The organism is Streptomyces sp. NPDC051561 (genome assembly GCF_044454195.1).
Classification (GTDB): Bacteria; Actinomycetota; Actinomycetes; order Streptomycetales; family Streptomycetaceae; genus Streptomyces.
In genome coordinates, this window is record NZ_JBITDM010000030.1 from 15407 (window position 1) to 72072 (window position 56666).

At 69.5% G+C, this 56666-nt stretch carries 52 protein-coding genes and 1 pseudogene (1 of these 53 cut by a window edge); 34 read left to right on the forward strand and 19 right to left on the reverse strand.

All coding sequences use genetic code 11. The features are described 5' to 3' along the window. The first annotated feature begins 159 nt into the window (after positions 1 to 159). The 3 genes from ACIA73_RS37515 to ACIA73_RS37525 all read left to right on the forward strand — a co-directional run bounded on the left by ACIA73_RS37515 (position 160) and on the right by ACIA73_RS37525 (position 2107). Complete coding sequence (locus ACIA73_RS37515) at positions 160 to 1194, forward strand: sporulation protein (RefSeq protein WP_399443457.1); 1035 nt, start codon at positions 160 to 162, stop codon at positions 1192 to 1194. Positions 1195 to 1300: 106 nt separating this feature from the next. Continuing rightward, positions 1301 to 1756, forward strand: coding sequence for a tellurite resistance TerB family protein (locus ACIA73_RS37520; protein ID WP_399443458.1), 456 nt, complete (start codon positions 1301 to 1303; stop codon positions 1754 to 1756). An 87-nt stretch (positions 1757 to 1843) separates the two neighbouring features. Next, positions 1844 to 2107 carry a GlsB/YeaQ/YmgE family stress response membrane protein gene (locus ACIA73_RS37525; RefSeq protein WP_399443459.1) on the forward strand — a complete coding sequence of 88 codons (264 nt, stop codon included), beginning with the start codon at positions 1844 to 1846 and terminating at the stop codon, positions 2105 to 2107. A gap of 135 nt (positions 2108 to 2242) precedes the next feature. Here ACIA73_RS37525 and ACIA73_RS37530 read toward each other — a convergent pair whose 3' ends face one another. The 3 genes from ACIA73_RS37530 to ACIA73_RS37540 all read right to left on the reverse strand — a co-directional run bounded on the left by ACIA73_RS37530 (position 2243) and on the right by ACIA73_RS37540 (position 5122). Next, positions 2243 to 3589, reverse strand: a complete 1347-nt coding sequence (locus ACIA73_RS37530; protein ID WP_399443507.1) for an LCP family protein — start codon at positions 3587 to 3589, stop codon at positions 2243 to 2245. Between the two features lie 180 nt (positions 3590 to 3769). Then, positions 3770 to 4714 (reverse strand): M56 family metallopeptidase, encoded by a 945-nt coding sequence (locus ACIA73_RS37535; protein WP_399443460.1) that lies wholly within the window; start codon positions 4712 to 4714, stop codon positions 3770 to 3772. A gap of 3 nt (positions 4715 to 4717) precedes the next feature. Continuing rightward, positions 4718 to 5122, reverse strand: coding sequence for a BlaI/MecI/CopY family transcriptional regulator (locus tag ACIA73_RS37540; RefSeq protein WP_399443461.1), 405 nt, complete (start codon positions 5120 to 5122; stop codon positions 4718 to 4720). A 230-nt stretch (positions 5123 to 5352) separates the two neighbouring features. On the opposite strand from ACIA73_RS37540, the gene ACIA73_RS37545 reads away from it, so the two are divergent. The 5 genes from ACIA73_RS37545 to ACIA73_RS37565 all read left to right on the forward strand — a co-directional run bounded on the left by ACIA73_RS37545 (position 5353) and on the right by ACIA73_RS37565 (position 7950). Then, positions 5353 to 5928 (forward strand): TerD family protein, encoded by a 576-nt coding sequence (locus ACIA73_RS37545; protein WP_399443462.1) that lies wholly within the window; start codon positions 5353 to 5355, stop codon positions 5926 to 5928. 82 nt (positions 5929 to 6010) lie between these two features. Beyond that, positions 6011 to 6247: a twin-arginine translocase TatA/TatE family subunit gene (locus ACIA73_RS37550; RefSeq protein ID WP_399443463.1), complete on the forward strand. Its 237-nt coding sequence runs from the start codon at positions 6011 to 6013 to the stop codon at positions 6245 to 6247. 68 nt (positions 6248 to 6315) lie between these two features. Then, entirely contained in the window at positions 6316 to 6897 is a 582-nt protein-coding gene (locus ACIA73_RS37555; RefSeq protein ID WP_399443464.1) for a TerD family protein, read from the forward strand. 24 nt (positions 6898 to 6921) lie between these two features. Then, the gene (locus ACIA73_RS37560; RefSeq protein WP_399443465.1) at positions 6922 to 7650 is read left to right on the forward strand and encodes a hypothetical protein; all 729 of its coding nucleotides are present in this window, start codon (positions 6922 to 6924) and stop codon (positions 7648 to 7650) included. 84 nt (positions 7651 to 7734) lie between these two features. After that, complete coding sequence (locus ACIA73_RS37565; protein ID WP_399443466.1) at positions 7735 to 7950, forward strand: hypothetical protein; 216 nt, start codon at positions 7735 to 7737, stop codon at positions 7948 to 7950. A 311-nt stretch (positions 7951 to 8261) separates the two neighbouring features. Here ACIA73_RS37565 and ACIA73_RS37570 read toward each other — a convergent pair whose 3' ends face one another. Beyond that, positions 8262 to 9269, reverse strand: coding sequence for a hypothetical protein (locus ACIA73_RS37570; RefSeq protein WP_399443467.1), 1008 nt, complete (start codon positions 9267 to 9269; stop codon positions 8262 to 8264). A gap of 1008 nt (positions 9270 to 10277) precedes the next feature. Between ACIA73_RS37570 and ACIA73_RS37575 the strand changes: the two genes are divergently transcribed. The 6 genes from ACIA73_RS37575 (at position 10278) to ACIA73_RS37600 (ending at position 14138) form a co-directional block, all read left to right on the forward strand. Beyond that, positions 10278 to 10481, forward strand: a complete 204-nt coding sequence (locus ACIA73_RS37575; protein WP_399443468.1) for a hypothetical protein — start codon at positions 10278 to 10280, stop codon at positions 10479 to 10481. Between the two features lie 126 nt (positions 10482 to 10607). Beyond that, positions 10608 to 10829 carry a hypothetical protein gene (locus ACIA73_RS37580; protein ID WP_399443469.1) on the forward strand — a complete coding sequence of 74 codons (222 nt, stop codon included), beginning with the start codon at positions 10608 to 10610 and terminating at the stop codon, positions 10827 to 10829. Positions 10830 to 10932: 103 nt separating this feature from the next. After that, on the forward strand, positions 10933 to 11658 hold the full coding sequence (locus ACIA73_RS37585; RefSeq protein ID WP_399443470.1) for a DUF1775 domain-containing protein: 726 nt from the start codon (positions 10933 to 10935) through the stop codon (positions 11656 to 11658). Positions 11659 to 12105: 447 nt separating this feature from the next. Then, a complete protein-coding gene (locus ACIA73_RS37590) occupies positions 12106 to 12924 on the forward strand; it encodes an AAA family ATPase (protein ID WP_399443471.1) in 819 nt (272 codons plus the stop codon). Further along, positions 12921 to 13811, forward strand: coding sequence for a RimK family alpha-L-glutamate ligase (locus ACIA73_RS37595; protein WP_399443472.1), 891 nt, complete (start codon positions 12921 to 12923; stop codon positions 13809 to 13811). The genes ACIA73_RS37590 and ACIA73_RS37595 overlap by 4 nt, the downstream gene beginning before the upstream one ends. A 96-nt stretch (positions 13812 to 13907) precedes the next feature. After that, complete coding sequence (locus ACIA73_RS37600; protein WP_399443473.1) at positions 13908 to 14138, forward strand: hypothetical protein; 231 nt, start codon at positions 13908 to 13910, stop codon at positions 14136 to 14138. A 287-nt stretch (positions 14139 to 14425) separates the two neighbouring features. Here ACIA73_RS37600 and ACIA73_RS37605 read toward each other — a convergent pair whose 3' ends face one another. Beyond that, positions 14426 to 15619 carry an NAD(P)-binding domain-containing protein gene (locus ACIA73_RS37605; RefSeq protein WP_399443474.1) on the reverse strand — a complete coding sequence of 398 codons (1194 nt, stop codon included), beginning with the start codon at positions 15617 to 15619 and terminating at the stop codon, positions 14426 to 14428. A 101-nt stretch (positions 15620 to 15720) separates the two neighbouring features. Beyond that, entirely contained in the window at positions 15721 to 16338 is a 618-nt protein-coding gene (locus tag ACIA73_RS37610) for a hypothetical protein (RefSeq protein WP_399443475.1), read from the reverse strand. Between the two features lie 634 nt (positions 16339 to 16972). Here ACIA73_RS37610 and ACIA73_RS37615 point away from each other — a divergent pair. Continuing rightward, entirely contained in the window at positions 16973 to 17389 is a 417-nt protein-coding gene (locus ACIA73_RS37615; RefSeq protein ID WP_399443476.1) for a hypothetical protein, read from the forward strand. 675 nt (positions 17390 to 18064) lie between these two features. Here ACIA73_RS37615 and ACIA73_RS37620 read toward each other — a convergent pair. After that, on the reverse strand, positions 18065 to 20137 hold the full coding sequence (locus ACIA73_RS37620) for a reprolysin-like metallopeptidase (protein WP_399443477.1): 2073 nt from the start codon (positions 20135 to 20137) through the stop codon (positions 18065 to 18067). 861 nt (positions 20138 to 20998) lie between these two features. Further along, positions 20999 to 22297, reverse strand: coding sequence for a Na+/H+ antiporter NhaA (nhaA, locus tag ACIA73_RS37625; protein ID WP_399443478.1), 1299 nt, complete (start codon positions 22295 to 22297; stop codon positions 20999 to 21001). A 451-nt stretch (positions 22298 to 22748) separates the two neighbouring features. Between nhaA (ACIA73_RS37625) and ACIA73_RS37630 the strand changes: the two genes are divergently transcribed. Further along, positions 22749 to 22988 carry a hypothetical protein gene (locus ACIA73_RS37630; protein ID WP_399443479.1) on the forward strand — a complete coding sequence of 80 codons (240 nt, stop codon included), beginning with the start codon at positions 22749 to 22751 and terminating at the stop codon, positions 22986 to 22988. A gap of 420 nt (positions 22989 to 23408) precedes the next feature. On the opposite strand, the gene ACIA73_RS37635 is transcribed toward ACIA73_RS37630, so the two are convergent. Further along, positions 23409 to 23813: a hypothetical protein gene (locus ACIA73_RS37635; RefSeq protein WP_399443480.1), complete on the reverse strand. Its 405-nt coding sequence runs from the start codon at positions 23811 to 23813 to the stop codon at positions 23409 to 23411. Between the two features lie 474 nt (positions 23814 to 24287). Here ACIA73_RS37635 and ACIA73_RS37640 point away from each other — a divergent pair, with 474 nt between their 5' ends. Next, positions 24288 to 24527 (forward strand): hypothetical protein, encoded by a 240-nt coding sequence (locus ACIA73_RS37640; RefSeq protein ID WP_399443481.1) that lies wholly within the window; start codon positions 24288 to 24290, stop codon positions 24525 to 24527. A gap of 157 nt (positions 24528 to 24684) precedes the next feature. Further along, positions 24685 to 25559 (forward strand): IS5 family transposase gene (locus ACIA73_RS37645; protein ID WP_399443482.1). Its coding sequence is split into 2 segments (ribosomal slippage): positions 24685 to 25075 and positions 25075 to 25559, totalling 876 coding nucleotides; the frame shifts between segments, so codons are not numbered across the junction. Between the two features lie 330 nt (positions 25560 to 25889). Here ACIA73_RS37645 and ACIA73_RS37650 read toward each other — a convergent pair. Further along, the gene (locus ACIA73_RS37650; RefSeq protein ID WP_399443483.1) at positions 25890 to 27095 is read right to left on the reverse strand and encodes a cation:proton antiporter; all 1206 of its coding nucleotides are present in this window, start codon (positions 27093 to 27095) and stop codon (positions 25890 to 25892) included. A 283-nt stretch (positions 27096 to 27378) separates the two neighbouring features. On the opposite strand from ACIA73_RS37650, the gene ACIA73_RS37655 reads away from it, so the two are divergent. The 4 genes from ACIA73_RS37655 (at position 27379) to ACIA73_RS37670 (ending at position 31019) form a co-directional block, all read left to right on the forward strand. Continuing rightward, complete coding sequence (locus ACIA73_RS37655; protein WP_399443484.1) at positions 27379 to 28689, forward strand: TrkH family potassium uptake protein; 1311 nt, start codon at positions 27379 to 27381, stop codon at positions 28687 to 28689. Then, positions 28682 to 29404, forward strand: coding sequence for a potassium channel family protein (locus ACIA73_RS37660; protein ID WP_399443485.1), 723 nt, complete (start codon positions 28682 to 28684; stop codon positions 29402 to 29404). The genes ACIA73_RS37655 and ACIA73_RS37660 overlap by 8 nt, the downstream gene beginning before the upstream one ends. 198 nt (positions 29405 to 29602) lie before the next feature. Continuing rightward, positions 29603 to 29965, forward strand: coding sequence for a hypothetical protein (locus tag ACIA73_RS37665; protein ID WP_399443486.1), 363 nt, complete (start codon positions 29603 to 29605; stop codon positions 29963 to 29965). Next, positions 29958 to 31019, forward strand: a complete 1062-nt coding sequence (locus ACIA73_RS37670) for a hypothetical protein (RefSeq protein ID WP_399443487.1) — start codon at positions 29958 to 29960, stop codon at positions 31017 to 31019. Before ACIA73_RS37665 ends, ACIA73_RS37670 begins: the two co-directional genes overlap by 8 nt. A 43-nt stretch (positions 31020 to 31062) precedes the next feature. Here ACIA73_RS37670 and ACIA73_RS37675 read toward each other — a convergent pair whose 3' ends face one another. Continuing rightward, on the reverse strand, positions 31063 to 31830 hold the full coding sequence (locus tag ACIA73_RS37675) for an ABC transporter permease subunit (protein WP_399443488.1): 768 nt from the start codon (positions 31828 to 31830) through the stop codon (positions 31063 to 31065). Positions 31831 to 31865: 35 nt separating this feature from the next. Then, positions 31866 to 32789: an ABC transporter ATP-binding protein gene (locus ACIA73_RS37680; protein ID WP_399443489.1), complete on the reverse strand. Its 924-nt coding sequence runs from the start codon at positions 32787 to 32789 to the stop codon at positions 31866 to 31868. 204 nt (positions 32790 to 32993) lie between these two features. Between ACIA73_RS37680 and ACIA73_RS37685 the strand changes: the two genes are divergently transcribed. Next, positions 32994 to 33416: a GbsR/MarR family transcriptional regulator gene (locus tag ACIA73_RS37685; protein WP_399443490.1), complete on the forward strand. Its 423-nt coding sequence runs from the start codon at positions 32994 to 32996 to the stop codon at positions 33414 to 33416. Between the two features lie 583 nt (positions 33417 to 33999). On the opposite strand, the gene ACIA73_RS37690 is transcribed toward ACIA73_RS37685, so the two are convergent. Next, a complete protein-coding gene (locus ACIA73_RS37690; RefSeq protein WP_399443491.1) occupies positions 34000 to 35061 on the reverse strand; it encodes a PucR family transcriptional regulator in 1062 nt (353 codons plus the stop codon). Between the two features lie 216 nt (positions 35062 to 35277). Between ACIA73_RS37690 and ACIA73_RS37695 the strand changes: the two genes are divergently transcribed. The 6 genes from ACIA73_RS37695 (at position 35278) to ACIA73_RS37720 (ending at position 46090) form a co-directional block, all read left to right on the forward strand. Continuing rightward, complete coding sequence (locus tag ACIA73_RS37695; protein ID WP_399443492.1) at positions 35278 to 35913, forward strand: hypothetical protein; 636 nt, start codon at positions 35278 to 35280, stop codon at positions 35911 to 35913. Positions 35914 to 35962: 49 nt separating this feature from the next. Then, positions 35963 to 38041 (forward strand): flotillin family protein, encoded by a 2079-nt coding sequence (locus ACIA73_RS37700; RefSeq protein WP_399443493.1) that lies wholly within the window; start codon positions 35963 to 35965, stop codon positions 38039 to 38041. Positions 38042 to 38228: 187 nt separating this feature from the next. Continuing rightward, on the forward strand, positions 38229 to 43502 hold the full coding sequence (locus ACIA73_RS37705) for a DNA repair ATPase (RefSeq protein WP_399443494.1): 5274 nt from the start codon (positions 38229 to 38231) through the stop codon (positions 43500 to 43502). A gap of 54 nt (positions 43503 to 43556) precedes the next feature. Then, entirely contained in the window at positions 43557 to 44429 is an 873-nt protein-coding gene (locus tag ACIA73_RS37710; RefSeq protein WP_399443495.1) for an alpha/beta fold hydrolase, read from the forward strand. 111 nt (positions 44430 to 44540) lie between these two features. Next, the gene (locus ACIA73_RS37715; protein WP_399443496.1) at positions 44541 to 44804 is read left to right on the forward strand and encodes a hypothetical protein; all 264 of its coding nucleotides are present in this window, start codon (positions 44541 to 44543) and stop codon (positions 44802 to 44804) included. A 914-nt stretch (positions 44805 to 45718) separates the two neighbouring features. Then, positions 45719 to 46090 carry an STAS domain-containing protein gene (locus ACIA73_RS37720; RefSeq protein WP_399443497.1) on the forward strand — a complete coding sequence of 124 codons (372 nt, stop codon included), beginning with the start codon at positions 45719 to 45721 and terminating at the stop codon, positions 46088 to 46090. 237 nt (positions 46091 to 46327) lie between these two features. On the opposite strand, the gene ACIA73_RS37725 is transcribed toward ACIA73_RS37720, so the two are convergent. From ACIA73_RS37725 to ACIA73_RS37740, 4 genes are all read right to left on the reverse strand, one after another. Beyond that, complete coding sequence (locus tag ACIA73_RS37725; RefSeq protein ID WP_399443498.1) at positions 46328 to 47395, reverse strand: M20/M25/M40 family metallo-hydrolase; 1068 nt, start codon at positions 47393 to 47395, stop codon at positions 46328 to 46330. Between the two features lie 142 nt (positions 47396 to 47537). Beyond that, complete coding sequence (locus ACIA73_RS37730) at positions 47538 to 47861, reverse strand: hypothetical protein (protein ID WP_399443499.1); 324 nt, start codon at positions 47859 to 47861, stop codon at positions 47538 to 47540. Positions 47862 to 47906: 45 nt separating this feature from the next. Beyond that, entirely contained in the window at positions 47907 to 49835 is a 1929-nt protein-coding gene (locus tag ACIA73_RS37735; protein WP_399443500.1) for a potassium channel family protein, read from the reverse strand. 233 nt (positions 49836 to 50068) lie between these two features. Further along, positions 50069 to 50575, reverse strand: a complete 507-nt coding sequence (locus tag ACIA73_RS37740) for a nitroreductase family deazaflavin-dependent oxidoreductase (RefSeq protein WP_399443508.1) — start codon at positions 50573 to 50575, stop codon at positions 50069 to 50071. 253 nt (positions 50576 to 50828) lie between these two features. Here ACIA73_RS37740 and ACIA73_RS37745 point away from each other — a divergent pair, with 253 nt between their 5' ends. The 4 genes from ACIA73_RS37745 (at position 50829) to ACIA73_RS37760 (ending at position 53783) form a co-directional block, all read left to right on the forward strand. Further along, positions 50829 to 51821, forward strand: a complete 993-nt coding sequence (locus ACIA73_RS37745; RefSeq protein WP_399443509.1) for a PP2C family protein-serine/threonine phosphatase — start codon at positions 50829 to 50831, stop codon at positions 51819 to 51821. Between the two features lie 49 nt (positions 51822 to 51870). Beyond that, on the forward strand, positions 51871 to 52434 hold the full coding sequence (locus ACIA73_RS37750; RefSeq protein ID WP_399443501.1) for a MarR family winged helix-turn-helix transcriptional regulator: 564 nt from the start codon (positions 51871 to 51873) through the stop codon (positions 52432 to 52434). Between the two features lie 176 nt (positions 52435 to 52610). After that, positions 52611 to 53117 (forward strand): CBS domain-containing protein, encoded by a 507-nt coding sequence (locus ACIA73_RS37755; RefSeq protein ID WP_399443502.1) that lies wholly within the window; start codon positions 52611 to 52613, stop codon positions 53115 to 53117. 3 nt (positions 53118 to 53120) lie between these two features. Continuing rightward, complete coding sequence (locus ACIA73_RS37760; protein ID WP_399443503.1) at positions 53121 to 53783, forward strand: hypothetical protein; 663 nt, start codon at positions 53121 to 53123, stop codon at positions 53781 to 53783. Positions 53784 to 53882: 99 nt separating this feature from the next. Here the strand turns inward: ACIA73_RS37760 and ACIA73_RS37765 are convergent, their stop codons facing one another. Next, the gene (locus ACIA73_RS37765; protein ID WP_399443504.1) at positions 53883 to 54122 is read right to left on the reverse strand and encodes a sumo domain-containing protein; all 240 of its coding nucleotides are present in this window, start codon (positions 54120 to 54122) and stop codon (positions 53883 to 53885) included. A gap of 789 nt (positions 54123 to 54911) precedes the next feature. Here ACIA73_RS37765 and nhaA (ACIA73_RS37770) point away from each other — a divergent pair. Then, positions 54912 to 56210, forward strand: coding sequence for a Na+/H+ antiporter NhaA (nhaA, locus tag ACIA73_RS37770; RefSeq protein WP_399443505.1), 1299 nt, complete (start codon positions 54912 to 54914; stop codon positions 56208 to 56210). 289 nt (positions 56211 to 56499) lie between these two features. On the opposite strand, the pseudogene ACIA73_RS37775 reads toward nhaA (ACIA73_RS37770), so the two are convergent. Continuing rightward, a pseudogene (locus ACIA73_RS37775) lies at positions 56500 to 56666 on the reverse strand (sigma-70 family RNA polymerase sigma factor); its annotated part runs 700 nt beyond the window's last position; the annotation flags it as partial.

Sequence of the window (56666 nt, forward strand, 5' to 3'; positions counted from 1 at the left end):
GGCCGCCGCCGCGCCCCGCCCCCCCCCGCCCCCCCCCGCGCCGGCCCCCCCCCCCCCCCCCCCCCCCCCCCCCCCCCCCCCCCCCCCCCCCCCCCCCCCCCCCCCCCCCCCCCGGCCCAGAACCGCGCACAACATGAACACGAAGGAGTGGACGCCGCGATGGTGTTCAAACGGCTGCTTGGCTCACTCGGTGTCGGCGGCCCCACGGTGGACACGGTCCTGGAAGGAGGGCCCGCCCTCCCCGGCGGTTCTCTGCGGGGCGAGGTCCGTCTCGTCGGTGGTAAGGCCGACTTCGACATCGAGCAGATCGCCCTGGATCTGGTCGCCCGCGTCGAGGCGGAGCACGACGAGAGTGAGGAGGAAGGAGCGGTCCGCTTCGACCGCGTCGTGGTCGGCGGCGGATTCCGACTCGCCGAAGGAGAGCGCCGGAGCATCCCGTTCTCGATGACACTGCCCTGGGAAACCCCGGTCACCGAACTGCACGGGCAGTCCCTGGGTATCGTCCTCGGCGTCCGTACGGAGCTGTCGGTGGCCGGCGCCAAGGACAAGGGGGACTTGGACCAACTCGTCGTCCGGCCGCTGCCGGTGCAGGAGGCGGTCCTTGAGGCTCTCGGGCAGCTCGGCTTCGGCTTCAAATCGGCCGACCTGGAGTACGGCCGCATCGGAGGGACGGGACAGCAGCTGCCCTTCTACCAGGAGATCGAGCTGAGCCCCGCTCCGCAGTACGCGCACGCTATGCGCGAGGTCGAGGTCACCTTCCTGGTCAACCCCGGTGGCATGGAAGTGGTCCTGGAGGCGGACAAACCCAGCGGCCTCTTCCCCTCCGGGCACGACGCACTCACACGCTTCGCCGTGAGCCACCAGAGCGTCAGCCACTACGACTGGCACACCGAAGTCGACAGCTGGGTGCGGCAGCTGGCCGCCACCCACCGCACCCACGGCGTACCCGCCCCGCACGGGCCCAGTGACCTGCACCACGCCGGGCACCCCCACAAGAGCGACCACGGGCACAGCGATCACCACAACGGCCGGTCCGGTCCCGGTATGGGAACTGTTGTTGCCGCCGGAGCCGCAGGTCTGGCCGTTGGCGTGGTCGGCGGCATGGTGGCAGCCGAAGTCGTCGACGAGGTGGGCGACTTCTTCGAAGGGGACGACGAGGAGGGCGAGGAGGAGCAGGAGCCGGAGGAGGACTGAGCGGCACCGACCCGCCTGCTAGCTTCTACATCACTGTAGAAAAATGTGGTCGTCCGGGCCGCGTTTCCTGCGGCCCGGACGACCCCCGACGTACTAAGGAGTTCTCGTGGCCCTGTGGGATCGCTTCAAAGAGTCCGCGTCGACGATGCAGACCCAGCTCACGGCAAAGAAGAACGACCTCAAGAGCGGCGCATTCCGCGACTCCAGCATGGCCATGTGCGCACTGGTCGCCGCCGCCGACGGCACCATCGACCCGTCCGAGCGCAGCCGGGTCGCCCAGCTGATCGCCACCAACGAAGTCCTCCAGAACTTCGCCCCCGACGACCTGCAGCGCCGGTTCGACGAGAACCTCGCCAAGCTCACGGCCGACTTCGCCCTCGGCAAGGTCAGCGTGCTCCAGGAGATCGCCAAGGCCAAGAAGAAGCCCGCCGAGGCACGCGCCGTCGTCCAGATCGGCATCGTCATCGGTGGAGCCGACGGAGACTTCGACAAGACCGAGCAGGCCGTCGTCCGCGAAGCCTGTTACGCACTGGACCTTCCGCCGCACGAGTTCGACCTCTGACCCGGCGCAGCCGCAGCCGCTGCCGCATGGCGTGATTGCAGGTCGGCTGGGCACATTCCTTCCAGGACTACCGAAAAGTGGGGCAGCATGGAGATCTCCGGGATCATCAGCGCGATCGTGATCGGCATTGTCATCGGCGTACTCGCGCGGCTCGTCCTACCGGGCCGCCAGCGCATCGGCATCCTGTGGACCATCGTGGTCGGAATCGTCGCAGCACTCATCGGCACAGCCATCGCCGCCGCATTCGGCGTAGCCGACACCAAGGGAATCGACTGGATCGAATGGCTCATCCAGATCGCCCTCGCCGTAGTGGGCGTCGCCGCGCTCGACCGCTTCAAGTCACGTCAGTGACCCGCCTGGTGCCCCAAGGCGTTACGCACGAACCCCAGTGAGAGAAGGGCCCGCGGCCGTGCTGCGGGCCTTTCTCTGTGTCCCCTGCGACCGCAACACGTCACGCTCCTGACGTCGCAACCGCGGGCCTGCGGTTCAGCGTGCCCCGCCCCGGCTCGCCCCGAAGACCTTGAAATCCGGACCCACAACGAGCGTGACCGTCCCCGGCGCGGCATCCGCAGTAGGCGCGGCCCGGACACCGGGCAGCCGGGATGCGAGCACCTCGGCCTGCTTCTGGAGGCCATCAGGGTAGGCGACGGAGGTCTTGTCCGCAGGACTCGGCGTGTTGCCCGTTCCCGTGACGGTGTATCCGGCGGCGCGTACGTCCTGAGCGACCTTCGCGGCCTGGCCGGGCGTGCCGCTCCCGTTGAGCACGCGCACCCGGACCGTCGCGGCGTACACGGGGTTCTTCGCCGCTGCTTCCAGGTTCTTCTTGTCGACTTCGCGGTCTGCTGCCAGCGAGGTGAAGAGGTCGGCTGCCTGCGGGTACTGCCAGACCACGTTGGCCTTGTCCGTGGGTACGTCCGCTTCACGGGCGTAGTTCGGCACCGTCAGGAACGTCAGCCGGTCCGCGGGGATGCCCTTGATCTCGGACGCGAGGCCGTAGAGCGGCTTGATGCCCGCCAGCGCACTGTCCGTGGTCAGGGACTTGGTGACCGAGTCCAGCACTCCGTAGAGGGCGCTCGGGTTGGTGAGTTTCTGCTGGGCCTTGTCGGCCAGGGCCTGGAGGAATTCCTGCTGGCGGCCGATGCGGCCGAGGTCGGATCCGTCGCCGACGCTGTAACGGGTCCGGACGTAGCCAAGGGCCTTCTCGTCCTTGACCGTCTGGCAGCCGGCCTCCAGGTCGAGGTGGGCCTTCTTGTCGTGGATGGCCGACTTGGGGCAGATCTCGATGCCGTCGAGGGCGTTGACCACGCCCTTGAAACCCTGGAAGTCGACGGACATGAAGTGGTCGATGCGCAGCCCCGTGTTGCGCTCCACCGTCCGGATGGTGCACGCGGCGGCCTCGGAGACCTTGCCGCTCGTGCCGCCGATGGCGAAGGCCGCATTGATCTTGAAGGGGTGCGGGGCCGAGGTCGTACCGTCGCCCTTGTCACAGGCGGGGATGCTGACCCACGAGTCACGGGGGAGGGAGACCACCGTCGCCCAGGAGCGGTCGGCGGAGAGGTGCATGACCATGAGCGTGTCCGACTGCATGGTGGTGAGGTCCTTGCCGTACTTCGCGTTGTCACCCTCTCGCGAGTCGGAACCCACCACCAGAATGTTCTTCGAGCCCGGGCTCAGGTTGACCGGCCTGTCGCCGCCCAGCTTGGAGTCGACGTCCGCACCGTGGATGTTGCCGTCCAGGCCCTGGTAGACCCAGACCCCCACTCCGGCCGCCACCAGGGCCAGCACGGCGAAAGTGCCCCCGATCCACAGCGCCAGCCGACCGCGCCCCGTCAGCCGGGCGCGCCCCTTGCCCGCCCTGCCTCGCCGCCCCTGTGATGCCTGTCGGCCCCTGCCCCGTGTTCCCACCCTGCCGCCTTCCCGAGCCCGCCGGCTCACCGACCCTGGGCTGCCACGCCGTATGATGCGCGCACTCTACAGCGCTGTAGAAAATGAGGAAGTCCGGGCCTGTGCGGCTCACCCGAAGGTCGCGGCCTCCAGGATGAGATAGAGGGCGACTGCCGCATTGAGCGCCGAGAGCGTGGAGGCGGCTGTACCGGCTGCCGCGACGATGGCGGCGAGACCGGCCGAAGTGAGCGCGGGCGGCCACCCGTTGGCGGGTGGGACGGGGCCGAGCAGGGCTGCCACCCGGCGGGGCACCGGGCCCGCTTCGGCGAAGGCAGCCAGGCTGGGCAGGCGGGCACGCCGTGAGGCGGAGCGGGAGATGAGCGCGGCCTTGCCGACCGCGCGGGCAGTCGTACGGCGGTCGCCGGTGGCACGGGCTGCTTCCTCGTCCGCCCAGCGCTCGGTGCAGTAACCGACGGCCTTGCGCAGCGGACGCAGCAACGGATTGGCACAGCCCGCCAACTGCACCGCGAGCAACAGCCGGTGATGGCGCCCGGCGAGATGGGCGCGCTCGTGGGCGAGGAGGGCCTGGCGCTCCACATCGCCCAGACGGGCCAGCATGCCGGTGGACACCAGCACGCGCCCGGGTGCCCCGGGGAGGGCGTACGCGTAGGGCTCGTCGTCGGTGAGTACGGCCACCTCGGACTCCGATTCCAGGCCGGTCAGCACGCGGTGGGCCTGCGCACGGAACCGGTAGTGACGGCCCAGCGCGACCGCGCACGCCACCAGGACCAGGGCGAGCAGGACGATCGACGCCTTGCCCGCGATCTCGTCGTACGGGACTGCTTCGCGCACCTCGGGGTCGGACCAGCTGTCAGGCAGTGGATTTCCGGGAAGCTGGGCGGTGCCGACGACCACGAGCAGAACCAGGCACACGGTGCTGCACACGGCGAGGATCGCGCCCACGGCGGTGAGCAGAATGGCGGCACTTCGCGGATGGAGATGCTGCTCCGCGAGACGGGCGATCGGCAGAACCGTCAGAGGCAGGATCAACGGCAGGAAGACGAAGACACCCACAGGTCAACGCTCCGGATCTTCGGGTTCGTTGAGCAGGGCGCGCAGCAGCCGCTCGTCGTCCCGGGAGAGCGCGGACACGAAACTGGACAGGACGGCGTCGCGGTCGTCCTCCCGGTCGAGCAGCTTGCGCATCCGCAGCGCGACCAGCCCCGCCCCGTCCGCCACCGGCGTCCACTCGAAGGAGCGCCCCACCCTGCTGCGGGTCACCGCCTGCTTCGCGTGGAGCCTGGTCAGGATCGTGATGACCGTCGTGTACGCGAGATCTCCACCGAGATGTTCCTGTACCCAGGCGGCGGTCACCGGACCGGGCGCCGCGCCCAGGAGGGACAGCACCTGTGCCTCCAGCTCACCCTGTCCGCGCCTGCGCTCCCGTGCGGGTGGGTCCGTCTTCTCCGTGCCGTCGGTCATGACCGGCCTCCCTCCTGTCCGTTGCCCGCGCTGCCGTGCGGGCATCGGAGCATCGTAGTCAGGCAGCCGAGGCAGCACCGAACACCGCCGACCCGTCTGGCCGGAACATCCCCTCAAGAAGCCGCAGTTCACACGCATCTGTATTTCTACAGTGCTGTAGATTTGTTGTCCTGTCACGTACGGGCTGAGGTCTTCCGGCCATCGGCCTGCCACCGGAGAAGGGAATCGACATGGGTGTCAGCCTCGCCAAGGGCGGCAATGTCTCGCTCAGCAAGGAGGCCCCGGGCCTCACCGCCGTACTGGTGGGTCTGGGCTGGGACGTCCGTACGACCACGGGCGCCGACTACGACCTCGACGCCAGCGCGCTCCTGGTCGACGAGGCCGGGAAGGTGCTGTCCGACCAGCACTTCGTCTTCTTCAACAACCTCAAGAGCCCGGACGGTTCGGTCGAGCACACCGGCGACAACCTCACCGGCGAGGGCGAGGGCGACGACGAGTCCATCAAGGTCGACCTCGCCGCCGTCCCCGCCGGGGTGGCGCGCATCGTCTTCCCCGTCTCGATCCACGACGCCGAGACCCGCGGTCACAGCTTCGGCCAGGTCCGAGGCGCGTTCATCCGGGTGGTCAACCAGGCCGGCGGCGCCGAGATCGCGCGCTACGACCTGAGCGAGGACGCCGCCACCGAGACCGCGATGGTCTTCGGCGAGCTCTACCGCAACGGTGCGGAGTGGAAGTTCCGCGCGGTCGGCCAGGGCTACGCGAGCGGCCTGGCCGGCATCGCATCGGACTTCGGCGTCAACGTCTGACCTTTCGGCCGCACGCAGCAGGCACGGGGCGAAGGCGGCGCCTCGCCCCGTGCCCACCCACACTTCGAGAAAGCGGATACCGGTGTTCGGACTCAGCGAGCTCGCCATACTCCTGATCGTTGTCCTCGTCTTCTTCGGCGCCAAGAAGCTCCCCGACCTGGCCCGTAACGCGGGCAAGGCCGCCCGCATCCTCAAGAGCGAGGCGAAAGCAATGAAGGCCGAGGGAGCCGGCGAGCCGCCCCATGCTTCCCCCATCGTCCAGGTGCGCCCCGGCGGCGGCACTGGAGACAAGCCGGAAGACGGTCGGGCTCGGCCCTGACGTCCTTCTCGCCGGAACTCCGTCCGCACCATCCGTCCTTCCCGACACCCACTGAAGAGGCAGCGCACATGTCCGTGAACCTGACCAAGGGCCAGCAGATCAGCCTGTGCAAGTCCGACGGCGGCGCCCTGAGCGTCGTCCGCATGGGACTGGGCTGGCAGGCGGCACACCGCAAGGGATTCCTCGCCAAGCTGACCGCCCGCGAGATCGACCTGGACGCCTCCGCCGTCCTGTTCGCCGAGAAGCAGCCGGTGGACGTCGTCTTCTTCCAGCACCTCGTCAGCGACGACGGCTCCGTCACGCACACGGGCGACAACCGGGTCGGCGGAGCGGGCCAGGGTGGCGACGACGAGTCCATCGTCGTCGACCTCTCCCGCGTGCCCGTACACATCGACCAGATCGTGTTCACGGTGAACTCCTTCACCGGGCAGACCTTCGAGGAGGTCGACAACGCATTCTGCCGCCTCATCGACGAGACGAACGGCCAGGAACTCGCCCGCTACATCCTCACCGGCGGAGGGCGCCACACCGCTCAGATCATGGCCAAGGTGATCCGGCAGGGCGCCGGCTGGCAGATGGCAGCCATCGGCACGCCCGCCGACGGCCGGACCTTCCAGGACCTCATGCCCGCCATCACTCCGCACCTCTGACCGCACATCCATCGGGGGCATTGAATGATCAGACCGTTCCGATTCCAGGAAGAGGACCGGGCCGACTACCGGCGAGTGCTCGACGAGGCGATTTCCTCCGAGGAGATCCAGGCCCGGCTGCCTGGCGCAGCCGTCAATGCCGGGCAGTTGCGGGTCAGGGCGCTTGCCGCGAGCACCTCCATCGCCTCGTCCGCCGCACACGAGTACCAGGAGTACACAGCGGCTGGACGACAGGCCCGGACAACGTCCGCAGGCAACGTGGTGCCCCTCTCCGGCCCGCCGGGCCAGGAGCAACCGAACGCCGGTGTACTGGCCGTTCTGGCGGTACTGGTGCCCATCCTCTCCCTCATTGCGGCCGTCACCTTGCTGCTGATCGGCTACGGTCTGACCCTCTTCGGAGACCACGCCGCGGTGACCGGGCCCCTGGTCACGGCCGGCTGGGCATGCGGCACCGTCACCCTCCTGGCAACCGGTGCCGCGCTAGTGGCTCTCCTGCACACCGCCCGCCAGCACCGATCGTCGGGCATCCCTCGCGGGGCGAAGCACTCACCCAAGACGGCCGTCGCCAGAGAGATCTGGCTCGCAGCTCTCCGCGACCAGGGAGTCATGCCCTTCTTGCGGCGGCAACTCTCTTCGGAGACCGGGGGATCGGAGTCGGGCGGGGAGCTTGAGGTCCTCCACCGGCCCGGGTCCAGCAGTCCTTCCTTCACGAGCCCCGCCATGGTGACCGCGGGTTCCCGCCGCGATCAGTGACAGCAGGGACGTGACGACCCTCGCGGCGTCACACGGTCTCCGACGCCCGGCGCTGGCCCGGCCACTGCCTGTGCAAAGCGTCGGATGCCGCCAGCTGACAACACCGCCGCACTTGCCGAGGCCACCCGACGTCGTAGCGAGCGGGCCCGCGGCGACGCCGAGAAGGCCATCACAGCAGCACAACGCTCGGGCAGTCGCACCAGCTTCGCGGGGATCGCGAAGGCGGCCGGAGTGTCGAGGTCGTGGCTGTACACCCAGCCCGACCTCGTGGCCGCCATCCGGCCGTTTCGAGCTCGATGAGCCTGAGGTGACCGAGCCGCTTCTGGATGCGGCGGGGTTGTAGAAGGCGTCGATGTACTCGAAGGGCGCAAGGTTCGCCTCGGCCCTGGTGGCGTAGACGCGGCTGCTGAGGCACTCCGTCTTGACCAGCACCCACAGTTCCTCCGCCGGGACGTGGTCGACCGAGTCCCGACCGAGTCCACGGACACCTACCTGAGTTCCGGCCCTTACCAGGCGCGTTGTGAGCTTGATGGCGACCTGATCACGAGCTCCCGGCCCGACCCGTCAAGTGAGGCCGAGGAAGACGTACAGAGCTGTGCCCGGCGGGACCCTTACCGCCGTCGACGCCACCAGCGACCCTGGCGGGGAGAGGGCGCCTGCGGAACGACCGCGGGCCGTGTCACCTGGGCCAACAAGTGCCTGTACGCGGCGGGGTCCATTGCGAAGTCCGACGCGGCCGCAAGGGCGGCCCAGTCGGCGTCCTGCCCCCGAAGCAGGTCGACCGAGGTCTGCGCGAAACGTTCGGGCAGGCCGTTCCGCTCCGCGTCGGCCAGCAGCAGACGCAGCTCGACAGCTGCCTGGGCCGCGCTTGACCGGGCTGCCGGGCCGGCCTGCAGCATGCTCCGCAGCCCGGCGGCGGGGGCTGCATCGTCCAGCAGCCTGTGAAGCTGGTTTGCGAGCTTCCGGCCGAGAGCCGCAGCCTCGCGCGCCTGCGGGCCCGCCTCCCGCAGTACCCAAAGCGCTGTGATCAGTCGGGTACCTGGGCGGCCACTGGCGGCACCCTGGGACAGGACGTCGTGGCGTCCCGCTTCCCCCACCGCCGAAACGGCCCGTTCGTACTCCTCGGCCGCCCACGTTGCGGCTTTGGACAGGTCGGTCGCGTGGCGGATGAGCCGTGCCTGCACCCCAAGGACTCGGGGGAGGGCACGGAGGTTCCCACCGATCAGCCCGAGGGCGATGAGCGGCGTTCCCAACATCAGCAAGACGTCCGCATGGCTGAGATCTTGCTCGGTGGCGAGGTCCTCCAGATTCCCTCGCTCCGGCCCCTCGGTGAGCATGAACCCGCTTTCCCAGCCGTAGCCGCGGCTGCCGGCGTACTGCGGCGCCTTGAGGAGGTCGGACCGGCCGGGATCGCATTGGTAGGACGCTTCCCTCGCCCGCTTCTGATACGGGTCGATCCAACGGACCCTGCACGATCCGTCGGGCTCCTCATCGAGCACGGTCAGGTCGATCTGACGTGCATCAGGCAGGTCCGACCCGGCGGCGTACACCCCCACCGAACAGGCAAAGAGCACGAACCCTAACGTCAGCACCCACCGGAAGAAAGGAACATGCCTCATCTCGCCCCCTCCCCGTAACGGCTTGCCAGCGTCCCGCGAACCTGGCGGGAATATGAGAGGTAACTCCGGCAGTGCTCAGACGGGCGGCGCTGCCGGGCCCTGGCAGGCGGTGCCCTTCGGCCGATCCCGCTGCCTCACTCCGGGGCCGGAGCGTTGGAACATTCGCACGAGCGGGGGGGAAGCCGTAAACCAGCAAGAAGGCTTTAGCCCCGGAGTGAGTTCCGGCGCTTCAGCCTCACGCATCCAAAGGCTGCGCTCAGCCGATCGTTCGTAGTTCACGTACATGTCCTTGACGAGAACGCGCTGGTCAGATGCCGTACTCACCACTCAAGCTAGACATAATTCGGAGGCGAGACGGAGCATGCCTGGACGGCGGCCGTTTTCCTTCCAGCCCAGACGCTCGTAGAGGGCTTCGAGTCCGAGCACCACCACGGACCGCGAGATGGAGCTGCTCCAGGTTCATCTCCTCGCGGGCAACCTGGTGCGCACGGTTCATCAGAGCAGCGCCGATTCCACGGCCACGCACACCAATGCGGGTCTGGACATGGTGCAGTGCCCCAGTGCGCGACGAGCGGCTGCGGGTCGCGGCGGATGTTCAGCCACCCGGCCAGAATCCCGTCGACCGAGGCGACCACGAGACGGTTGCGCTGCGGGGCAAGCGCTCCGATGAGCAGATCAGCCGCGTTGGCGACCTCGTCGGGGTCGACCGGAGGAAAGGGGAACCCCGCGGCCCCGCCCGCGTTGCTGACTTCGGTCCAGCAGCTGATCATGCTCTGCCGAAGCTCGCCGCTCACCTCCTGCGGGCAGATGGCCTGATAGAAGGTGGGGAGGTCGCTGCTGGTCATGGCGCAGAGTGTCGCAAGCGGTGCTTCGAACCGTCGAGTGGGGGCGGAAAATATCCGGGCCGTACGGACGGGCGGTGCAGGGATGCCCCATGATGGGGCCCACATGTCGTGGACCAGGAGTGCCTGCGCTGCGCGCCGCTTCGGTTCTCGGCCGGAGCCGGACGTGCTTGTGCAGGCTGTCCGCGCCGGGGTGTTCACCACTGCCACCACCGGGCTTGCCGTTTCCGGCCACCATCTCGCCTCGGGTCATTCGGTCCCGTGGCGTGCAGTGCTGCTCGCCGCAATGCTGCTCTTCGGCCTCGCCCTGTGCACGGTGCGGTGGCTGCGCTCGCTTCGCACGGTTCTGCTCGCCACCGGGACCACTTAAGCAGCTCTGCACTTCTTGCTCGCGCGGACCGTGAACCCCACCCCCGAAGCCGCTCATCCCATGGTCGGCCACGGTGGTCCACAGGAAACCCACGAGGCGTGGCACTCCGGGCATCATGGCGCCTCGATGACCGCAGCCCATGTCACCGCGGCCCTGCTGGTGGCCTGGTGCATGCAGCGGGCGGGCACCGCCAGCCGCACGCTCGCGGGCCGCCTCGGCGAGTGCTCGTCGAGTGGTTCGTACGGCTCGTACCGCACCGGCTGCCGTTCAGGGTTCCGCGTCGGCTGCGGCCGGTACGCGCGCGGGCGCAATCACCCCCGTGCAACTCTCTGGTGCTGGCGCACGTAGTGGTGCGCAGGGGGCCTCCGTCGGCGGAGCCCGGCCTCGCCGCCTGACCCCGGGGCGCGCTTCGGCGTGCCCGCAAACAGCCACATCACCAGGGGAGTTACCCGTGTCCAGCACCTGGGCGCGCACCGCGTGCCGTCTCACCGCAACGGCCGCTGCCACAGCGGCGGTCACGATCATCGTGGTCGGCCCGGCCTTCGCGCATGTCGAGGTCGAGGCAGAGGGCGCCCGCGCCCTCGCCGAGAACGTCACTCTGTCCTTCAACGCCGAAACGGAGTCCGACAGGGCGGGCATCACCAAGCTCGAGGTGATTCTCCCCAAGGGCGTCACCCCGGCAGACGTCGTGTACAAGCAGGGCCCGGCGGGCTGGAAGCTGACCGTCACCGACCAGGGCTACAGCGTTACGGGCCCGACGATAGCCGTCGGGAAGGACGTGGCGTACTCGGTCACCGTTCGCCAGCTCCCGGACGCCAAGTCGCTGGCGTTCAAGACTCTGCAGACCTACAGCGACGGCCGGGTGGACCGCTGGATCGAACTGGAGAAGACCACCGGTAGCGGACACGGCAGCCCGGCTCCCCGGCTCGAACTGCGGCCCGCCGCAGTCGGTGCGAAGCCGCTCAGCCCGAGCCCGGAGGCCGTACCCAGCACTGCCGCACCCTCCAGCCCGGCCGCCGTCCCATCGCCTTCGGATGCAAAGCCCCCGGCGAGGGAGAGCTCGGCGCAGCAGGACGACGGCGTGAGCCCGGCCCTGCTGGTCGTGATCGGCGTGATTGTCGTCGCGCTCGGTGGCGGGCTGTGGTGGTTCAAGTGCCGCGGTAACACCACCACCTGACGGGACGAAGTGTGAGCTCCCCGTGTATCCGACCGGATTCGCGGGGAGCCCAAGCCGAGGCCGGGTTGAGTCCCTCATTCAGTCGCAGGAATCGCCCCGTGCACGCTGCATCCTTGGACAAACCATGGTCAGCGAGTGGAGTGCTCCGCTCTACGGCCGCGTAGAATTCAAGTTTGGCGCTCGCGACGCCAGCGGCGATCCCCGGTCACCTGAGCCGGGGGATCGGCCTCCACCGCGCTGGGGATTCAGAAAGGTGTCAGTCGTGTTCTTCCGACGTCTGACCTTGCTCAGCGCGAGGGCGTACAACGGTGGTGCTCAGTCCGCCAACAGCACTTCGGCGGCCCTGAGAGGGACCGGGTCTGCACTGAACTGCCGCCGGTGGTCAGCCCGTACGCCTCATCGAGGTGAGCTCGCCAACCGCGCCGCCTCCCAAAGCCTTGGTCAACTGTGAGAACGCCTCTCAGTACCGAGCACTCCAACGGGGTGCAACCGGACGGCAACACGAGGACCGGTGGCCTGCCGGTCACCGGCCTGTCCCCGACCGGGAAGCCTGAGCTGCATCGCGAGGACGAGAGTGCACTGCCGCTGCGAATAGGCCCCCAGGGAATCCTCGACTTCCGAGGCACACCCGGATCCGACATCTGGCTCTCCTACCCGTGCAACGCAACGGTCGTCGTCGCCGGACTTCCCGGCAGCGGGAAGAGCACCCTCCTGCACCGGTGGTCCCCGGCCGCCACGATCATCGATCCCCGCGCGACCCGGACCGCCCATGAGGCACGGATGCCGTCGTGGCTTCCCTACGCCGTGTACCGGCCGTGGACCCGGCTCCAGCACATGCGGTGGACGCACCGCGCAATACGACGCCCCGGCCCGCTGCTCATTCACGACTGCGGCAGCAGAGCGTGGATGCGCCGGTGGCTGGCCCGCTCTACTCAACATGCCGCTCGCCCCTTGCACATGGTGATACTCGACGTGGGCCCCCAGGAGGCCCTGTCCGGGCAGCAGGCCCGCCAGCGCTTTGCCTCCCAGCGCGTCTTTTCCGTCCACCAACGAGGTCTGATGAAGCTGCTGTCGGATCTCGACCGGACCGGGCTGCTGGCGGACTTGGGGCTGACCTCTATGGTCCTGTTCGACCGTGACTCAAGAGAGCGTGCGGCGCAGGTGCGCTTCGGGGTTCTCAGCCCCCTTGTGCTGCCGAAGGCCAGCGTCTCGGATTCCCGAACCGGATCAGCCGACTTGCGGGAGACAGCGGGGGAGGTGCGATGAGGCTCTGTTTCCTGCTGGAGGAGCGTTACCGCTACGACGGCATGCCCAACGAGGTGATCCGGCAACTGGTCTCCTGGGGACACCAAGTGGATGTCGTGCGACCGGGTGGCTCACTGCTGCGCATGACCGATGCGGTGGACGCCGGCGCACACGACGCCTGGGTCCTCAAGACGGTCTCGGGCGGGCCGGGACTGGCCCTGCTCGAAGCAGCGGCTGCTGCGGGCATGACCACGATTAATGACGCCCGGTCGATCCGCGGCGTGCGCGACAAGGTGCTGGCCGCCGCCATCGGCCGGCACCGGGGGCTTCCGCTGCCGACCACCTACGCGGCGGCCCTCCCCGAACTTCTCCGCGAGATACCGGATGCGCAATTCCCTCTCGTCATCAAGCCCGCCGACGGCAGCTCGGGGCGAGCCGTGCATCTGGTCTCCTCGTCGGCGCAGTTGGAGGAGATGCTCCCCCGGTTCGCGGGTGAGGGCATGCTCATTGCCCAGCCGTACGTACCGAACTCAGGGACCGACATCAAGGTGTACGCGGTCGCCGGTGAACTGTTCGCGACGGAACGCGGCTCCCCGCTGCACCCCGATCGTGCCGTACCCGAACGCCGCATACCGCTCTCCAAGGAGGTCGCTGGCATAGCGGCCGAGGTGGGATCGGTGTACGGCCTGGACCTGTACGGGATCGACGTGCTGTTGGGGCCCGAAGGCCCCGTGGTCGTCGACGTGAACGACTTCCCGAGCTTCCGCCAGGTGCCGGACGCGACAGCACGAGTGGCCCGCGCGGTCCTTGGACTGGCCCAGGAAAGCGGAGCGTCGCCCTCGCCGCACTGGCTGTCGGCATCCCTCCCGCCCCAGAGGGCCCCCGGCCGGGCGAACTCCCTGGGATGACAGGCTGGGCAAGGCTCGATCTGCTACAGGTATTCGGCCGGTCGGCCTTGCCAATTGTTGATGGTTCCCTGATCAAGCACGCCTTAAAGTTTCGGCATGGAGAGTCACGATGGGAGTGGTTGGGAGGAGGCCGTACTCGACGGCGGCCCCGCGCACGGCATGCGAATCCGGGTCACTGATCGGCCGGCCGTACTACAAGTCACCTACCCGGTGTTGGTGGACGCCCCCACGGAGGGAGTGAGCGTGCAGGCACACCACGTCTACCGGAAAGACCTGTACGTCAAGACGGAGCCGCTGCGTTACGGATTCGACGAGGCCAGCCCCTGAAGACTGCACGTGGCCCCGGCGGTTCTCGTGGGAACCGCCGGGGCGGAGCGTACCTGCCGATACTCCTACCGGGCGAGGCATCCGACGAGGAGGCCACCTGCTTGCCATCGTCGCCTTGATCGCCCAGTCCGGCGACCCAATGGGTCACATCTCCAGGTCCCGTGTCGGCCACGCTGTTCGCACGTAGGCGAATCAGCTGACCAGAGCAGAAGGCCCTTGTTTCCAGCCTTCACGAGGCTGGAAGCAAGGCACTCCAGTTGTTCCGGTGAACGCCGTCTGTCGATGCGTCAGTTGTTGTGAGCAGCTACTGACGCAGTCACGCGCGGCGACGCGAAGGACGTTCCGCATACAAAGCGCAGGACAGGTCCGAAGGCCCCGGCGGCAGGAAGCCCGGTGAAGTAGAGACCCGGCACCGACGAACTCAACCCCCTGTCCAGCCTCGGAAACCCTGCGTCCCGAACGAGCCGGGCACGCAGCTCGGGCGAGAGGAACCCGAGCGCCTCCAGGTGCACCCGGTAGCCGGTCGCGGCCAGGACGTGATCGGCCTCGACCGTGTGGGTCCCGCCGTCGGGAGAGCGGGTGGTCAGGCACACCCGGGAGCCCGCCAGTTCGGCACCCTGAATCCTGCGCGCCGCATGCACTGGGATTCGTCCCGCGACGCGGTCCTTGAGCCACCATGCGCCGCACGGGCCGAGGACCCGCCGAACGAGATGGAGTCGGGTGTTCGACGGCAAGTGGCGGAAGGTTCCCGCGCCGTGCACTCTGCCGTAGAGAGACCAGGACCGGCCGACCGGAGTGTCCGGCTGCCAGTGCGGTGCCTGCGTGGGCGCCGCACCGAACTTGACCTCGGGAGCCCGCGCGAGCAGTCGCACGTCGGCGCCGGCTTCCTGGAGCAGTGCCGCACTTTCCAGCGCGGACTGCCCCGCTCCGACGACGACGACCTCGCGGCCCCGGTATCGGGTGAGGTCGGTGTGCTGTGAGCTGTGCGAGATGGGGCCGAGGTGGGACGGACCGTCGGCGACGGCCATGGAGAGTGCTGCGGGCAGGTGCACGAATCCGGTGAGGCCGCTGGCCACCACCACGGCGTTCGCCCGTAGTTCCTCGCCGGAGGAGAGTTTGAGGCGGAAGCCGTCCAGCTGCCGGTCGACGCTGGCGACCCGGACGTCGTCCACGTCGGGTACCAGCTGTTCCTGGAACCAGAGGCCGTAGCGGACGAAGAGCTCGATCGGGACCTGCTCGATCTCGTTCAGGCTGCGCTCGCCGCAGGTGCGAAGGTAGTCCTGCAGGGTGTAACCGGGCTGGGCGGCCGAGATCACCGACGCGCTCGGCGGCGACTTCAGCAGCATCCCGGCGGGCATGTTCTGAGACCAGCTCGCCATCGGCGAGCCGAACACCCTCACGCTCAGACCGCGCGCCCGCAAGTGCGCGGCCGTGGACAGGCCGTACGGGCCCGCTCCGATGACAACAGCGTTGATGGACATAGTGGTTCCCCCTGCCGCGGTCCTCTGCCTGAGGCCGCGGTACGAAATGGGCGCAGACATGGGCACACGGAAGCCGCGCAGGGCGGTCCGGGACGAATGCCTCAGACAGCGGCGCGCGGCAAAGCGAAGGGGAGACCTCGGCGTATCAACGCGTCGGCCAGGAGCGCACTCGGTGCCGGCGGCCTGTCCCAACGTACGAATCGAGGGCGAGCCACCACAGGCTCGCTCGTCGCCACCGGACGGAGTGGCTGCACGAGCCGGTGCACATACTCCCGCAACAGCTCGAACTCGTTGCCCGCAGCGCTGATCACGCGGGCGACGCCTCGGTCGACCGCGTGCAGTGGCCATGCCGTGAGCAGCGTGGCCACCATGTACATCAGGAGCAGCGACTTGGCGTCGTGCAATGCACTCGCGGCACTGTCGTCGGCGGCATACATGAACCAGGCTGCGAGGACGGCCTGCGCCGTCGCAGCCGCGGCCAACTGCTTTTTCAGTGAGGTTGGTTCACTGCCGCGCACCAGCGCGCAACCGAAGAGCGCCAGCATGGCGAGCCCACGGGTCATCCACGAAGGTGCGTCGTCGAAGACCACATGATGCGCGGCGACGGCGAACGCCGTACCGATGACCGCGAAGAGCCCCGCCCGTACGACGCTCAGCGGAAGCGCGTCTGCCAGTCGGCAGACGCGGCACATGCGGGGCACACCGATCGAGGCAGCCATCGCCTCCTCATGATGAGGGCTGTCCTCCTTGCTGTCACGACCGCATGGGGTCCGGAAGAGAGCCCACCTGAAGCAGGGGCATCGGAGGTGAACTTGGCTCCATCGCGCCCCACCGGGAGGAGATGCCACACCAGTCCGGAGCCGAAGTGAGCTCGGTGTCGACCCGTCGTGCCCCGCCTGTTCCCGCCGGTCCGGGCAGTTGGTGGCACGGCCCAGGTGGACGCGAGGACCTGTGCGTCGACAAGTGCGAGGTTTCCGCGGCCACCGGACTGCACTGGCGTGTCCTGAGAGGGTGCGTGCCTGAACTGGGCACGGTCTCAAAGCTGGTCGGCCCCGCCCGCACGAGTTGGGCCAGCCGCGATCTCCGTGTGTGTCCTCTGGCCCTGCGACGCAGGAGTGCTGAAACACAGGGCCTCGTATGGAAACATCCCTTCCCTCCTCGGCGTTGACGGTCTTCGTTGCCGAGGAGGGGAAGGTGTTCGGGCCTGAAGCTGTTCCACGCGACGACGAGCGGCGTGAGCGAGGCCATGTTGCGTCCGGCTGAGGTTGAGGCGGATGTACAGAGTCTCGTTGAGGCGCATATGGAGACGATGCTGGGCGTCAGGTTCCTGGTGAGCGAGTTCAGCACGGGGCGGTGCACGGGGGACGGATCGACTCGCTCGGGCTCGACGGGCTCGACGAGAACGGGGCGCCCGTGATCGTGGAGTACAAGCGGGCCACCGATGCGGGCGTCATCCACCAGGGGCTCTTCTACCTGTCGTGGTTGATGGACCACCAGGACGCCTTCCGGCGGCTGGTCCGAGACCGGCTCGGGGCGGGCGCAGCCTCGCAGGTGCTGTGCGGAGCGCCCCGGCTGATCTGCGTGGTTGACGACCTTACCCGCTACGACGTGCACGCCGTGTGCGAGCACCGGCGCAGCATCGACCTCGTCCGGTACCACTCCGAGTACTTCGCGCTGGAGACGGTGGTCTCCGTGACCGGCCGCATCGCGGTACCGAAGCCGCGTCGCCGAGAGGGCGCACACCCCCGCCGAGGCTGGGGCGGTCGCTGAGCTGGCGCAGGCGGTCGACGAGGTGCTGCTCGGCCGGGATGAGGGCCTGACGCGCGCCCAGCGCAAGCGGTACGCCGCACCTCCCAGCTCAACACCTGGGCCAGATCCGGGGCATGGGGGTCTCCCCGTACCACCGACGCGACAGCTATGACGCCGTTTCGAGTACCGCCGTTGAGGAATCCAGCAGTAGCGGCGTGTGGCACCGCTGGACAAATAGAGATGGGGAGCCTCCCACGTGAAAAGAGGCTCCCCATTTCCTTTCCGTGGGTTGTTCAAGTCCACGGCTCCAAGCATCCATAGGCTGTCATACCGCTCTCGCTCCCGCGTGACGACCAGGGGCGCCAATGAAGAATTCACTCTTCTGGGTATGGATCACCTGATCTGCCCCGGGCCGAATAGGGGCACTGCGTTGCGGCAGCGGTGGCGACAAGAAGGCTCTTCTTCGCAGGTTGCTTACCACTCGATGCGCTTTCCGTGTTGGCGACGCCCCAATTGGGCTCTGGTGCCTCTTGCGTGAAGGTGAGCCACTCAAGCCATCGGACACGGTCCGATTCGATACAGATCAGGCGTGTAGCCAGTTGTCACGGTCGGGAACGACGCACGCCCGCGGACGTGCGGGAGCGCGGTCCGCGACCGGTGAGCCGGTCGCGGACCGCGAAGGGGTTGTGTCCCGGTTCAGTTCAGCGGTGCGAAGCGTGCGGTGAGGGTGTGGTCGGTGTTGTCGTGGAAGGACACGGCCGTTTCGCCGCGGGTCCCGTCGACGTCTCCGCCGTACACGTGCTCGTCCAGGAGCCAGCCGGTGAACTTGTAGCCACGGTCGGGGGTTGCGGTGACAGTCACGGTGTCACCTTGTGCGTACGGTCCCGTGTCGGCCTGGATGACCTTGCCCGATCCGCCGGTTACCTGGATGTTGAGGTCGTACTCATTGCGGTCGAACTTGGCGCGCAGCTGCAGGTTCTCGTCGTCCGGCGAGAGCTCGATGGTGTCGTCGTCACCTGCGAACGAGCCGTTGAGCGTCCAGCCGCTGAAGGACCAGCCGGGAGCGGGTACCGCGTCGTAGAGCTCGGTGCTGCTGGCGGGTGCACCACGCTTGGCCGGGACCTTCTTCACGGTGCCGCCGCGGGTTGCGGAGGTGGTGACCGTGGGATTCGGGGTCGTGCCCTTGCGGAAGACTGCGGTGAGCCGCTGGTCGGAGGTGACGGCCACGTTGAGGGCGTTGTCGGCGGTGCCGACCTTGCGGCCGTTCAGCGTCCAGTTCGAGAAGACGTAACCGGAGGCGGGTTTCGCCGTGAACCGTGCGGTGCTGTTCTTCGGGTACGGGCCGGTCTCGGCCGGGGTCACCGTGCCGGCTCCGGTGGGCGACACCGAGGTGCTGACCGCGCACAGGGTGTCGCTCGATTTGGTGTTGCGGTAGCTGGCGATGGCTTTGGAGGTGGTGTTGAAGATCTGGGCGGTATCGGCCTCGTCGGGCCGGCCGAGCGGGATACCGAGGGCCTGGCCGCGGTAGGTCAGTCGCGGGTTGGAGAACTGGTTGATGCGCCCGCACCGGCCCTTGGCGGTCTTACGGCAGCCGGACTCGTAGGCCATCATCGTGGCGAAGTCGCCGTTGCGCGGGAAGTAGCCGTTGGCGCCGTACGGCGGCGGCTGGTTGGGCTCGGTGGTGCGGTCGTGCGCGGAGCCGAGGTTGTGGCCGATCTCGTGGCCGAGGGAGAAGTTCTTCAACGCGGCGTGCGCCACCACGTTGTAGCCGTAGTTGGCCGTCTTCTGCGAGGGGGCCTTGGGCGAGTAGCCGAGGCCGCCCGCGGCCCGGCCGCCGGCGATCACCGAGACGAGGTCGGCGCCGTACCGGTCGCGGTAGGTCATCATCTCGTCGAGGAGATTGTCGCGGGGGGTGGCGAGTGCCTTGATGAGGTCCTGGGTGACGCCGTCGCGCGCCGCGGGAACGTTGCTGACCGGAGGGATGTTTACCAGCCGCAGCCGGGCGTCGACCTTGCTGTCGGCCAGGCCGTCGTTGGCCAGGGCCACCGCCCGGGTGATGTCGGCACGCATCTGGGTCACGCCGCCGGCCTCGGCCAGCGCCTTAGGGGTGTAGCCCACGATGAGGTCAATGAGGGTGGTCTTGCTGCCCTGCGGGCAAGCCTTGTCCGGGGCCACCGGGGCGGACCGCAGCATGGGGATCGGCGTCGCGGCCGGCGGCATGCTCATGGACGCCGACTCGTCCTCGTCGCCCAGTGGGGTGACCTGGGTGATCGACACCCGGTTGGGGCCGTTGGACTCGATGGCGTAACTGTCGCCACCCAGCATGAACTGGGCCGTCACGTGCTCATTGCCCGGCTTGCCGTCGCAGGCGTTCTGGGCCGTGGCCACCACATGCTGGCCGGTCGCCCCCACGACGTCGGCCGTCAGGATGACGATGTCACCGACCACGTTGCGGGACTGCTCGACAACCTGGACGTTCACGTCGTCGAAGAGCGCGAAGCCGTACTCGCGTTCGGATGGGCCCGCGCACAGGGCGGCCAGGGCTGCAGGGTTGATCATGGCGTTGCGCTGGCGTACCGCCTCAGTGCCGCCGCCGTTACTCCCTGAGGGTGACTCCTGGGCCGGTGAGGCGGTGGACAGCAGGGCCCCGGGCCCGGCGAACACCGTGGCCGGGGGGCGGGGAGGCGCGGGCGGTGCGGAGAATCCGGCAGAGCCCAGAGCCATCGCACCCAGTGCGATCCCTCCGACCCATTGTTTGCTTCGCTTCATGCGACGGCTGCTTCCTTTTGCGGGGAACGGAACAGGAGAGCAGTTCCCCATTCAGACACCTCTGTCACAGAACGTGTTTGCCGATCGCCCAACCGTGTGAGGGGCGAGCGGGGCCAAAGTCTGCGGCAGAAGACGAAGCGTTAGTCGGAGACGATTGTGTTGAGGTCGTTCGCACGATCGCCGGCGAAGGGCAGCCGGTAAGGCGGGCCTACGGCTGCTTGGCCATGCCGGTCAGGAGTGGACGAGAGGGGGAGTTTGCCGCGAACCTGGTGGCTGGCTCCGTTGGGCAAAGTCCGCTTGGCGCGCGCGTCGTTGGCGTTGCACGCGTAGACGGTCTGCTTGCCGTCTGGCTCGGTCGGGAACTCCAAGTCATTGGTTTTGGTGCGGAAGGACTTCACGGTGCCGGCCGGTCGGTGTACGACTCGACGTTGTCCTCGGCCGTGAGACCAAGTACGCCCAGCGCGGCAAGACCGTGAAGATCATCGGCCTCAACGACCCCAGCGCCCGCCTCCAGGGCACACTCACCGGCAGGCTCACCAATGTGCACTGACCCTCTGCGAAGCCGCACGGGTGGTCCGCCCCGCTCAGGCCGAAGACACCGAACACAGACCGGCTTCGCGTGGGCGGATTCTCCCTGCGCTCCGCGAACCTGCGCCGTCTGCCCACTGGCCGTACCGACCTCGTCCCCTGGTACCACCACCCTTGTGACAGCGCAGCCGGGCGGACCCGACCGCCCGGGGCCGGGGCTCTCTCGCCGTCCTCACTGCGGTGCGAACCCTGGCGACGTGTGGACTCTCCGTGCGACAGGTCTGCGGCTTCCCGGTGGTGGCGAACGCGTATGCGTCTACGGCGGATTCCGGGTCACTGCTCTGGGGAACCGGTTCGCTGGTAGATGTCGGGGACGCCGTCCTCGTCGTCGTCACGGTTCTCCTCCTCGTACAGGCGGCGGTAGATTCCGTTGCGGCGCCTGAGGAGAAGTGCGGCAAGCGCGACGGCCACGAGGGAGCCGACCAGAACCGCGGTTTTGATGTGTTCGGCCGCAGCGGGGTCGGGGAAGGCGAGCTCGCCGATCAACAGGGCGACCGTGAAGCCGATGCCGGCGAGTACGGCCAGCGCGAAGACATCCGCCCATGCCAGGTCCGGATTGAGCCGAGCCCGGGTGAAGCGGGCGGCGAGATAGGTGCCGATGAAGATCCCCAGAGTCTTGCCGACCACCAGCCCCAGCACCACGCCGAGCGGTTCCGGCCGGGTGAACACCTCGCCCAGCGATGCGGCCGAGACGCCCACCCCAGCGGCGAAGAGGGCGAACAGCGGCACCGCGACGCCCGCCGAGACCGGGTGCAGCAGATGCGAGGTGCGTTCCGCGGGGGAGGCTTTCTCGCCCTTGTCGCGCGTGGTGCGCAGGATCAGCCCGATGGCGACGCCGGCGACGGTGGCGTGGACTCCGCCGTTGTACATCAGCGCCCAGATGACGACGCCGAGCGGTACGTACCACCACCAACCGCGCACGCGGAAACGCTGCAGCAGGTAGAGGACGAACAGCCCAGCGAACGCCCCGACGAGCGCTGCGAAGTTCAGATCGTGGGTGAAGAAGACCGCGATGATGAGGATCGCACCCAGGTCGTCGACGACGGCCAGAGTGAGCAGGAACGCGCGCAGCGCGGCCGGGAGATGGGTGCTGAGGACCGCGAGTACGGCGAGGGCGAAGGCGATGTCCGTGGCCATCGGCACGGCCCAGCCCTCAAGGCTTCCGCCGCCGACCGAGGCCGTGGCGACGTACAGCGCAGCCGGCACCGCCATTCCGCAGAGCGCGGCGATGACCGGCAGGGCCGCCGTAGCGGGAGTGCGCAGTTCACCGACGACGAGTTCGCGTTTCAGCTCGGTTCCCGCGACGAGGAAGAAGAGGGTGAGCAGGCCGTCGGAGGCCCAGTGGCCCACAGTGAGGTCGAGGCCGAGCGCAGGTATGCCGAAGGAGAATTCGCGTATCGCCTCGTAGGCGCCGCTCCAGGGCGTGTTCGCCCACACCAGCGCGACGACGGCGGCCGCGAGTAGCACCAGCCCGCCCGTCGTTTCCGTCCGCAAGGCCCTGGCCACCGCGTTGCGCTCCGGCAGGGGCAGTATGCCGAGGAAGGGAGGACGTTCACGGGAGGCGGCAACCATGAGGAAGTCCTCTGCTTGGGTCGGCTTCAGGGCACAGCTGCCCTCGGACGCCGACCAGACTTCCCGGCACACCGCGCGTCAGTGGGGCCGCCCTGGGCGGGCCCTTGACGCGTTCCTTACACCCTATGCGTCGTGCGGGCATGCCGCCAGATCGTGCTTCACCTGCCGAAACGCGGCCTGGGGCACAGCGAAAGGGGCCGTGGACCCCGACGGTACGCGGTGCCCCCGGCCCTTTTTCGGGAGACGCCATGCGTCGCTGCCACGGCCCTCTACCTGCTCCTCGTCCGGGCCTGCTGGGCGAGCGTGGCGATCGTCGTCACGCTCGGCCTCGCACTCGCCCCCTGTGTACCGAACACCGCCACGGATCTGCTTCTCGCCGGACGGGGCGAGGAATACGCCGTCCAGGTCGGGCTCCGTCGCCGCGGACGTCGTCTCGGCTTGCCGTTACTGCATGGTCACGTGCCCCGACGGAGTTCCGCTCGCCCACCGAATCTGGCGCGGTTGCACGGAGGGAGTCGGCCCCGGCGACTTCATCACCGTTGTCCACGGTCCCGCAGGCGACCTCCCGCCACGCGGCCTGGACCTCGCTGCCTCTCTCCTCGCGTTCGCAGCGGCCGCGTTCCTCGCAGTGATCCGCTCCTACCGAGGTACGGAGACGATCGTCGGCCGTTCGCCGGCCGAGCACGGCTGAAGCGCGGTCCGCGGCTCGGAGAGAAGGCCCTTTGTTCTCCACATCCGTGGCAGCCCTCGGGTCAGCGATCGGTCAGGGCGGGCAGCTCACACTGCATGAAGGCGGAGAAATTGCGCATCCTCGTCCAGACAGCGGCCGACTGCGACGCTCCCGACCATCATGCCCAACATGGGGTTCTGGCGGCCTGTCAAAATGGCCCACACGCCGCATCGGATGCGGTAGTGATCGCTGCGGCCTTCAGGGATGGGAACGTGCTCGACCGGCCAACAGGATTTCGGGCCTTGACCGTGCCGGAGGAGGTCGCGAGCCGCTGGCACAAGTCCCCGGCGGGGCTGGTGAAGAGAGGTGCCATTATGCCCAGAGCCCCTGCCGCCCGGTGCATTCAACATTCTGCAACCGGGCAGCAGGTCGGTGCTGTTCCTATACGGCGCCGCCGTCCTCGACGGCATCCGGAATGACCGCCTCTACGTCCTTGGTCACAGTGGTGGCAGAGAACTCTCGGGAGCCGGACCAGGAAGCTGTGGCCCGCACTGGGATGGGTGCCTCCGCGGAGCCGGCCACCTCCACCTCGCAGGCGAAGGAACCGTCTCCCGTGCGGGTGTGCGAGGTGCAGGTGCGGGTGGTCTGGTCGCTGAACTGCACCTTCACGGAAACAGCCGCGCCAGCGATGCCGGGCGTGGCCGCCTCACTGACATCCTTGAGGAATCCGGTGAGGTCGACCCGTCCGTCCAGGACCTGCCACTCTGCCCGGAACTCGCGGAACGAGGAGCTGCGGACCTCGCCCAGCGGGCCCGGGGCGAGGGCGCGGAACTCGTCACCGGGCACAAGTACCTCCGCGGACAGGGGTGCGGCGGAGGCCGGGAGAACGAACGCGCCGCAGGGAAGGGCGGCCGAAGCCAGAACGAGTGGCAGAACACGCCTAAAGGTTGAGCCGCGGAAACGCACGATGGCCTCATTTCGGTGGGGGCCCCGAGCGGACCCTGGGCGCTACATGCATTGCCCCCACCTCCCGCCACCAGCACATCAACGTGCGGCATTTCGTCACGATGGCCGCACGGCGGGCTCGGTGAGTGCCTCACCGCTTGCTGTATCTCAGGGCGTGCGGTGTGGTGTGCAGCGCGCTGGTACCGGGAAGAGCCTGTGTCCCGGCCCGAACGAACGGCCTGTTCCGTCCGGGTGACGAGAAGAAGTCCTCTGGGGGAGGCGATCCGATCGCGTGGGTCCTGCGGCTATGCGCTACATGACTCGGCTCCGCTCACCCGTGAGGGTAGCGACGCGCTAATCGGCAAGAGGGCCGAGGTGACCCAGGAAATCAGCGCGGTGCCAGCGCTGTCGCTCGACGCGGCCACGGCTGCTGATGAGGTCGCCAAGCAGGTCGCAGCCGTGGTGAACGACGCGAAGGCCGAGGCGGAAGCGGCCAGCACCCCCAGGTCTCGGGCCGGGGACGGACGTCCGGCGATGGAGCACCGCCGGTCTCGTGAACGAAAGTTCCCGGACACCGTGGAGTTGTCTCACGCATCGAATGAGGCGAATTCATGACCACCGTCCCCACGGGCCGCATTGCCCGGCCGCGGCATGCAGGCTGCGCCAGGCACTCCAACCCCTGGAGTGCCTGGACACGTTGGGCCACCTCCGGCTGGTACTGGTGCTAGGGCGTGTATCAAAAGTGGATCTTGAGGTGGCATGATCTTGCTTTGTGGCACGTGGAGATCTGACGGATGCGCAGTGGGTCCGCCTGGAGGCACTGTTGCCCCAGGGCAAGAAGCCGGGGAGACCGCCGATATGGACCAGGCGGCAGCTGATCGACGGCATACGGTTCCGTACCCGCACCGGCGTCCCGTGGCGGGATGTACCGGAGCGGTATGGGCCCTGGGCACGGTCGTACGATCTGTTCCGGCGTTGGCAGCGGGACGGCACCTGGCAGCGGATCTTCAGCGAGCTGCAGGCCCAGGCCGATACGAAGGACCTCATCACCTGGGACCTCAACATCGACTCCACCGTGTGCCGGGCCCATCAGCACGCCGCCGGAGCGCGGAAAAGGGGGACCTTCAGGTCGAGCCGCCCGGCGGTATCACCGTCGAGCCGGACGACCACGCCCTCGGACGCTCGCGCGGCGGCCTGACCACCAAGATTCACCTGGCCGTCGAGCAGGGCCAGAAGCCGATGTCTCTCGTGATCACCGCCGGGCAGCGAGGTGACTCCCCGCAGTTCGAACCCGTCCTGAAGAAGGTCCGTGTTGCTCGCCCGGGTGCCGGACGGCCGCGGACCCGGCCCAGCCGAGTCCGTGCCGACAAGGCTTACGCCTCCCGCAAGAACCGCGCCTACCTGCGACGACGCGGAATCCGGTGCACCATCCCGGACAAGGCCGACCAGGCGGCCCACCGCAAGAAGCGCGGCTCTCGCGGTGGCCGGCCGCCCAAGTTCGACGCCGAGGACTACAAGGCCCGGCACGCGGTCGAGTGTGGGATCAACCGCCTCAAAAGACACCGTGCCGTGGCCACGAGATACGACAAACTCGCAGTCCGCTACGAGGCGACCGTCCTCGTCGCGGCCATCAACAAGTGGCTGTGACCAGCACATTCGATACACGCCCTAGTGCGGACGCGCCGGTGGCCCCACGCGGCAGCGGCTGCGGCGTGGGGCGCGCTCAACTCCTTTGTCTTTCCGAAACCGGCCGACGAACGGGCTTGGGCCACCCGCGCGATGCTCGGCGAGGAGCAGTGGTTTGCCGAGCGGCCCAATGAGCTGGCACTGGGCGTCAACGCTGCTGCTTCCCTGGCTGCCGCCGTCGCAGTGGCCTCCGCCCACCGCCGTCGGGCCGAGCACTGCTGCCGCTGGCCTACTGGTCGTTGATGGCCCGACGCTTCGACGCGTACCAGGCGCACCGGCAGGCCGCCGCGATCAAGCGGAACGTGGCTTCTCCGGCGGGATTCCCGTGAGGTCGTCGACGTCGAAGAGGCGTGCCAGGGGGACGTCGGTGCTGCTGTGCGCGACGATCGAGAAGGCGATGCAGACGGCGATGAGGGTGAACGCCTCCTCGCCCTGCGGAATCCCGGCCTGGAGCACCAGCAGGCCGTAGACCACCGAGGCGAAGCCCTTCGGCCCGAACCAGGCGGCGACCAGCTTCTCGCGGCGATCGAAGCGGGTGCCGATCAGGGAGAGCAGCAGCGACGCGGGGCGGATCAGGACGATCGCCAGCACCACCACGACGTACCCACCGAAGGAGAGGTCGCCGAAGAGCTGCGGGGTGAGCAGGGCGCCGAAGACGAGCAGCGCGGCGAACTTGGCGAGTTCAGCCAGTGCTTCACCGAGGGGCTCGAAGGCGTTCTTCGCCTCCGGTGCCACGTGGGTGAGGACGGCGCCGGCGGAGAAGGCGGCGAGGTAGGGGTTGGCATGGGTGAGGTGACACAGCCCGTACAGGACGATGCCCACGGCCAGCGGCAGCAGCGGCTGGAGCCTGGGTTCGGCACCGAGCAGCCGGAACCGCACCAGGCCATTCACGAGCAGCGGCAGCAGGATGCCGAAGACCAGGCCCAGGACGAGTTCGAGCCCGATCGCGGAGAGCGAGGACTCGGCGTGCCCGGCGGTGGGACCGGCAGCGGCGATCAGGATCAGGACGACCGGCAGGGCCAGGCCGTCATTGATGCCGCTCTCGACGTTCAGCAACTGCCTTAGTTTGGCGGGTACTTCCTTGCGGCCGACGATCGCTGAGGCGAAGACCGGGTCGGTGGGGGCGAGGACCGCACCCACCAGGAACGAGGTCGTCCAGTCCAGGCCCGCTACGTAGTGGGCGAGCAACGCTGTGCCAACGAATGCCAGCGGCATGCCGAGGCCGAGTGCGCGGGCGGGGTTCTTCCAGTTCGCGCGCAGCTTCTCGAAGGACACGTGCATGCCGTCGGTGAACAGCACCGCGAACAGCGCGAGATCGGCGGTAACCGCGACGATGTCGCTGTCCGGGGTGATGTGGATCAGCCCGAGGAAGCCGTCGCTGACCAGTGCGCCGCCGACCAGGAAGAGAAGGGAGGTGGAGAGCACGGTCCGGGCCGCGAGGCCGGACAGCAGCACCGCGACGAGCAGCGCGACACCAAAGACAGCTACCAGCACCATGACCGAATCCCCGTTCAGCGAGTCCAGCAAAGAGAGTTCTGCTCTTCGCCGACCAGGCTTCCCGGCACACCGCAGCGGACTTTACACGACTCTTATGCGCCCTTGGCAGGGTCTTGACAGACGGTAGTCGGACGTCCAGCGCGGAGGCGGCTGCATCCCGGGGGTAGGGTGTGCGCCCGGGCTCTTGGCGAGTCCTTGACGACTTGGAACGCGACACCGAAGGGCCCGCACATGGTTCGGCTGCGTCCCTCGCTACTGGCGGGCGCATCCTGCCCGGAGCCTGGTGCTCGCCTTCGTGCTGGCCGTACTGCTCGGTGCGGCGCTGCTGATGCTGCCCCTCGCCTCCGAGGATGGCTCCGCCACCAATGCGCTGACCGCTCTGTTCACCGCGACCTCCGCGGTGTGCGTCACGGGGCTCGCGGTGGTGGACACTGGCACGTACTGGAGCGGCTTCGGCGAGGGCGTCATCCTGGCGCTCATCCAGGTCGGCGGCTTCGGCATCATGACGATGGCCTCTCTCCTCGCCCTACTGGTGTCCGGGCGGTTGAGGCTGCGCTTGCAGATGACCGCGCAGGCCGAGACGAAAAGCCTGGGCATCGGTGACGTACGGCGCGTGCTGCTGGGCGTCGCAGGGTGCACGGTGATCGTGGAACTCGCTGTGGCGGCCGTCCTCGCGCTCCGGCTCCGATTCGGATACGGCAACGAGATCGGCGAGTCCGCCTACCTCGGCTTCTTCCACGCCGTATCGGCCTTCAACAACGCCGGTTTCGGCCTCCACGCCGACAGCCTCACCCAGTACGCCCAGGACCCGTGGGTGACCCTGCCGGTCGCTGCCGCGGTCATTCTGGGCGGTCTCGGTTTTCCCGTGCTCCTGGAAATACTGCGCCACCGTCACCGCAGGCTCACCACGGGGCGGCGGAACTGGACACTGCACCTGAAGCTCACGGTGCTTGCCACTGTGGCCCTGCTGATCGTGGGCACCGTGCTGACCTGCCTGCTGGAGTGGACGAATCAGGGCACCCTGGGCCCCCTCACCTGGGGGGACAAGCTTCTCAACGGCTTCTTCCACTCGGCTATGAGCCGTACCGCAGGATTCAACGCTCTGGACGTCGGGGCGATGAACGCCTCGACGCTGCTCATGACCTGCATGCTGATGTTCGTCGGCGGCGGCAGTGCGGGCACCGCGGGCGGCATCAAGGTCACCACCTTCGCGGTACTGGCCGCGGCGATGGCCGCCGAAGTGCGCGGGGAGCCCAACTCCTCAGTACTGGGACGCAAGCTGGGGCCGCACGTGTTGCGCCAGGCCCTGACGGTGGCACTCCTCGGCATCGGTCTGGTGATGGGAGCGACCCTCATACTCCTCTCGGTCGTCCGGGCTCCGTTCGAGGCCGTGCTTTTCGAGGCGGTGTCTGCGTTCGGCACCGTAGGAATGTCGACCGGGATCACCGCGCAGGTCCCCGGGGCCGGGCAGCTGGTCCTGATCATGCTGATGTTCGTGGGCCGACTGGGCCCGATCACCCTGGTGTCGGCGCTGGCCCTGCGCGAGCGGACCCGCCGGTACGAGCTACCAGAGGAGCGACCCGTCATTGGGTGACTACCTGAACCGGCTGCGCATGCGCCGCCGCAAGAACGCCGTCGGCCACATGCCCCCAGGGTCGGATGAGCAGCGGGTCGCTGTGATCGGCCTCGGCCGGTTCGGCAGCTCTCTCGCCTACGAGCTGACCCGGCGCGGCTGGGACGTACTGGGACTGGACACCGACGCGAGGCTCGTACAGAAGCACAGCGACGTCCTCGCCCATGCCGCGGTCGCCGACTGCAGCGACCCGGAAGTCCTGCGGCAGCTGGGAGTCCACGAGTTCACCAGCGCGGTCGTCGGCATCGGCACAGGCATCGAGGCCAGCATCCTGGTCACCTCCAACCTCCTGGAGGCCGGGGTGCCCAACATCTGGGCCAAGGCCATCAGCCGTCAGCACGGCCAGATCCTCGAACGCCTGGGCGCCCACCACGTGGTGCTCCCCGAGCACGAGATGGGTGAGCGGGTCGCCCACCTGGTGACCGGCAGGATGCTCGACTTCATCGAGTTCGACGACGACTACGCCTTGGTCAAGACGGTTGCTCCACGGATCGCCACGGGCGTCCCGCTCGGCCGCAGCGTGGTGCGCAGCACGTACGGGGTGACCGTGGTGGGCATCAAGCGCGCCGGGCAGGAATTCACGTACGCGACGGAGGACACCGTCGTGGACGAGGGTGACGTCATCATCGTCACCGGCAGGACCCGCGCGGTGGAGACCTTCGCGGAACTCACCTGACACCGCCCCCTCGGCGGCCCTTGCGCTGCTGAAAGGGTGCCCGAGGCTGACGGCTGCCCTGCGGAGGCGTTCCTGCCGGGCCACGGCAGCGACATGGCCACCTACGGTGCTCCGGCGGCCCCTGGCGGACGGCTCCGCGCGGGGGCTCAATAACCCCTCCAGCGGGTGAGGCGAGCAGGGGGAGCGCGGATGGGGCGGATGAGAGCGCCTGGGTGGGGTGAGGCGGCGCTGGTGATGCTGGGCTGCTGGGCGTTCTGTGGCTTCGCCTGGATCATCCTGCCGTTGTGGGATGCCACGGCGTTCCTGGCGGGATCGTGGGTGGTGGCGGTGGGCCTGGGGCGGTGGTTCTGGGCCCGCCATCGGCATGGGGCGGCCGGGTTCCTGGCCGCCGCTGTGGGGGCCGCCGTGCTGTTCTTTGTGGTGGACGGATTGCGCCCGTCGATGAGCCGGGTGTCCGCGGACGCACTGGCGACGGGCGCGGGTGTCTGCGTGGCGCTGGTGGTCTTCACCGGGGTGGCACGGCGGGGTGGCCGGGCGCGGCCCGGGGTGCTTCGTGGCTGAAGGCGGGGAGGTGGAGCGGTCCGTCGGGGCGGGGCGGCGTGCTCGGTGGCTGCAGGTGTGGGGTGGGCTCGTACTGGCGGTCGGGCTCTTCGTGCTGGTGCTGGCAGGGGTGGGGCTGGCCACGGTGCCCGGACTGCTGGGCGACGAGCGGGAGTTCCGCGACGCGGTGCCGTGCGGGACGTCTGCGCCGCTTTCCGCGAGCGTCACGACCGACTGCCTGCGGCGCGTCGATGCCCTGGTGACGGGGACGGTAGTGCGGGATGAGGCTGATTACGAGGAGTTCACCCTCAAGCTGAGGGGTTCGTCCGAGGTGCCGGACGAAGTGGATATGGGGGCGGCGGGTCCGCTGCTGGGGCGCCTGCACCGGGGTGACCGGGTGACGCTCACCTTGTGGCGGGATTACGTGCCCGCTGTGACCAAGGGCGGTGTCGTGCAGGATACGGCCGACACCCCGGTGGGCGAGCCGCAGTTCGTCACCGCTGTCGCGCTGGTGCTGCTCTCGGCCGGGGCTTTCCCCGCGTACGCGGGGGTGCACCTGCTCCGGGCAGCCAACCGCCCTGCTGGGCAGGGGCTGCTCTCCTGCCATGTGTCGGTCGGCAGGACGTCGTTCGGCGCGGGGTTCTGTGTTCTCCCGGCGATGCCCGTCGGGGACTGGGCGGGGCCCGTCGGGATGTTGGCGGTGTGGCTGGGGCTGGTGCCACTGGTGTGGCTGGGCGTCCGACGGTACGAACGGCGGGGACGCGGGCGGCACGCCCGGGGCGCCGCGCCCCAACCGGTCCGGACGGGCGGGCGAAGGCGGCGATGGATGCGTTTGCAGGTGAGGGACCGAGTCGAACTGGCTGCCGTGGTGGCGGGCGTTCTGGTCAGTCTCGGGCTCACCGTGAATGCGGTGCACGTGCATCTGCGCGGTGCGGAGTCGGTGTGGTGGGTCGTGTGCCTGTGCCTGTTGCAGGTCAACACCGTGTGGCAAGTGGTGCGCGGTATCCGGCGCCGCCGAAGGGCGCGCAGAGGGCGGGCTGACGACGGCGCGCAGGAGAGCCGCGAGGTCGTTTGACCCGGGTGCGTTCGCGTCGACGGCCGGTGTTGGAGCGGGGATGTCAGCCGAGGTCGCGGCGGTTGAAGCGCAGGAGCCCGGCGGCAAGCAGGCAGGCGGTGACTGCGGCGAGGACGCCGGCGTCGGCCCACTGGATGCCGTTACGGAGGGGCTCGCCGCCGAGGTAGTAGTGGAAGGGTGAGAGGCGGGCGAGCCAGTCGGCGTCCAGCTGACCGGCGAAGGTGTGTGCCGCGTACGTCAGGACGCCAATGCCCGCGCAGGCGGCCAGTACGACTGCCCGGCGGCCGACGGCCGCGCCGATACCCAGGGCGAGCGCGCCGAAGGTGATGGCGAGCAGGGCCAGGTTCAGGCACTGGGCGAGGAATTCGAGGGGGCTGACGCTGGTGAGCTGTGCGCTGTCACGGACGGCGAGCAGCGCCAGCCAGACGAGTACGGAGATCGCGAACGCCCCGGTGGCGAGTGCGGCGAATCGCTGGAGGACCAGGCGGGTGCGGGTGAGAGGGTGCGCCAGCAGCAGATCGAGCTGTCCGGACTCCTCGTCCCCGGCGATGGCTCGGGAGCCGGTGGCGATTCCGTACACCACCGCGAGCAGCGGCAGGATGAGGCCGAAGACGCTGGCGTTCAGGTAGCCGGCGGCGCTCGCGTCGACGTGCATCGCCTCGCGGAGTGCTTCGGGGAGGCTGGCGGTGTTGTCCTTCTGCGAGGGGTACGTGCTCGCGTACCCCATGCCGATCACGGCGGTGGCCAGTGCCCAGCCGAGGAGCGAACGGCGGCTGTCGGAGAGGTGTTTGGTGTAGACGGCGGTGTTCATCGGGACGGTCCTTCCAGGGGTGAGGGTGTGGGGAATCAGGCGGAGGCAGGGGTGCTGGGCGCGGCTTCGGCACCCTCGTAGTAGCGCTGGAAGAGCTCTTCCAGAGCGGGTTCGGTGGCGCGTAGCGTGGCGACGCTGTGACCGGCCAGCGCTTTGATCAGAGGGTCGGGGCTGCCTGTCAGGGTTCCGGTCAGTACAGTGCCGGCGGCGTTCAGGGTGAGCCGTTCGGCACCGGGGACGCGCTCGAACGCCGTCGCGGGAACCGGGACCGCGAAGGTGACCTCGATGTCGCGCACGGTGCCGGTGCGCAGGCTGGCCACCGTGTCCAGGGCGACGAGCCGGCCGTCGCGGATGATGCCGACCCGGTCGGCCACCGCCTCGACCTCGGCCATGATGTGGCTGGACATGAAGACCGTCTGTCCGGCGCGGGCCGCTTCGGCGACCAGGTCGAGGAAGGTCTGCTGGACCAGCGGGTCGAGGCCGGAAGTGGGTTCGTCCAGGATCAGCAGCTCAGGGTCGTGCATGAACGCCTGGACCAGGCCGACCTTCTGCCGGTTCCCCTTGGACAGCTTCTTGATCCGCGCACTCTGGTCCAGGCCGAGCCGGTCCGCCAGGCCGTCGATGCGGGCCCGGGCCACTCCGCCGCGCAGCGCCCCGAGGAAGCGGAGATAACCACCCACGTTCTGGCGCCCGTCACAGACGAAGTCTCCGGCGAGGTAGCCGACCCGGCGGCGCAGCGCCACGCCGTCCGTACGAGGGTCCAGGCCCAGAACGACGGCCGTGCCGGCGGTGGGGCGGATCAGGTCCAGCAACAGCCGGATGGTGGTCGACTTGCCCGCCCCGTTGGGGCCGAGGAAGCCGAACACCTCGCCCGGCCGGACATCGAGGGTCAGACCCGTCAGGCCGCGACGGGAACCGTACGTCTTGGTGAGCTCGCGGAGCTCGATGGCTTTGTCCATGAGTCAGAATGTAGCGAACGTTCAGAGATCTGTAAACACTTCGAATATTCTGACGCATGGCTATGATGGGTCCGGTACGCGACAGCAGGGCTTCGGAGAAGGGGACGCGACATGGCGGCCAAGGACGCACCACACGCGCCGACCTCGGGCGGGCAGCTTCGGGAGACGGCGGAGAAGCTCGCCCTAACCCTGGCTGAGGGAGGAATGCAGAAGACCACGGCGCGCGTCATGACCGCGCTCCTGTTCAGCACGCAGGAGGCGATGACGGCGGCCGACCTCTGCGAGGAGCTGACGATCAGTTCGGGTGCGGTGTCGGGTGCGGTCAAGCAGCTCATCCCCACCGGCATGGTCGAGAGGGTGCCCGCCCCCGGCAGTCGCCGCGACCACTACCGCATCCGCCCGCACGCCTGGGCCACCCTGATGGGCAGTCAGAACATGCTGCTCGCCACCATGGAAGAGGCGGCGTCCCAGGGACTGCGAGCCGCCGCCCCGGGCAGCGTGACCAGTGTGCGGCTCCATGAGATGCAGGACTTCTATCACTTCATGCAGCGCGAGATGGCCGCTCTGATCACGCAATGGCAGCGACAGTACGGCGAGCGGCAGTCCGGCGGGACCACCGCGGCCTGAACGGGCGGGGCCCAGCACCTGTCGAACTCCGGTGAGGGGGAGGCAAGGGGGCCGGATGAGTCGTGATCCCAAGGGGCGAACATGAGACGGGGTCCGCACCGCGGCGAGCGCCGCACCGACGTGGTCGTACTTTCCTCGGGGCGGTGGAGTAGCGGCTGGAACGGCGCGGCCCGTCCGTAGTTGTGGTCCTGCACGGCGGGTACATGCGGACCGGGCGCGCCCTGGGGGAAGTGGTGTTCGCCGACGCCGGATACACGGTGCTGGCGCCGTCCCGGCCCGGCTACGGGCAGACACCGCTGACGACAGGTACCGCCCCGGAGGGTTTCGCGGACACGGTCGGGGATCTGTGCGCACACCTCGGGGTCACCCGGGGGCGCCGCAATGGTGGGTGCCTCCAAGCCCCTGGACGTCGCATGGACTGCACCTCCGCTGCTGGTGTTCTTCGCGCTGGTGAGGGCCGGGTCGATGGCCGTCGGCGGAACGGTCGCTCTGGGATGCCCCAGGGCGACGAAGCCGGCGTTCGCCGCTGCGGGCAGCAGCTTCGAACGCGTCGTCACGGTGCTCACCTCCGGCCAGGCTCTCGTCACAGGTCCTGTTCGGGCCAGCCCAGCAGGCGTGCTCCCACGACGGCGGTCTGGAGTGTGTAGCGGTGTACTGGATCGCCCGGGTCCGCGCCGGTCAGCCGGTGAATGCGATCCAGGCGGTAGGTCATGGCTCGCACGCTCAGTGAGAGTCGGCGGGCTGCTTCCGCTGCCACGCAGCCGGTGTCGAAGTAGGCGGTGAGGGTGTCCAGGAGGGGCTGGGCGCCACCGCGGGCCTGGTGGAGCGGGCCGAGGGTGCTGTGCACGAGGTCTGCCATGGCCTGCCGGTCCCGGGTCAGGACGGGGTAGACCAAGAGGTCGGCCGCGTGCAGGACGGGGCTGTCGAGATCGAGGCGGTCGGCGAGGTCGAGGGCGTTCAGTGCTTCTTCGTAGGAGTGGACAACACCGCCGGCGCCGGGATGCGAGCGTCCGACGGCGACCCGGCCGCCGTCGGTCGCCGCGTATGCCTGCTTGGCGAAGTAGGCCAGGACGTCGCCCTGGTCGCCCGGAGCGACGCAGATCAGCCTGCCGTCCTTGGTCGTGAGGAGGATGCGCCGGTCGCCAAACCGGGCGACCAGTGCGTTCTCGATCCCTCGGGTGACTGGATAGCCGTCCTCGTACGGTTCGGGTCCCTGCGCGACGGCGACCGCGTAGCCGTGGGAAAGCAGCAGACCGAAGCGTTCCGCGCGCTGGGCGAGTCGGCCGAGGTCGCTGCGCCCGTACAGCAGGTCGTCGATGAACTCCCGCCGCGCTGCCTCCTCTTGGCGTACCGCCAGGTGCTGGGCGCGTTCGTGGCCTTCACTGAAGGCGTCGACGGCCTCTTCGACGGACGCCAGCAGGTGACGTGGCGAGGCGGCGGGAACTTCTGTCAGCACTGTGTTCGCGGCACGGAGTTGGGCACGCACCAGGGCGCGCAGGCCAAGGCCCGCCTCGGCTGCGCGTTCGCCCCGGCCTCGCAGTACGTCGCGCTCCTCGCGGGTGAGCTTGCGCCCGGTCGCGCACGCGGCGGCCACGATCTGCGCGTAGTCCTGCAGATAGTCGTCGGCCGATCCCTGTTCCGCCAAGACCACTCCTCGATGATTTTGATGCGTTGCTGACACGTTCTTGACGTGTTGGCGTCAGGGTGCCATGGGCTCGGCAGGCGGGGCCCACCGGCATCAGGAGCGCGTAAAGATTGCCGGTCAACGGCAATGTGCTGTTGCGCGGTCAGCTGCCACTATCTGGGTGGCCGAAGGGCGGGTCTCAGTACCTGCCGGGGGACGGAAGCGAGGGGCTGGGCGATGACGGAGTTTCTGCACGCTGCGGCGAGCTTCCCGACGGTGTTGTTCACTGCCGCGCTCGTCGTCGTGGTGGGTTTCTGGCTGCTGGTGCTGGTCGGCGGGGCCGATCACGACAGCTTCGAGGGTGATGTGAACACCGACGTGCTGGGGCTCGGCGGGGTGCCGGTGTCCGTGTCCGGGTCGTTGATGATCGCGCTGACCTGGTTCCTCTGCCTGAGCGGCTCCGTGCTCGCCGCCCGTACGGGCTTGACCGGCACCGGCCGCGCCGCTCTCGGCACCGCGCTGCTGGTGGTGGCCGTCGTCCTGTCCTGGGCCGGGACCCGGCTGGCCGTAGGTCCGCTGGCCAAGCTCTTCCCTGACGAACCGGGGCCGTCCCGGCATGACTTCGTCGGGCTGACCTGCACCATCCGCACGGGGCGGGTGGACGCCGGGTTCGGTCAGGCGGAGGTCGCCGCCAGGGACGGCTCGACCGCCGTCGTGCAGGTACGGCAGTACGGGGCCGAGGCGCTCGCCCTCGGCAGCACCGGGCTGCTCTACGCGTACGACGAGGACGGCGAGTTCTTCTGGGTCTCGCCGTACGGAATCGAGCTGCACGGCCTCGGGCCGTACGGCACGGAGCTGGCCCCGCGGGGCTGACGCGGCCCCCTCACTCTTGTTTCACCCGTATCTCTCATCGGGGATTCTCATGGATGCCATCACTGTGGGCGCCGTTGTGCTCGGCGCCGTCGTATTGCTCGTGGCCGTAGGTCTGTTGCTGGTCCTGACCCGGCTCTTCCGCAAGGTCGAGCAGGGCAAGGCCCTGATCGTGTCGAAGATGCGGAAGGTTGACGTGACCTTCACCGGGCAGGTCGTGCTGCCCGTCCTGCACAAGGCCGAGGTGATGGACATCTCGGTGAAGACCATCGACATCACCCGCACCGGCCGCGACGGGTTGATCTGCAAGGACAACATTCGGGCCGACATCCGGATCTCGTTCTTCGTACGGGTCAACAAGACCGTCGAGGACGTCATCAAGGTCGCCCAGGCCATCGGCACCGAGCGTGCCAGCGACAAGGAGACGATCCAGGAGCTGTTCAACGCGAAGTTCTCCGAGGCGCTCAAGACGGTCGGCAAGCAGCTGGACTTCACCGACCTCTACACCAAGCGCGACGAGCTGCGCGACCGCATCATCCAGGTCATCGGCACCGACCTCAACGGCTACAGCCTGGAGGACGCGGCGATCGACTACCTGGAGCAGACGCCGCTCACCCAGCTCGACAGCAGCAACATCCTGGACGCCCAGGGCATCCGGAAGATCACCGAGCTGACCGCCATCGAGCGGGTGCGCACCAATGAGTACCAGCGGCACGAGGAGAAGGAGACCACCCGGCAGAACGTCGACGCCCGCGAGGCCATCCTGGAGTTGGAGCGCCGCCAGGCGGACGCCGAGAGCAAGCAGCGCCGCGAGGTGGCGACCGTACGGGCCAAGGAGGAGGCCGAGACGGCGCGGGTGATGGAGGAAGAGCGGCTGCGGGCACAGAGTGCGTTCCTGACGACCGAGGAGCAGCTCGGTGTGCAGCGCGAGAACCAGGCCAGGGAGGTCGCGGTCGCGGAGAAGAACCGCGAGAGGGTCATCGCCATCGAGTCCGAGCGCATCGAGAAGGACCGTCTCCTCGAAGTGATCGCCCGGGAGCGGGAGACCCAGCTGAAGCGGATCGCCGCCGACAAGGAGATCGAGTCGGAGAAGCGGGAGATCGCCGAGGTCGTACGGGAGCGGGTGGCGGTGGACCGTACGGTCGCCGAGCAGGAGGAGTCCATCCTGCGGCTGCGCGCCGTCGAGGCGGCCGAGCGCGACCGGCAGTCGATCGTCATCGCGGCGGAGGCCGTCGCGCAGGAGAACCTGGTCAAGGACATCAAGGCGGCCGAGGCCGCTGAACAGGCCGCAGTGCACCGGGCGGCGGAGGAACTGACCCTGGCCGAGGCCCGGTTGAAGACCGCCGACCTCGACGCACAGGCCAAGCTGCGGCTAGCCGAAGGCGTGCAGGCGGAGGCCGCGGCAGCCGGTCTGGCCGAAGTGCGGGTACGGGACGCGGAGGCGGCGGTCACGGAGAAGGCGGGCCGTGCGGAGGCGGAAGCCACGCAGGCACGGCTGTCGGCGGAGGCCGCGGGAGCCCGTGCGATGGCCGAGGCGGAGGCTGCGGCGATCGGCGGCAAGCTCAAGGCGGAGGCGGAGGGGCTGACGGAGAAGGCAGCCGCCATGGCCGCGCTGGACGAGGCGTCCCGAACTCACGAGGAGTTCCGGCTGCGCCTGGAAGCGGAGAAGGACGTACGGCTGGCGGGCCTGGAAGCACAGCGGCAGATCGCCGAGGCGCAGGCGACGGTACTGGCGACCGGTCTGGAGAGCGCGGACATCCAGATCGTCGGCGGCGACGGCGCCTTCTTCGATCGGATTGCGGGCTCCATCGCGCTGGGCAAGAGCATCGACGGCTTCGTCCAGAACTCCACCACCGCCCAGGCCCTGGCCGGCCCCTGGCTGGACGGTACAGCGAGCTTCCCGGAGGACCTGACGACGGTGCTGAGCTCCTTCGGTAGCGGTGACGTGCAGAACCTGACGGTCTCGGCACTGCTGATGCGGCTGATGGGCACCGGCGGAGGGCAGCACAACGGGCAGATCCAGCAGCTGATCGACGCGGCGGAGCGACTGGGTCTTGGCGACCAGCAGGTGACGACGCTGAACGGCATGCCCCAGGGCGAGGCCGTGCTGAACGGCGTCGCGAAGAGCTGACCGAGCCGCACGGCACGGTCCGGGGATGGTGGAGCTGCCGCACAGGGGACGGCAGCTCCACCACTCGCATTCACCCCGCACCGGCGCATCCGCCGCACGCCTCGAACCAGCGGCATGACCGTAGGGACGGGCCATCGACGCCGACCACTGCCGACCGGCACTCACAGGCACAAGGGAGCTTGATCGCATGAACACCGGAACCGGTACGGGCACGGGCGGCACCGCCGGCGACCCGATACCTACGGGAGAGCAGGCAGGGGCGCCCACCGGGGCGGCGGCGAGTGCGCACAACGGACCGGGCGCGGGGACGGACAGCGGTGACGGCACGAGCCTCCGTACCCAGAGCCGTCGTACGGACAACGGCACCGCCAGCACGAGTGACGCCGCCCCCACGGGCACGGACACCCCCGGCCCGGCCCCGGACCGCGGCACCTACGAAGTCCTCCGCGACCGCCTCTCCGCCCAGGCCGCCGATCTCGCCCGGCGTACCGAAGCCCTGAACGAGGCCCGTATCGCCGAGTTCGGCTCCTTCGAGCTGGCCCTCACCGGCACCGAACAGGTCCGCACCCTCGCGCCGAGCCTGCCGAGCGACCTCGCCGCGGTCGGCGACAGTCTGCTCCTGGGCCACCGCCGGGAACCCGCCCCCACGCCAGGACCCCGCGTCGCCGACGTTTTCTCCCTCTACGACCGTACGGGCGCGCCGCTGCCGGACTCCGCCGTCCCCGGGCTCCTCGACGACCCAGCGTTCGTCGCCGCCTTCGACGAGTTGCACCGCTACTTCCAGGGCGCCCGCCTGCTACAACTGAGGCGCTTGGAGGGCAAGTTGCTTGCCGTTTTCCGCACCGGCGAGCGGGCCTGGGACCAGCGGGTGCTGCGCTGGGAGCTGCCACCGGGCGGCGGTGTCCGGTTCCTGGACGCGCAGGGCGAGCGCGACCACGTCACCCCGCCCGCGCACGACGTCACCTGGGTGCCCGCCACCCGCGAGGACCAGATCCCCGGCCGGCACCCGCACCTTTCCCTCGCCGACGGCGCGCTCTACGTCACCACCGTCGGCGGCTTTCTGACGGTGAAGACCGAGAACGACACCGAGTCTCCCGACGGCATCCACTCCGAGCCGGTCGCCGAACCCCTCCAGGCGCTCGCCGACGCCGAGGTCGCCCACGCCCGGGTCGGTCCCCTGATCCTGCTGCGTGTACGCCCGTACAAGGAGGACACCACCCGCCACCTGGTCTTCAACTCCCTCACGGGTGCCGTCGTCCGCCTCGACGCCCTCGGCCAGTCCTGCCGCAGGCTCCCCGACGACCAGGGCGTCGTCTTCCCCGGCGGGTACGTACTCGCCTCCGGCGGGGCCAGGACGTTCGACGCGGTCGACCCCGAGGGCCTGGAGTTCGAGGGGGAGGTGCGCTCGCCCAACGGCGAGGACGTGCTGTACGTCTACCGCCACCGAGGCACGGGCCGCACCCTGCTCCTCCCGTACAACCTGATCCGCAAGACGGCCGCCACCCCGCTCACCGGCGACGGGTTCGCCCTCTTCGACGACGGGGCGCTGACAGTCCTGCGCGCCAGCGGCGAGCCCGGACGCGTGCACCAGGCGCAGTGGTGGAGCAGCCCGTACGTCTCCGACGTGCACGCGGCAGCCGCACCCACCGGCTCAGGGCCACTCGCCCGCATCGGCAACGCCGACCTGGTGCGCGGCATCTCCGACTGCCTGACCGTCGCCCGGCAGGCCACCACAACGACCCCGACGGTCGCGGTGTACGAAGCGCTGGCGGCGGCCTGCGCACGGATCGTCGACCTGTACCACTGGCTGGGCGACCCGGCGGCGGGCGACCTCCGGACTCAGCTGGCGGAGATACAGGCCACCGCCGGCCAGGTGCTGGAGGAGTTCCGGGCCGTCACCGCACAGACCCGGCAGGCGACCGAGGCGCTCGACACCGCCGCCGCCCACCTCGCCCGCCTCGTGCGGCAGGTACGCGGCGAGGCACCCGCCACGGCCGAGGAGTGGGTCGGGCGGATCACCGAACTGCGTACGGCCCAGGGCCGGTTGATCACATGCAGAGAGATGCGGTACGCGGACACCGCGCGCATCGACGCCCTGGCCGAGGAAGCCGAACAGGACATTGCCTCGGCGGCGGGACGCGCGGTCGCCTTCCTCGGGCGCGACGACGCGTTCGCCCGATACCACGCGCAGACGGCACAGCAGGCGGCGAAGAATTCGGAGATCACCACCGTCGCCGAGGTGAAACCGCTCGATGACCAGCTGACCGGGCGGGCCGCCGGGCTGCGGACGCTCACCGAGGTCGTCACGGGCCTCGACATCGCGGACGCCACCGTACGCACCGCCATCCTGGAACGGATCGCGGAGGTCCTCGGCGGCATCAACCGCGTGCGGGCCGAGCTGGACGCGCGGCGGCGTGCGCTGCTGGAGGGCGAGGGCCGGGCGGAGTTCGCGGCCGAATCCGCTCTCCTCGGGCAGTCGGTGACGGCGGCACTCGTCGGCGCGGACAGCCCCGAGGAGTGCGACGCGGCGCTTGCCCGACTGCTGCTCCAACTGGAGAACCTGGAGGGCAGGTTCACCGAGCACGACGACTTCCTCACCGAGCTTGAACGCCGGCGCACCGAACTCCTCGACACGTTCGCGGCCCGCCGCCAGACCCTCCAGGACACCCGGGCCCGGCGCGCCGAACGCCTCGCCGCCTCCGCGCACCGGGCCCTGGAAGCGCTCACCAGGCGGGCGGCCACCCTCGACTCCGACGACGCCGTCACCACGTACTTCGCCTCCGACCCGATGGCCGCCAAAGTCCGCCGCACCGCCGGCCAACTGCGCGAACTCGGCGACCAGGTAAGGGCAGACGAGCTGACGGGCCGCCTCGGGGCCGCCCGCCACGAAGCCGCCCGCGCCCTGCGGGACCGCACCGAGCTGTACGCGGACGGCGGGACGACGATCCGCCTGGGCCGCCACCGCTTCGCCGTCGCCACCGGCGCACCGGAACTCACCCTCGTTCCCTCGGGCGACGACGCCATGGCCTTCGCCCTCACCGGCACCGACTACCGTGCCCCGGTCACCGACCCGGCCTTCGCCGCCACCCGCGCCCACTGGGCGCAGACCCTGGCGTCGGAATCGCCGCTGGTCTACCGGGCGGAATATCTCGCGGCACGCCTGCTGGCGGAGCACGGGACGGAAAGGGTGGGGGAGGCCCTCGTGGAGGTGGCGGAGGACGTCGTACCCGCGCTGGTCCGACAGGCGGCGGAGGCCGCGTACGACGAGGGCTACGAGCGCGGCATCCACGACCACGACGCGACCGCCGTCCTGCGCGCCGTGCTGCGCCTGCACGAGCAGGCGGGTCTGCTGCGTCACCCGGCCGCCGTGCGGGCCACCGCCCAGCTGTTCTGGGCACACGGCACCACCGGGGCCAGGCGCGAACGGTGGCAGCGAGCGGCGGTCTCACTCGTCCGGGTCCGTGAGACGTTCGGGACGGCTCCCGCGCTCGATGAGCTGCGAGGTGAACTGGCACTTGCAGCAACGGAGTTCATGTCCAGCGCAGTGCGGCCCTGCGGGACTGATGGGCCGTGGGGCACGGGATTCGGCGCACCCGCGGAGCCGTCCGGTGCGGCAGACGGACCGTCGTTCCCCGCCGGCCCCCACAACCCCGGCCCATCGGCCGCCCCGGGCCCCGGCGACTACCGCGCGCCGCACCCCTCGGCGCACGCCCTCGCCGCCTACCTCGTGGAGGAACTCGCCCTCGGCTCCGGCTTCGCCACCAATGCCTCCGCCCGTACCCTGCTCGACAAGTTCCGCCGCACCATGGGCTCCTGCCCCTACCAGGCGGACCTCCAGGACTGCCTGGCTGCCGGGGACCTCACCTCGGCGCACCTGCTGGTCGAGGGCTGGCTCGGCCCGTACGCCGCCGCTTCCGGCGAGGAGACCGACCCGGGCGACCTCGCCGAAGCCGTCGCCGTCGAACTCTGCCCCGACCTGCCGCGCCGCGAGGTCGACGCGGACCTGAGCTGCACCGTCTCCGGCCTGCTCGGCACCCACCCCCGGATCACCCGCGGCTCTCTCCCGCTGCGGCTCGACGAATTCCTCGCCCGTACCACCGACTTCGCCGCCCGCACGGTGCCCGGCTTCCGCGCGTACCAGAAACTGCGAGGCGAACTGGTCGCCGCCGAACGCACCCGCCTGCGGCTCGACGAACACCGCCCCCGCGCCATGTCCTCCTTCGTACGCAACCGCCTCGTCGACGAGGTCTACCTCCCGCTGATCGGCGACAACCTCGCCAAACAGCTCGGCACGGCGGACGGCGGCAGGCGCACCGACCACAGCGGCCTGCTCCTGCTTCTCTCCCCGCCCGGCTACGGCAAGACCACGCTGATGGAGTACATGGCCGAGCGCCTCGGCATGCTCCTGGTGAAGGTCAACGGACCCGCCCTCGGCCACGACGTCACCTCCCTCGACCCGGCCGAAGCACCCCACACGGCAGCCCGCAAGGAGATCGAGAAGATCGACTTCGCGCTGGCCGCGGGCAACAACGTCCTGCTGTACCTGGACGACATCCAGCACACCTCGCCCGAACTCCTCAGCAAGTTCATTCCGCTGTGCGACACCACCCGCTCCCTGAACGGGCACGACCTGCGCGGCAAGCGGTTCGCCGTATGCATGGCGGGCAACCCGTACACGGAGTCCGGGCAGCGCTTCCGCGTCCCCGACATGCTCGCCAACCGGGCCGACGTGTGGAACCTCGGCGACGTCCTGACCGGCAAGCAGGACGCCTTCGCGGCCAGCTTCGTGGAGAACGCCCTCACCTCCCACCCGGTCCTCGCCCCGCTTGCCGGACACGACCGCGATGACCTCGACCTCCTTGTACGGCTCGCCGCCGGCGATCCGACCGCCCGCGCCGACCGGCTCACCCACGCCCTCTCCGGACCTGAGCTCGGCCAGGTACAGGCCGTGTTGAGCCACGCGCTCACCGCCCGGGACACCGTACTCGCGGTCAATGAGGCGTACATCGCCTCGGCCGCGCAGACCGACGCCTCCCGCAGCGGGCCGCCCTTCCAGCTCCAGGGCTCGTACCGCAACATGAACAAGATCGTCCAACGGATCAGCCCCGCCATGAACCCCGCCGAGCTGACCGCCGTGATCGACGACCACTACCGCAGCGAGGCCCAGACGCTGACCACCGGCGCCGAGTCCAACCTCCTGGATCTGGCTGCCCTGCGGGGCACCCTCGCCCCCGAACAGGCCGACCGCCGAGCCGAGATCGCGGCCGCGTACGTACGCGAGCAGGCCCTCGGCGGAGCCGGAGACGACGGAGTCGGACGCGCCGTGGCCGCACTGGGCCTGCTCGCCGACCGCATGGCGGCGGTCGAAGCGGCCATCGTCCAGGCGACCGACCCCCGCCACCTGCTGAACCGGCCGACAGGGCGGCACGCGGCCGGCGCGGAAGCCCCGCCCACTGATTGACCTCTACGCCGCCACGGTGGCTGCCCGACCCGGGCGCTGAGTAAGGGAGTCTTGGTGAAACCTCTGCGGATCGGCACGGAATTGCCCGTACGGCGCGCCCTGTTGAGCCGCGGCCCGGTGGAGTACCGACTGGACCGCCGAGGGCCCCGCACCGTCGTCATCCTGCACGGCGGCCACATGCGGGCGGGGCTGGCCCTCGGCGAGGAGGTGTTCGCCGCGGAGGACTGCACCGTGCTGGTGCCCTCCCGGCCCGGCTACGGCGGGACACCCCTGACGGCCGACGGCACCCCCGCCGGGTTCGCCGACCGCGTGGCGGAGCTGTGCGGGCGGCTCGGCATCGGTCAGGCGGAGGCGGTGGTGGGGATCTCCGCAGGAGGGCCCACCGCGGTGGCGCTGGCCGCCCGGCATCCCCGTCTCGCGTCCCGGCTGGTCCTGATGAGCGCGGTGGGCCCGCTGCCCTGGCCCGACGCCCGAACCCGGCTGGCCGCTCGCATCGGGTTCCACCCCGCTGTGGAGGGCGCGGTCTGGGGCATCGTAGGGCAACTGCTGCGCGTCGCACCCGGTACGGGGCTGCGGCTGCTGCTGCGCGACCTGACTACCCTGCCCGGCCGGGACGTGGTCGCGGGACTGCGCTTGGACGAACGGGAGAAGCTGCTCGAGCTCTTCTCCCGGCTGAGGTCGGGGGCGGGGTTCGTCAACGACCTCGTTCCCGTACCCGGTCTCACGGCACAGGTGGAGGTGCCCGTTCTGGTGATCGCATCACGGCGCGACGGCTCGGTCCCGTTCGCCCATGCCGAAGCCCTCGCCGCGATGCGGCACGCACAACTGTGGGAGAGCGACGCGAACAGCCACTTCGTCTGGTTCGGCGACGGGTGGGAGGAGACAGCGGCCCGCGTCCGCGCCTTTCTTGACACGCCGGAGGTTTGAGGCACCGGGGCGGGCGGCCTCCGGCGAGGGAACCCTTCCGCTGCCCGGATTCCGGGAACGGTGAAGAAGCTCAGTGATGACGAGCCGATCGTTCAGGGAAGGTCCAGCCCTATGACGTCTCTTCTTCTTGCGGCGGCGGTGCTCGGGTCGTTGTTCATGACGTGGCGAGCGGTACGGTTCTGGCTGGACCCGAAGCAGGCCGATGCTTTCAGAGTGAGGTTCCCCGTCCTGCCGTTCAGCGACGACGCGCGTAGGGGGCGCCGGGTGGTGACGCTGCGAGAGGAATTCCGTAACGACCTGTGGTGGGCCGGGGTGTTTACTTCCGGGGTGGAGGACAGTGAGGTCTGGGCCGTTCCGGTCCGGCTGACTCGGTAGGGGGTTGTGTGCCAGGTGCCCTGACCGACGTTCAACGCCGGGCCATCGCGGACATCGTCGGGGCTTTCGGAGGACGGCAGGGACTGGCGGGTCGGGGTACTGATCGACCGCTCTGTGCCGGGTGCCGGTCTTCCCGCCTTGATGGCGTTGCGCGAGACCCTGACAGTGGCCATCGTGAAGCGGCGTCGGGAGTGACCGCGGAGTTCGGAGCCATGGGAAGCCCGACCCTCGCGGGAGGGGGCCGGGGCCGGCACGGCCACCGCTCCCCCTCGTCGTCGGCGACGGCGACGGCGGGTGGCCGTGCCTTTTCGACCACGGTGTGACCGGACCGCGGGAGTTGCCCGGCGCGCTGCCGCGGGAGCCCAGCACCCCCACGGTCACCGTAGGACGGCGCGGATGGTGCGCGAAGGGCGCAAACGGGCAGAGGGGGCGCAGAGCAGGCGCTCTTTCGGTCAGCATGCGAGCCTCCTGACACGACCATGCTCAACAGGCGAAGCGTGCGCGGCCGCCCAGACCAAACGCCCCATCACTCCAACAGCGGCATGTCACCACCGCGCCCCCAGGTGGCTCCCCCTTTAAGCGCCCAAATCAGTGGCCCCCAGAAGCACCGCCCTGCTGGCTCTACTTCACACCGCTGGAAACAGCGGGATCCTCCGGGCACGGTGCGGTTCCACGTGGATCCCGGTTTCGGTGCGTTCCGGCCGTCAGAGACGGTGGATCACCGCCGGGGAGGCCGTGGTCATGCCGCCTGCGGCAGCGGGTCCCTGCTGGGTGCCGGTGAGACCGTGGTAGCTGACGTGACCGGCCGGCCCCGGTCGTCGGGGTTACGGGAAGTCGGTGGTGGTTTGTACGGCGAGAGGGAGCGCTGCGTGCCTAGGATGCCGACATCGCACCTTGCGGGTCGGGTGGGTGGAGTGCCGGGAAGCCTGGTCGGCGTTGATGCCGTCGCGTCCGAAAGGTATGCCGTGCCCCTGCCCCGCCGGCCCCGCAGGGCTGTCAGCCGGACTGTGCGCCTCCATGGTGAGTTCACTCGCGACCAGGCCGCACGGCTCGGCGCAAAGCTCCGTGCGGCCCTCAACGGTTTCCCGTCGTTCATCGAAGTGGACTTTTCCGACGTCAGCTACCTCAGCCCGGATGCCTGCGGCCCTCTACTGCGGGCGGCTGCCGTCGCGCAGCGGGCTGGTGTGGGCTTCGTCCTCACGGGACTCTCTCCGCATGACCTGCAAACCCTCCGGACGCTGGGTGCCCAGCGGCTCGGTGTCTCCTTCGGCGTGACCCCGAAATGAACCGACATGCCCTCGCAGGACCAGCCGACGGCTCCCTTTGCCCGTCGTCAGGAGCCGGTCGACGAGGTGGTGACCCGGTTCGATGCCCACGCTCGGGCAAGGGCCGTACACAATCGACCACTCCCCGCCCCGGCTACTTTCAGCAGGAGCAGAAGGTCTTCGATGACCTCCAGGCGTCCATCGCCGAGCTCTCCCGGAGCTGAGCTTTCGGCACGGGCAGTCGACGACTTTTCTGGGTCAAGGCCCGGTGCGAGGGGTGAGGCCCGTAGTCTCCGCCGTGTCCGCGGACAGAGTCTGCACGGTGGTGAGGACGGCCAGGGTGCCACGGCGCAGGGCCGCAAGGTCGATGCGGCTGTGGGTGTCGCAGGGGCGGTGGTAGCAGGGAATCCACTCGGTGCGCCCCGAGGGCAGACGGCGCGGGCGGGCTGCATACATGGAGAATCCGCCGACGGGGACCTGCGGTGCCCAGGCCAGGAACCCGGCCAGGTCCGTGTTGACGATGCCCAGCAGGTCACTGGTGACACGAGCGCCCTCGGCGCTGAGCGCTTGGTGGAGGATCTGCTCGATGCGGCCGGAGCCGGGGGCGGGTTGGATCTTCTCGTACTGGTGGCGCCGGTCGCCGGTGACAGACGGCAGGGTCGAGCGGTCGCCGTCCACGAGGTGGTGCACCCCGCCGGGGGTACCGGTCATGTCGATATTGAGATATCCGGCCAACCGGGCGCGCTCCCGTTCGGGGAGGGAGCGGGTGTAGTGGCGGGAGCCTTCGCTGCCGGTTTCCTCGGCACCCCAGAAGGCGAACCGCACCGTTTGGTGCGGGGACGGTGATTGCTGAGCGGTGTAGCGGGCCACCGCGAGGACGGCGGCGACACCGGTGCCGTTGTCATTGATACCGGGGCTGATCTCGGCGCTGTCCAGGTGCGCGCCGACCACCACAACCCGGTGGGACCGTCCGGGCACGTCCACCCAGAGGTTCTCGGTGCGGCGGCCCTTCCTGGTGGTGAACGACTGGTGGTGCACGGCCAGCCTGGCAGCGCGCAGCCGGTCGGCGACGTAGGCGGCGGACGCATCGAAGCCAGGGGTTCCCGAGGCCCGTGTGCCGTGATGGGCGTCGGCGATCTGCTGGAGCGCGGACAGGGTGCGTGCCGCATCGTCGCTAACCGCCGCACGGTCCGTCGAGGACAGCGACGGCACCGGCGCCGCAGCGGGTACGGGCTGGCTACGGTCTGTGGTGCAGGCGGAGGGAGCGAGGAGAAGGAGGAGCAGAAGGAAGGACCGGGCCGGATGGACGGTGGGAAGGGCAGTCATCACCGTCCTCTATAGCCGCTCCGAGCCCCCGCGCTGGGCTCCCGTGCCGAAGGCGGAAGGAAATCCCGTCCGGCAAGGGGCACGGAGCAACGTCATGTCCAGGTGCCGACGAGGCAGGGCAAGTACCTGGCGGGGTGGCACCTCAGCCACTGTCGGCCCGGACAGAGCCGGGCCGGATACCTGCGCGCAGATCGGAGGCGATCATCAGGGCGATCGCCACGCAGACCGCGACCATGCCGATGTACGCCCCGGTCTGTATGGACTGTGCCGAGGCATTGAGTGCTCGTGGGAGCGTCGAGGACAGGACCGAGCCGTACGCGACCACCCCAGCCGCCCCCAGAAGCCGGCCGTGAGCTCGCACCGCCCGCAGCGGTCCGGGGTGGCGTCCGGCCAGCATCAGCATGCCCGGCAACAGGAGCGCCACGGCCCCCGCGAGGAGCACGGCCTGCCCGGCACTCGCACTCATGATCGGTGTCCCCACGGTCCCGCCTTCAATAAATGTGCCTCCATCCTAGGCATCGCCTGGTGCTCTGGCGGGTTCGGGCCTGGGGCCCCGCCCCAGGAGTTCGGCGAGGCCGCCGCGGGTGGTGGCCAGGACCACCCGGTCCTGGGCGCGCAGGACGTAACCGGGGTGCAGGTCCCACACCAGCGAGGAGGGGTGGCCCGCGCCGTCCGTGCCGTGCGGAGAGGCGAGATCCGGGAGTCGGTCCGGTGGCGACGTCGCGTCCAGGGCCAGGACGCGCCAGGCTCCGGGCCGGAAGGTCTCGGCGACCGTGCGGCCTTCGAGGTGCGGATGGCCGGCCACGTCCACGGCGGCGAACAGCAGGACGCGCCGCTCGATGGGGATGGCGCCCAGCACCTGTCGGCCCATCATCGCTCCGGCGAACGCCGGGGCGGCCAGGCTGGAGACACTGCGGCTGCGGGTCAGGGCGCCGGGGTGCGCGGCGCGCAGGGTGCGGTAGACGGCTGTCGCGAAGTCGTCGTCGTACAGCCGCATGGCCACCCGCAGGTCCGGCTTGAGGGACCGGGCGACCAGGACGGCCTCCAGGTTTGTCGTGTCCGCACTGGTCAGGGCGAGGAAGGCCCGCGCGCGGTGGGCCTTCGCGGCCTCCAGTACGCCGTCCTCGGTCACGTCGCCGAGGATCACCGGAACGCGCAGACGGCGGGCGACCGCCAAGCCCCGGGCCTGCGGGTCGGATTCCACGCACACCACGGGAATGCCCAGTTCCCGCAGCCGGGACAGCACCCGGGTGCCGACCTTCCCGAGCCCCAGCAGGACGACGTGCCCGGAGAGGCCGCGTGGCGGACGCCGTGGTGCGGCGCTGCTGCGGAAGGTGCCGAACGCTTCGAGAATGCCGGCGACGAGCAGCGGCAGCAGCAACAGCCCCGAGAACCCGGACAGGATCTGAAGGATCTGCACACCGGCGGGCTCGTCGACCGCCGGGTCGTTGATGGCGAAGATGTCGAGAAGCGTCAGATAGGCGGAATGCAGCGGATGATCGTCGGTGATCTTCCACGCGGCGAGGGTGAGGGCCAGGACGACACCGATCGCCCCCGCCAGGGACCAGCGAAACCGGCGCGAGAACAGCTCACCCAGAGGAACCCCTCGGCTGGTCGCACGGCGCAGGCGGGCCCTGCGGGCACCCGGTTCGGGAAGGTGCGCGAGTGCCTCCAGAACCACCGTGCCCCGGCCGGTGGCCGCGGTCACGGACCGTTCGTCCGGCAGGAGCTGGGGCCCGGCGGCGCCGCTGGCGTCCGATCCCTCGGTGCCCGCGGGGTCCGCCGTGGTGGACGACAGCAGCGCCAGCGTGCACAGTCCGGAGTCGGCAACCTGTCCGCGTCCAGGCGGGTTGCGTTCCACCGCGCGCAGCAGCAGCCCTCCCGCGTGCACGATTTTACTGCTGCCCGCGACCGCCGCCGCGGCGAGCGCGGGCGCGGCGGTGTCGACGTCCGAGAGCACGGTCGTGGAGGCGTCCAGCGCCGCCTGGTCCAGGTCCGGCGCGGCCACCACGGCAGCCTGGTCGAGGAGTTCCTCCAGATGCTGGCCGAGCCTGCGGTTGTAGAGGCGGATGACAAGCCGCAGCCTGGGGTTGAGCCGCCGTGCGGCCAGTGCGGCCCGGATGTTGCGCTCATCGTCGTCGTACACCAGAGCCAGCGCCGCCGCCCCGTCCGCACCCGCCCCGAGCAGCGTCTCCCCGTCCGGCTCCGCCGCCTCCATGACCCGTACGCCGGCGGGTACTTCCGGGCCGGGAGCCGACCCGGTCGCGCCGCGTCCGACCGCCGCGGAGAAGCGGCCGACGAGCGCGGACACCCTTCCGCCCGCAGACAGCGCGCCACCCCCCGAACCGGAGGGAACCACCAGCGTCACACGCTCCGCGTACACACCGCTCAGCTCGACGGCCAACCGCCGCGCCAACGCGTCGTCCCCGCAGATGACCATCCCTCCCGCGTATCCATCCCCCGACGGCCGACGGACGTACTGACTCGGCACTGGCATACGAAGACCGCAACTCCCCTGATCCGCACGGAGCCCGCCCGTCCGGCACGCTCCAGAGGATCTTCCCTGCCGCCGCGGCGGACCACCAGGCTCTCTGTGAAAACTCCGCTCTCCTGCGACCCGCAGATTGCTTCGGTGAGGGAAAGACAGACCGGGCTCTCCCGCTCGGAGTGTGTTCAGTGGGCAGTCGGCTCTTCCTGCCTGGGTATCAACTCCATGCGTACGAAGGGGATCTGTTCACCCGCCGCCTGGAAAGTCTCCGTGCTTCCGTCGGTGGGGAAGCCCATGTACGAGCAGAGGAGGCGCGCGGCGCGGGGGCGCTTCGGGGCGTACTCCGCCATGATCCTTCCGCCTTCGCCCGGGTCGAGGAAGCGGGCTGTCACCGGGTAGCGCCTGCGCCCGACCGTGATGACGGCCTGAGGGCTGTGGCGGAGGTTGCGGTACCACTGAGCTTTCGGGCCGAAGCCGGAGGCGAGGGTCCAGGTCCTGCGCAGCGGGTCGTGCGCGACCACTTCGAGAACGGTCTGGCGTGGCAGGCCCGACGTGCGTCCGGTGTGTGTCAGCAGCAGCAACCGGCCCAGGAAGACCGGGCCGAGGCCGATCCTGAAGAGGTGAACCGGCAGTCGGGCGAGGATTCTGCGGATGCCGGTGGGGAGCTTCGGACGTCGCGGGCCGGGGGACATCGCAGGCAGGGACGACACGGCGCTGACCTCACTCGTGACTCGTGCGGGATGGCGGAACGGGCAGCGGCCTCGATCAGGTAACGGTGAACGGTCACATTGCTTCGACAAGGAAACCTTTGCATAGTCTCACTGTTTGAAGGAGGCATCAATGGGACGGGACAGAGCCGCCAGCCCTACCACCGGGTTGTCCGGAGATGGCGAGGATGCGCAACGGGCGGAGCCCCGGTCGCTGGACCTGTTGCCCTGGGCCGTGATGGCCCTGGTGGCCCTGGTGGATCTGTCAACGGGACCGGAGGTCGGGCTGCTGCCCCTAGTCTCGCTGGGACCCGCCTTCGCAGGGCTCTCCGGCAGTTGGCGGCGCACTGTCGTGATCGGTGGTTGTGCGCTGGTGCTGTGCTGCGTCCTGGGTGTGTACGACGGCCTGTTCCAGCAGGCGCGCGGTTTCGCGGCCCTGGGGTCCGTGGTGGGGGTGACCGCCGCCGGAGTCGCCGCGGCGGTGGCGCGCGGGCGACGGGCGGCGGAGCTCGCGGAGGTACGGTCGGTCGCCGAGGTCGCGCAGCGGGTCCTGCTCCGGCCGGTGCCGCGTACTGCGGGACCGTTGCGGGTGGCTGTCTCGTACACGTCGGCGGTCGCGCACGCCCGGATCGGGGGCGACCTCTACGAAGTCGTCGCGGCGCCGGACCGGGTACGGGTGATCGTCGGCGACGTGCAGGGCAAGGGCCTGGAGGCGGTCGAGACGGCGGCGGTCGTCCTGGGTGCTTTCCGGGAGGCCGCGTACGACGAAGGCGACCTGACCGGGGTCGGTGTTCGGGTGGAGCGGTCCTGTGAACGCGTGCTGCGGGGCGAGAGGTTCGTCACCGCCGTGCTCGCGGAGATTACGCCGGGAAGCGTCACCTTCCTCAATTACGGTCACCCCGCGCCCCTGCTCCTGCGTGCCGACGGGCGGGCGCGCTTCCCCGAGCCGCGTCAGTACGCCCTCCCGCTCGGGCTGGGCCTGCACGGCACAGAGGGGCCCGAACCCTTCCAGGTCGACTTCCACCCCGGTGACCAGATCCTCCTGCACACCGACGGCGTCACCGAGGCCCGCGACCCTGCCGGTGACTTCTACCCCCTCGCCGCCCGCGTGCCCTTGCTGAAGGACCCTGATCCGGAGGCCGCGCTCGACGCACTGCGGGCGGACCTCATGGCGCATACCGCCGGACCACTGCACGACGACGCGGCCATGCTGCTGCTCCGGTACCGCTGACAGCCGACCGGACCGCGGTGCCCCGGGGAGGGCACGGTACAAAGAAGGCATGGTCGAGAAGGCACATGAAACATCAGGTCCGGTAAGAGCGGACGGGGGCGGGAACAGTGAAGCGGGGGACGTCGACGAGGTGACCCGCGCCGTGCTCACGGCCTCACGTGTGCTGGTGGGTATCTCCGCGAAGTCGCTCGCCGCGGTCGAGGACCGGGTGACCCTTCCGCAGTTCCGCCTCCTTGTAGTGCTCTCCACGCGGGACTCCGCCAAGCTCGTGGTGCTCGCCGACCTCCTCGGGGTGAACCCCTCCACGGCGATGCGGATGACGGACCGCCTCATCGCAGCCGGTCTCGTGGACCGGCGGGTCAACCCCGAAAGCCGCCGCGAGACGCTGCTGAGACTGACCGCGGAGGGGCGGCGGCTCGTCGACGAGGTCACCGCCCGCCGCCGCGCCGCGATCACCGAGATCGTGGAGCGGATGGACCCGGGCCGACGGGCGGCGCTCGTCGGCGCGCTCCTCGCCTTCAGTGAGGCGGGCTCCGAACCGCAGGTCTCCAACGAACTGGAGCTGCCGTACCCACTGGGCTGGACCGACCCGCCGTCACGGCACGCCGAATGAGCCGGCCGAGGCGCACCCGACTCGGCCCGCGCAAGAGTCCGAGGGCGCGGAGTGACCTTCCCCTAAAGACTTGCCCTGTGCAAAGATTGCCCGGTGGAGACGCTGCGTGCGATTCCTGGTGAGCCGGGAAGTCTGGTCGGCATCCCTGACCCCGCATGTTCCACACGGGAGCGATCATGCACGCCGGCGACCTCGCACAGCCCTGTACGACCCTGCCCTGGGACTGTGACGCCCTGGAGGCGGCACGGACGCTGGCCTTCGGGACCGATCCCCACCTCGTGCTCGTCGCCGCAGACGGCACCCCCCGACGGGTGCTGCACGGAACGGAGTTCATCCGGCTGGTGCTTCCCGAGTTCGTCGTGGCCCAACCAGGGCTCACCGCCCTGTACGGCCTCGACGGGCCCCACCGCCTGAAGGAGACGCTGGCGGGCCGCCGGATCGGCCCCTGTCTGGCAGCCCCGGCAAGCCGCCCGCTCGTCGTCGCACCGTCGGCCACACTCACCCAGGTGATGCTCGCGCTGGTCGGCAGCGGCAGCCAGCTGGTTGTGGTGGTCAGCCGGGAACGCGATACTGCGGAAGTAGTTGGTGTGATCACCGCGCGAGACCTGCTGGCCCACGTCCTGTCGCCGCCGGGTGGGCAGGGGGAGCCCGCGCTGGAACGCAGCACGCCGAAGAATCCCTGACCCGTGCGCGGACCAGAGCCCCGCGGGCTGGTGGACACGCTCTTCGGCCCGGCGCACTACGGGATGCGCCCGCCGTGGTGGCTGGTGCGCGAGGCCGCATCGGTGTCCGCCGCAGCAGCGACAGCCGTAATTCTCGCTGGCATTGTGGGAACGCTGTCTGCTCTTCCTGCGGCAGCGGCAGGAACGCTTGCCTCGATTGTCCTCTGCGGAGCGCTGCTCTACCTCGCTGTGATCCACTCGGGACGCCTTCTGGTGGGACTGGTGGGCGTGCTCGGACTGATCCTGGCGTTCCACGTGCCGCACGCGGTGGGGGAAGCGGTGCTTGCCCGGCACGGTAGAACCCAGGACGTCGTCGTGACCGCGGTCGCGCACGGCGGTATCCGGGGTAGCGAGGCCACGCGCCGCTACTGCTCGGTCGCGCGGGCCGACGGAACACCGGTGGCGGTGCGGCTGTGGCGCGGGTGCGGGCCCGCCGTTGCACCGGGCGACCGGATCGCCATGCTGGCAGATCCCGGCGGACGGGTCGCACCCCGTGGGCTCAACCCGGCCAGGAGCGCACTGGGCGCTGTGGCGGAGTGCGGGCTGCTGATGTTCGCCTTCCTGCTGCTGTGCTTCGTCACCGTGCTCCGGTCCTGCCGGCTCGACGAAGGGGAGGGCGGGCGCTGAACCGCGCGCCGCCGCCAGGAACGGGCCGACGGTCCGGCGCTCACGCCTTCGCGTGCGCCGTGCCCGCACGCGGAGGGCGCACTGGCACGCGGCCACGCGTCACACCCGGGTGCCTTCCGCCAGGACGATGTCGTTGTCGTCCATCTTGAGTTCGTGCGGAGTGGACGTGGACATCAGCCGGGTTCCTTCGTAGCTGAAGCTGAAGTCCTCGTGGGCCTGCCCGGTTTCATCGGCGTAGCGCTGCACGACACCGTGGAACGGGTCTGTGGTGCTTACCCGCAGAACGGTCTCGTTGCCTGCGCCGTCACTGATGCGCAGGTGTATGTAGTTGTCGCTCATTAAGGGGCCTTCCGTGGAGGAGTGTGGCCGGCCAGGCGCACAAGATCTCTTCCTACCCGCGAGACCGGGCAGGACATGCGCGCGTTGGCCGCTCCGAGGCGGTCGCTTTGCGGCACGGGGACGGTGGCCTGAAGGTTGTCGGCGCAGGCCGTGAGAACAGCTGGTGGCCGACACGGAGCACGGATGAGGGCACCAGCCGCAGCAGCGAGGGCGAGTCAGGCAGCCTCAAGAGCGGATTCCCCCTCCGTCCGGCATTCCAGCTGCCTCTTTCTGTGCAGGGAGGTGGCTGCCGAAGCCGCGCCCGCTGATGGCGGGCCACTGGCTTCCGCCGTCCGCGTGCGGGGTGGGCGGTGCTCGTGTCCGACCGGAATCCATCACGCCGAATGTGACGTGCACCACTGAAGATTAGGTAAAGCTCTTGGTGGAACTGCGCAACTCGACAAGCGCATGCTTCAGCCGCTGCGGAATTCGCCCGCACCCGCAAAGCCAGCCACGCCAACGAGACCACCACGGCCCCGGCGCCGAGGAAGACCGCGTCCGCTGACCACAGCAGCGAAGCGCCCCATGCGGGTCCGCGGGCGCCCGGCCCACGGACCCGCCCGTTACCGGCCCCTCTTCCCGCAGGCAGGACGTGGTCTGGCCGGGGACTCCTTAGCCACATAGGGTGTAAGGAACGCGTCAACGAACCGCCCTCGTCGGCGACCTCAGACGCGCGGTGTGCCGGGAAGTCTGGTCGGCGTCCGGGGGCTCATGTGCCCCGAAACCGACGACACATGGAAGCTCACACCCATGGCTGCCGCCCCCCGCGAACGTCCCCCCTTCCTCGGCCTGCTCCCCTGGCCGGAGCGCAACGCGATCAGCAGAGCCCTGCGGACGGAGACCACGGGCGGCCTGGTGCTCCTCGCCGCAGCAGTCCTCGCACTGATCTGGGCCAACACCCCGTGGAGCAGCGCGTACGAGTCGCTACGCGACTTCCACTTCGGGATACCTGCACTCGGCCTCGACCTCTCCGTCGGCCACTGGGCCTCCGACGGCCTCCTCACGGTCTTCTTCCTCGTGGCCGGGACCGAACTGAAACGCGAACTCGTCGTCGGCGAACTACGCACCCCCGCCACCGCCGCGCTGCCGGTCATCGCTGCCGTCTGCGGCATGATCGTGCCCGCGGCGCTGTACCTTGCAGTCTCCTCGGCCGGCGGCGGCAGCCACGCAGGCTGGGCCGTACCGATGGCCACGGACATCGCCTTCGCCCTGGCCGTCCTCGCGGTCCTCAGTACCCACCTGCCGGCAGCGCTGCGGGCCTTCCTGCTCACCCTCGCTGTCGTCGACGACCTGGGCGCGATCCTCGTCATCGCCGTCTTCTTCACCAGCGGCCTGAACTTCGCGGCGCTCGGCGCGGCCTTCGCCGGTCTCCTCGTCTTCTACGCACTGCAGCGCTTCCGCATACGCGGCTGGTGGTGGTACGTCCCGCTCGGTATCGCCATCTGGGCGCTGATGTACAACAGTGGTGTCCACGCCACCGTCGCCGGCGTCGCCATGGGCCTGATCCTGCGCACCACCCGGGACAAGGGCGAGACCGCCTCGCCTGCCGAGCGCACTTCCCATCTGCTGCACCCGGTTTCTGCGGGCGTCGCGGTCCCCCTGTTCGCACTCTTCGCCGCAGGCGTGAGCGTGTCAGTCGCCTCGCTCGGTGAGGTCCTCACCCGCCCCGAACCACTGGGTGTCGTGCTGGGGCTCGTGATCGGCAAGATCCTGGGCATCTTCCTCGGTACCTACCTCGCCGTACGCTTCACCCGCGCTCAGCTCAACCCCGACCTCGCCTGGGCAGACGTCTTCGCACTGGCGGTCCTCGCCGGGATCGGCTTCACCGTCGCCCTACTGATCGGCGAACTCGCCTTCCCCGACCCCGCAACCACCGAACACATCAAGGCCGCAGTCCTCCTCGCCTCCCTGATCGCTGCAGCACTTGCCGCCCTCCTCCTCAAACGCCGCAACGGCGTCTACCGCCGCCTGTACGAGGAAGAGAACCGCGACGACGACCAGGACGGCATCCCGGACGTCTACCAGCGTGCCCGCGCCGTCGACGGGTGAAGCGTTCCCGTGCGGCGGCAGGCACGCCGGTCCCCTGCCTTTGTTGACGGCAAGTCCTGAACTCTCTGCACGGGACCTGTGACGTCTGGTGCTTACCCGCTACCACCGGAGCTCTCGCGGCACAGGGTCTATTCACACGTCAGCTGAGTGGGTCCAGCGCTCCTGGAGAAGTAGCGGCTTCTGTTCGAATCCCGCATCGGTGTGGGAAGGCTTTTGTGCTCCGTGATGCCCCCGGTCGGCCGGTTCACCGGTCAGCGCGGGTGCTGGGCCTGGCCGGGGGCGAGGGCGGTTACCACTGGGTGATGAGCGGTGCTTCGGGTTCGTGGTGCCTCCAGGCTTCGGTGAGGCGGGTGAGGCGGTGGGGGGCGGCGATGCCGTGCATGGTTGCGATCTTGCCGTTGACGATGTCGAACATGGTGGAGCCGACGACTTGGTCGCCGACCACGAAGAGGATGG

Excerpts from the sequence above, each read along its gene's own strand:
- ACIA73_RS37595 (WP_399443472.1), top strand. The coding sequence starts at position 12,921 with ATGAGGCTCTGTTTCCTGCTGGAGGAGCGTTACCGCTACGACGGCATG.
- ACIA73_RS37555 (WP_399443464.1), top strand. The coding sequence starts at position 6,316 with ATGTCCGTGAACCTGACCAAGGGCCAGCAGATCAGCCTGTGCAAGTCC.
- ACIA73_RS37680 (WP_399443489.1), bottom strand. The coding sequence starts at position 32,789 with ATGGACAAAGCCATCGAGCTCCGCGAGCTCACCAAGACGTACGGTTCC.
- ACIA73_RS37735 (WP_399443500.1), bottom strand. The coding sequence starts at position 49,835 with ATGGTCATCTGCGGGGACGACGCGTTGGCGCGGCGGTTGGCCGTCGAG.
- ACIA73_RS37715 (WP_399443496.1), top strand. The coding sequence starts at position 44,541 with ATGACGTCTCTTCTTCTTGCGGCGGCGGTGCTCGGGTCGTTGTTCATG.
- nhaA (WP_399443478.1), bottom strand. The coding sequence starts at position 22,297 with ATGGTTGCCGCCTCCCGTGAACGTCCTCCCTTCCTCGGCATACTGCCC.
- ACIA73_RS37620 (WP_399443477.1), bottom strand. The coding sequence starts at position 20,137 with ATGAAGCGAAGCAAACAATGGGTCGGAGGGATCGCACTGGGTGCGATG.
- ACIA73_RS37745 (WP_399443509.1), top strand. The coding sequence starts at position 50,829 with ATGGCCCTGGTGGCCCTGGTGGATCTGTCAACGGGACCGGAGGTCGGG.
- ACIA73_RS37705 (WP_399443494.1), top strand. The coding sequence starts at position 38,229 with ATGAACACCGGAACCGGTACGGGCACGGGCGGCACCGCCGGCGACCCG.
- ACIA73_RS37675 (WP_399443488.1), bottom strand. The coding sequence starts at position 31,830 with ATGAACACCGCCGTCTACACCAAACACCTCTCCGACAGCCGCCGTTCG.
- ACIA73_RS37565 (WP_399443466.1), top strand. The coding sequence starts at position 7,735 with ATGCCGCCAGCTGACAACACCGCCGCACTTGCCGAGGCCACCCGACGT.
- ACIA73_RS37580 (WP_399443469.1), top strand. The coding sequence starts at position 10,608 with ATGACCGCAGCCCATGTCACCGCGGCCCTGCTGGTGGCCTGGTGCATG.
- ACIA73_RS37700 (WP_399443493.1), top strand. The coding sequence starts at position 35,963 with ATGGATGCCATCACTGTGGGCGCCGTTGTGCTCGGCGCCGTCGTATTG.
- ACIA73_RS37765 (WP_399443504.1), bottom strand. The coding sequence starts at position 54,122 with ATGAGCGACAACTACATACACCTGCGCATCAGTGACGGCGCAGGCAAC.
- ACIA73_RS37755 (WP_399443502.1), top strand. The coding sequence starts at position 52,611 with ATGCACGCCGGCGACCTCGCACAGCCCTGTACGACCCTGCCCTGGGAC.
- ACIA73_RS37650 (WP_399443483.1), bottom strand. The coding sequence starts at position 27,095 with ATGGTGCTGGTAGCTGTCTTTGGTGTCGCGCTGCTCGTCGCGGTGCTG.
- ACIA73_RS37695 (WP_399443492.1), top strand. The coding sequence starts at position 35,278 with ATGACGGAGTTTCTGCACGCTGCGGCGAGCTTCCCGACGGTGTTGTTC.
- ACIA73_RS37570 (WP_399443467.1), bottom strand. The coding sequence starts at position 9,269 with ATGAGGCATGTTCCTTTCTTCCGGTGGGTGCTGACGTTAGGGTTCGTG.
- ACIA73_RS37750 (WP_399443501.1), top strand. The coding sequence starts at position 51,871 with ATGGTCGAGAAGGCACATGAAACATCAGGTCCGGTAAGAGCGGACGGG.
- ACIA73_RS37605 (WP_399443474.1), bottom strand. The coding sequence starts at position 15,619 with ATGTCCATCAACGCTGTTGTCATCGGAGCGGGCCCGTACGGCCTGTCC.
- ACIA73_RS37610 (WP_399443475.1), bottom strand. The coding sequence starts at position 16,338 with ATGGCTGCCTCGATCGGTGTGCCCCGCATGTGCCGCGTCTGCCGACTG.
- ACIA73_RS37515 (WP_399443457.1), top strand. The coding sequence starts at position 160 with ATGGTGTTCAAACGGCTGCTTGGCTCACTCGGTGTCGGCGGCCCCACG.
- ACIA73_RS37665 (WP_399443486.1), top strand. The coding sequence starts at position 29,603 with ATGAGAGCGCCTGGGTGGGGTGAGGCGGCGCTGGTGATGCTGGGCTGC.
- ACIA73_RS37525 (WP_399443459.1), top strand. The coding sequence starts at position 1,844 with ATGGAGATCTCCGGGATCATCAGCGCGATCGTGATCGGCATTGTCATC.
- ACIA73_RS37540 (WP_399443461.1), bottom strand. The coding sequence starts at position 5,122 with ATGACCGACGGCACGGAGAAGACGGACCCACCCGCACGGGAGCGCAGG.
- ACIA73_RS37545 (WP_399443462.1), top strand. The coding sequence starts at position 5,353 with ATGGGTGTCAGCCTCGCCAAGGGCGGCAATGTCTCGCTCAGCAAGGAG.
- ACIA73_RS37600 (WP_399443473.1), top strand. The coding sequence starts at position 13,908 with ATGGAGAGTCACGATGGGAGTGGTTGGGAGGAGGCCGTACTCGACGGC.
- ACIA73_RS37730 (WP_399443499.1), bottom strand. The coding sequence starts at position 47,861 with ATGAGTGCGAGTGCCGGGCAGGCCGTGCTCCTCGCGGGGGCCGTGGCG.
- ACIA73_RS37725 (WP_399443498.1), bottom strand. The coding sequence starts at position 47,395 with ATGACTGCCCTTCCCACCGTCCATCCGGCCCGGTCCTTCCTTCTGCTC.
- ACIA73_RS37685 (WP_399443490.1), top strand. The coding sequence starts at position 32,994 with ATGCAGAAGACCACGGCGCGCGTCATGACCGCGCTCCTGTTCAGCACG.
- nhaA (WP_399443505.1), top strand. The coding sequence starts at position 54,912 with ATGGCTGCCGCCCCCCGCGAACGTCCCCCCTTCCTCGGCCTGCTCCCC.
- ACIA73_RS37740 (WP_399443508.1), bottom strand. The coding sequence starts at position 50,575 with ATGTCCCCCGGCCCGCGACGTCCGAAGCTCCCCACCGGCATCCGCAGA.
- ACIA73_RS37630 (WP_399443479.1), top strand. The coding sequence starts at position 22,749 with ATGGTCACGTGCCCCGACGGAGTTCCGCTCGCCCACCGAATCTGGCGC.
- ACIA73_RS37560 (WP_399443465.1), top strand. The coding sequence starts at position 6,922 with ATGATCAGACCGTTCCGATTCCAGGAAGAGGACCGGGCCGACTACCGG.